Consider the following 55,764-nt stretch of genomic DNA (forward strand, 5'->3'; position numbering starts at 1 on the left):
GGTGTACGGCGGGCTGTTCATCACCATCAGCCTGGCGATCGGCGTGTTCCTCGCCGTGCTGCTGGACCAGCGCATCCGCCGCGAAGGCTTCATCCGTACCGTCTACCTGTACCCCATGGCGCTGTCGATGATCGTCACCGGCACCGCCTGGAAGTGGCTGCTCAACCCCGGCCTGGGCCTGGACAAGCTGCTGCGCGACTGGGGCTGGGAAGGCTTCCGCCTCGACTGGCTGGTGGACCCGGACCGCGTCGTCTACTGCCTGGTGATCGCCGCCGTGTGGCAATCCTCCGGCTTCGTCATGGCGCTGTTCCTCGCCGGCCTGCGCGGGGTCGACCAGTCGATCATCCGCGCCGCCCAGGTGGACGGCGCCAGCCTGCCGACCATCTACCTGCGCATCGTCCTGCCGAGCCTGCGCCCGGTGTTCTTCAGCGCGCTGATGATCCTCGCCCACATCGCCATCAAGAGCTTCGACCTGGTGGCCGCGATGACCGCCGGCGGCCCCGGCTACTCCTCCGACCTGCCGGCGATGTTCATGTACGCCAGCACCTTCACCCGTGGGCAGATGGGCCTCGGCGCGGCCAGCGCCATGCTCATGCTCGGCGCCGTGCTGGCGATCATCGTGCCCTACCTGTATTCCGAACTGAGGAACAAGCGCCATGACTAGCCTGGCCGGAAAACCCCCGCTCAGCCTCAGCCGCCTGGCCATCCACGCGACCCTGGTCGTCGCCTGCGCCCTGTACCTGGTGCCGCTGGTGGTGATGCTGCTGACCAGCTTCAAGACCCCCGACGACATCCGCACCGGTAACCTGCTGTCGCTGCCGGACGTGTTCACCCTCATCGGCTGGGCCAAGGCCTGGGCCCAGGTCGGCGGCTACTTCTGGAACTCGGTGATGATCACCGTGCCGGCGGTGCTGATCTCCACGCTGCTCGGCGCGCTCAACGGCTACGTGCTCTCCATGTGGCGCTTCCGGGGTTCGCAGCTGTTCTTCGGCGCGCTGCTGTTCGGCTGCTTCCTGCCGTTCCAGGTGGTGCTGCTGCCCGCGTCCTTCACCCTCGGCAAGTTCGGCCTGGCCAACACCACCGCCGGCCTGGTGCTGGTCCACGTGGTCTACGGCCTGGCCTTCACCACGCTGTTCTTCCGCAACTTCTACGTCAGCATCCCCAACGCCCTGGTGCGCGCGGCGCGGCTCGACGGCGCCGGGTTCTTCACCATCTTCGGGCGCATCCTGCTGCCCATGTCGGTGCCCACCGTCATGGTCTGCCTGATCTGGCAGTTCACCCAGATCTGGAACGACTTCCTCTTCGGCGTGGTGTTCGCCAGCGGCGACAGCCAGCCCATCACCGTGGCCCTGAACAACCTGGTGAACACCAGCACCGGGGCCAAGGAATACAACGTCGACATGGCCGCCGCGATGATCGCCGGCCTGCCGACCCTGCTCGTCTACGTGTTCGCCGGCAAGTACTTCCTGCGTGGCCTCACGGCCGGCGCGGTGAAGGGCTGAAAAGCGGCTGCGCCCGCTCGCGGCGCTTCTGATTAGTGGAGATCGACATGGCAACCCTCGAACTGCGCAACGTGAACAAACGCTACGGCAGCGGCCTGGCGGACACCCTCCGGGACATCGAACTGTCCATCGACTCGGGGGAGTTCCTGATCCTCGTCGGCCCCTCGGGCTGCGGCAAATCCACCCTGATGAACTGCATCGCCGGGCTGGAAGACATCACCGGCGGCGCCATCCTCGTCGACGGCCAGGACATCAGCGGCATGAGCCCCAAGGACCGGGACATCGCCATGGTGTTCCAGTCCTACGCCCTGTACCCGACCATGAGCGTGCGCGAGAACATCGCCTTCGGCCTGAAGATCCGCAAGCTGCCCGCTGCCGAAATCGAGGCGGAGGTGAGTCGCGTGGCCAAGCTGCTGCAGATCGAGCACCTGCTCGAACGCAAGCCCGGCCAGCTCTCCGGCGGCCAGCAGCAGCGCGTCGCCATGGGTCGCGCCCTGGCGCGGCGGCCGAAGATCTACCTGTTCGACGAGCCGCTCTCCAACCTCGACGCCAAGCTGCGGGTGGAGATGCGCACCGAGATCAAGCTGATGCACCAGCGCCTGAAGACCACCACCGTCTACGTCACCCACGACCAGATCGAAGCCATGACCCTGGGCGACAAGGTGGCGGTGATGAAGGATGGCGTCATCCAGCAGTTCGGCACCCCGCAGCAGATCTACAACGACCCGGCCAACCTCTTCGTCGCCGGCTTCATGGGCTCGCCGCCGATGAACTTCATCCCCCTGCGCCTGCAGCGCCGCGACGGCCAGCTGTGGGCGCTGCTGGACAGCGGCCAGGCGCGTTGCGAACTGCCCCTGGGCGAGCTGGGGGAGGGCATCGAAGGGCGCGAGGTGATCCTCGGCGTGCGCCCCGAACAGATCCTCGCCAGCGCACCGGCCGGCGCCACGCTGCCGGGCATCCGCGCCGAGATCGAAGTCACCGAACCCACCGGGCCCGACACCCTGGTGTTCACCAGCCTCAACCAGACCAAGGTCTGCTGCCGCCTGGCGCCGGACGCCGCGCCGCAAATAGGTGAAACCCTGTCGCTGTATTTCGATCCCAGCAAGGTGTTGCTCTTCGACGCGCAGAGCGGTGAGCGCCTGGGTGGGCTGGGAAAGTCACGAACCGCTGAGCGCGCGGGGAATGTCGCGCAGTTCAAGGGGCGTTGAAAGAACGGCCGCCCCGGCTGCCATCCGAGCCCAGGGACGGCCCTGATATCCAAGGCAATACAACAATAAAAACTGGAGTGGATATGAACGTGAAGAAAGGTTGGTGGATGCTGCCCTGCGCCATGATGGCGCTGCCCGGAGCGGCCAATGCGCTTGATTTTACCGGCTACATGCGCAGTGGCGCCGGCAGCTCGACCGATGGCGGCACCCAGTCGTGCTTCCAGCTGCCGGGGGCGCAATCCAAGTACCGCCTCGGCAACGAATGCGAGCAGTACATCGAGCTGGACCTGCGCCAGGACGTGTTCAGGCTCGACGACGGCTCGGTGATCAGCCTCGAAGGCATGGCCCAGCTCTACAACCAGTACGGCCACACGCCCAAGTTCACCGGCGACTACGGTTTCGCGCGGATGAACCAGATGTACGCCGAGTGGAGCAACATGCCTGCGCTCAATGGCGGTTCCTTCTGGGCGGGGCGCCGTTTCTACAAGCGTAACGACATCCACATCTCCGACTTCTACTACTGGAACCAGAGCGCCACCGGCTTCGGCTTCGACGAAGTGGCCATCGGCGACCTGAAGTACAGCTACGTCTTCTCGCGCAAGGACAACTACGACCAGAAGCCCTACATCAACCGCCACGACTTCAACGTCGGCGGCTTCCAGACCAACCCCGGCGGCGAGATGGAAGTGGGCTTCAGCTACATCGACAAGCCCGACAGCACCGACGCCCACAGTGGCTGGGCGGTGACCGCGCAGCACAAGCAGAAGCCCTTCGCCGGCGGCGCCAACACCTTCGCCCTGCAGTACGGCCGCGGCCCCGGCACCGGCCTGGGCTACACCGGCGACCCGACCCTGGACAACAGCGCCTCCAGCTGGCGCGCCGTGGAATTCTTCGACTGGCAGATGACCCCGCGCTTCGGTGGCCAGTTCGAGATCGTCTACCAGAAGGACAAGCGCCCCGACGGCGCCGACCAGAACTGGCTGTCGGTGGGCGTGCGCCCGGTCTATGCCATCACCGAGCAGTTCAAGCTGGTCACCGAACTGGGCCGCGACCAGGTGGAAGCCCCCGGCGGCACCCGCAAGCTGACCAAGTTCACCATCGCACCCACCTGGTCGCCCGCCGGCCCGGGCTTCTGGGAGCGCCCGGAAATCCGCCTCTACTACACCTACGCCAGCTGGAACGAAGCGGCGCAGCGTTCGGCCAGCCTGCTGGCGGCCGGCTCGGCGCTCTCCGACACCGGCGCCTACGGCACCGACCTGCACGGCTCCAACGTCGGCGTGCAGATCGAGTACTGGTGGAAGTGAGCATGAGCGGCGCGGCCCCGCGATGAGTCGTGGCGAACCGCGCCGCCATGGCCTGGAGCTGGCGGCGACGGAGACGGCGGAGCATCCGCTCGCCGGGCTCTTCGTCCCCGGCATGCGCCAGGTGTTCCGCTGGAGCAGCGAGCAGGGTCGCGAGCTGCTGTTGATCGACCACCCGCGCTGCCGCGCCATCTTCGCCCGCCAGGGCGGCCAGCTGCTGCACTTCCAGCCGCGTGGCGAACGCCCGCTGCTGTGGTGCGCCGCGCGCTGGCCCAGGCTGGGTGCGATCCGTGGCGGCGTGCCGGTGTGCTGGCCCTGGTTCGGTCGCCACCCGCAGGAAAGCGGCTGGCCCCACCACGGCTGGGCACGGCTCACCGACTGGCGCCTGCTGGAACGTGAAAGCTCGGAGGCCGGCGTGCGCCTGCACTGGCGCCTGGCGCTGCACGACTGGGAAGTGGAGTTGCAGGCGGAGCTGGGCGATGAACTCGCCCTGTCCCTCACCACCCGCCACGCCGACCAGGAGCCCTGCATGCTCAGCCAGGCGCTGCACGCCTATTGGCGCATCAGCGATATCGCCCGGGTCGCCGTGCTGGGGCTGGAGGGCGCCAGCGGGCAGGACCTGCTCAACCGCCAGCGCGTCGTCCAGCAGGGCGAATTGCGTCCGATGGAAGGCTGCCACCGCATCTTCGACCACGCCGGCCCGCTGCGCCTGCAGGATGCCGGCTGGCAAAGGCGCCTGCGCATCGACACCGGCGGCTCGCCCAATACCGTGGTCTGGCACCCCGGCGGCCGCCCCCTGGCCGATGTCGGCTGGAAGGAAGGCCTCGGCTTCGCCAGCATCGAAGCCGCCGCCTGCGGCACCGGCAGCCAGGTCTTGGCGCCAGGGGAGACGGCGCGCATCCAGCTGCGTGCCAGGGTGGAGTGAATACCTGAGGTAGCCCGGGCTTCAGCCCGGGGGGCAGGCTGAGGGCTCGGCAGTATGAGCACGTGCCGTAGGGTGTGCCGTGCGCACCTCCGCTCGGTGCTTCCGGCGAGTCCGAGGTGCGCGCAGCACACTCTACGTCCTGAGTGAGCGGCGGCTGCATGCTCCGAGGCTTGGTTGTGCTCCCTTCCAGGGGATTAAAAGCAACGCCACGTTCCAAGAAAGTGGATGTTTACTCGCGGGCGGGACATCCCCCCGACCACCGGCCCCGAATCAATCCCGCAACCATGGGTCTGCCCTTGAAAGGGCCTCAGCCCGGCTCTTCGTCCGAGGGGTAGCGGCTGGCGTTGAGGCTTTCCTTGATCTTGCGCAGGTGCGGCTGGAAGTCGACGCCGCGGCGCAGGGTCACGCCGGTGGCGAGCACATCGAGCACGGTGAGCTGGATGATGCGCGAGGTCATCGGCATGTAGATGTCGGTGTCCTCCGGCAGGGGGATGTCCAGGCTCAGGGTGCTGGCGCGGGCCAGCGGCGAGCCGGCGGCCGTGAGGCCGAGCACCGAGGCGCCGTTCTGCCGCGCCAGGCGCGCCACCTCCACCAGTTCGCGGGTGCGACCGGTGTAGGAAATGATCACGAACAGGTCGCCCGTGTGGGCCACCGAGGCGAGCATGCGCTGCATCAGCACATCGGAATGGGCCGAGACGGCGAGGTTGAAGCGGAAGAACTTGTGCTGGGCGTCCAGCGCCACCGAGGCGGAGGCGCCCAGGCCGAAGAAGTGGATCTGCCGGGCCTGGATCAGCAGGTCCACGGCGCGGCTGATCAGGTGCGGGTCGAGCGCGTTGCAGGCGCTGTCCAGGGAGGCGATGGCGCTGCCGAAGATCTTGCGGGTGTAGGCCTCGGGGCCGTCGTCCGCTTCCACGGCGCGACTCACGTAGGCGGCGCCGCTGGCCAGGCTCTGCGCCAGCTGCATCTTCAGCTCCGGGTAGCCGTTGACGCCGAAGGAGCGGCAGAAGCGGTTCACCGTCGGCTCGCTGACGCCGGCGGCCTGGGCGAGGGCGGCGATGCTGAAGCGGGTCGCCTGCTGCGGGTCCTGGAGGATCACCTCGGCGACCTTGCGTTCGGCCTTGTTGAGGTCTTCGAGTCGACCCTGGATCTGTTCCAGAAGATTGCGTACGCGGTCCATGGAGGTTCCTTGAAAGGGGCCTGCAAAATCGGTGGCCTATCGTAATGAGGGGCACCGGCCAGAGCCAGAAGTAACAGGAGGGTGACAAAATGTTGTTCTTATTACTACATTTATTCTTGAAATGGCCATTCTCACCGTGTATTTCTTATTCAACCTCGTAAAAGAACAATCATCATGGCTTCCCTATCCGTAGAACCCTGCACCTTCGCCCTGTTCGGCGCCCTCGGCGACCTGGCCTTGCGCAAGCTGTTCCCGGCGCTCTACCAGCTGGACCGCGCCGGCCTCCTGCACGCGGACACGCGCATCCTCGCCCTGGCCCGCGAAAGCGGGGAGGGCGGTGCCCGCCTGGCGTCCATCGAGGAGCACCTGCGCCGCTACGTACCGGAGCGGGAGATCGATGCGGCGGTGCTGCAGCGCTTCACTGCGCGGCTCGACTACCTGTCGATGGACTTCCTCCACGCCGAGGGCTACCAGGTGCTGGCCGAACGCATCGGCCCCGAGGAGCGGCTGATCGCCTACTTCGCCACCCCCGCCTCGGTCTACGGTGCCATCTGCGAGGGCCTGGCCCGCGTCGAGCGCGCCCGCCACACCCGCGTGGTGCTGGAGAAGCCCATCGGCCACGACCTCGAGTCCTCGCGCCGGGTCAACGACGCGGTGGCCGTGCATTTCCCCGAGAACCGCATCTACCGGATCGACCACTACCTGGGCAAGGAGACGGTGCAGAACCTCATCGCCCTGCGCTTCGCCAACAGCCTGTTCGAGACCCAGTGGAACCAGCACCACATCTCCCACGTCGAGATCACCGTGGCCGAGCAGGTGGGCATCGAGGGCCGCTGGGGCTACTTCGACGAGGCCGGCCAGCTGCGCGACATGATCCAGAACCACCTGCTGCAGCTGCTCTGCCTGATCGCCATGGACCCGCCCAGCGACCTCTCCGCCGACAGCATTCGCGATGAGAAGGTCAAGGTGCTCAAGGCCCTGGCGCCGATCACCGCCGCCCAGGTGGCGCAGCAGGTGGTGCGCGGCCAGTACATCGCCGGCAGCAGCCAGGGCAAGGCGGTGCCGGGCTACCTGGAAGAGGAGAACTCCAATACCCAGAGCGACACCGAGACCTTCGTCGCCCTGCGTGCCGACATCCGCAACTGGCGCTGGAACGGCGTGCCGTTCTACCTGCGCACCGGCAAGCGCATGCCGCAGAAGCTGTCGCAGATCGTCATCCACTTCAAGGAGCCGCCGCACTACATCTTCGCCCCCGAGCAGCGGCCGCTGATCAGCAACCGGCTGATCATCCGCCTGCAGCCCGACGAGGGCATCTCCCTGCAGGTGATGACCAAGGACCAGGGCCTGGACAAGGGCATGCAACTGCGCAGCGGCCCCCTGCAACTGAGCTTTTCCGATACCTACCGCAGCGCGCGGATTCCCGATGCCTACGAACGCCTCCTGCTGGAGGTGATGCAGGGCAACCAGAACCTCTTCGTGCGCAAGGACGAGATCGAGTACGCCTGGCAATGGTGCGACCAGCTCATCGATGGCTGGAAGCAACTGGGCGACTCCCCCAAACCCTACGCGGCCGGCACCTGGGGGCCGGTCGCATCCATCGCATTGATCACCCGTGACGGCAGGAGCTGGTATGGCGATCTGTAATCTCGACCTGCCCACGCAGGTCACCGGGGTCAGCCTCGGCAGCCCCGAGCAACTGGCCGGCGAACTGGCCCTGCATGTGGCCGGCGCCCTGCGCTCGGCCATCGAATCCCACGGCGTGGCCTCCCTCGTGGTGTCCGGCGGGCGCAGCCCCATCGCCTTCTTCGAGCGCTTGTCCGCCCAGGCGCTGGACTGGTCGCGCGTGGCCGTGAGCCTCGCCGACGAGCGCTGGGTGCCGGTCGGCCACGCCGACAGCAACGAAGGCCTGGTGCGTCGCCACCTGCTGCGTGGCCCGGCGGCCAAGGCGCGCTTCATCGGCCTCTACCATTCCGCCGCCAGCCTGGACGAGGCGGCGCGCCTGGCCGATGCCGCGCTCGCCGAGTTGCCGCAACCCATCGACGTGCTGGTGCTGGGCATGGGCGAGGACGGCCACACCGCCTCGCTGTTCCCCAGGAGCCCCGGCCTGGATGCCGCCTTGAGCCACGCCTGCACCCAGCGCTGCGTACCGATGCAGGCCCCGAGCGTGCCACGCCAGCGCCTGTCCATGCCGCTGCCGCTGCTGGCCGGGGCGCGCCTCACGCTGCTGGCGGTGCAAGGCCAGGCCAAGCTCGACACCCTGGCCGTCGCGCTGGCCGGTGAAGACGTGGCGGCGATGCCCATCCGCGCCTTCCTGCGCCAGCCCCTCGAGATCTACTGGTGCCCCTGAGCCCGAAGGACCCCGTCATGACCCAGAACCCGTCCCAAGCGCGCAGCGTGCCGAGCATGGCCGAGAAGGTCGAGATGATCGACCGGCTCTGCGCCGAAGCCCGCATCCTCCCGGTGATCACCATCGAGCGCGAGGAAGACATCCTGCCCCTGGCCGATGCCCTGGCCGCCGGCGGCCTGCGCGCCCTGGAAATCACCCTGCGCTCCGAGCACGGCCTCACCGCCATCCGCCTGCTGCGTGAACAGCGCCCGGACCTGCTGATCGGCGCCGGCACCGTGCTGGACGAACAGATGCTCGCCGAGGCCGAGGCCGCAGGCGCGCAGTTCATCGTCACCCCCGGCTGCACCGCCGAGCTGCTGGACGCCGGCCGGCAAAGCCCGCTGCCGTTGCTGCCCGGCGTCGGCAGTGCCTCGGAAATCATGCTTGGCCACGCCCGTGGCTACCGGCGCTTCAAGCTGTTCCCCGCCGAAGTGGTCGGCGGTGCGGCGGCCCTCAAGGCCTTCGCCGGCCCCTTCCCGGGCATCCGCTTCTGCCCGACCGGCGGGGTGAAGCCGGACAACGTGCGCAGCTACATGGCCCTGCCCAACGTCATGTGCGTGGGCGGCACCTGGATGATGGAAAGCGCCTGGGTGCGCGCCGGCGACTGGGCGCGCATCGAAGCCACCACCGCCGAGGCGCTCAGGCTGCTGCAGTGATGCCGCGTTTCGCGCGGGTGTCGGTGGTGTCCACCGTCATTCCCGCGAACGCGGGAACCCACTGAACGCGGAACCCACTGAACCAGCTGAACCCACCGAGCGGGCCACAACCCACTGAAAAGCACGGTGCAGCGACGCCCCCAACAGGCAACACAGACCCCAGCGAGGATCGCCCCATGTCCCGTTTCGCCCCCGAAGCCCTGTTCCCCCACGCCGACGACATCCCCGAAGCCTGGCGCCTCGGTGCGCCGGTGGAGCAGCGCGAATACCTGGTGGACGGCGAGCTGCGTCGCTGGGACGGCCCGCTGGCCACGGTGCGCAGCCCGATCTTCCTCAAGGGCGAGCGGGGCGAGGAGCAGGTCATCCTCGGCAGCACGCCGCTGCTGGATGCCGATGCCGCGCTGCAGGCGCTCGACGCCGCCGTGCGCGCCTACGACAACGGCCAGGGCGCCTGGCCCAACCTGCGCGTCGGTGAGCGTATCCACCATGTCGAGGCGTTCCTGGCGCGCATGCGCGAGCGCCGCCACGAGGTGGTGCGCCTGCTGATGTGGGAGATCGGCAAGAACCTGAAGGATTCCGAGAAGGAGTTCGACCGCACCTGCGACTACATGGTCGACACCATCAATGCGCTGAAGGAGCTCGACCGCCGCTCCAGCCGCTTCGAACTGGAGCAGGGCACCCTCGGCCAGATCCGCCGCGTACCCCTGGGCGTGGCGCTGTGCATGGGCCCCTACAACTACCCGCTGAACGAGACCTTCACCACGCTGATCCCGGCGCTGATCATGGGCAACACCGTGGTCTTCAAGCCGGCCAAGTTCGGCGTGCTGCTCATGCGCCCGCTGCTGGAAGCCTTCCGCGACAGCTTCCCGGCCGGCGTCATCAACATCATCTACGGCCGTGGCCGCGAGACCGTCAGCGCGCTGATGGCCAGCGGCAAGGTCGACGTCTTCGCCTTCATCGGCACCAACAAGGGCGCCAGCGACCTGAAGAAGCTGCACCCGCGCCCGCACCGCCTGCGCGCCGCCCTGGGGCTGGACGCCAAGAACCCCGGCATCGTCCTGCCGCAGGTGGACCTGGACAACGCCGTCAACGAGGCCGTCACCGGTGCGCTCTCGTTCAACGGCCAGCGCTGCACCGCGCTGAAAATCCTCTTCGTCCACGAGGACGTGCTCGAACCCTTCCTCGCGCGCTTCAGCGCCAAGCTCGCCGCGCTCAAGCCGGGCATGCCCTGGGAAGACGGCGTGGCGCTGACGCCGCTGCCCGAGCCGGGCAAGGTGGACTACCTCGCCACCCTGCTGCAGGACGCCACCGCCAAGGGCGCCCAGGTGGTCAACGACGGCGGCGGCCAGAGCCGCGAGAGCTTCTTCTACCCGGCGCTGCTGTGCCCGGTGAGCCCGGACATGCGCATCTACCAGGAAGAGCAGTTCGGCCCGCTGGTGCCGGTGGTGCCCTACCGCGATGTGCAGACCGCCATCGACTACGTGCTGGATTCCGACTACGGCCAGCAGTTGTCCATCTTCGGCAACGACCCCGCCGAAGTCGGCCGCCTGGTGGATGCCTTCGCCAACCAGGTGGGGCGCATCAACATCAACGCCCAGTGCCAGCGCGGGCCGGACACCTTCCCCTTCAACGGGCGCAAGAACTCAGCCGAAGGCACCCTGTCCGTGCACGACGCGCTGCGCACCTTCTCCATCCGCACGCTGGTGGCCACCCGCTTCCAGGAAGACAACAAGACGCTGATCAGCGAGATCATCCGCAACCGCGAATCCAGCTTCATCAGCACCGACTACATCTTCTGATGCGCCTGGCACCGATTCTCGCGCTGCTGTTCCTGGCCGGCACCGCACAGGCGGCGGAGCCGGCCTGCGGCGACTTCCTCGAACAGCTCGGGGTCGCGTCGCCCGGGCTGCACTTCGAAGGCTGCAAATTGGAGGAGGGTGGCCAGTTGCGCCAACTGGTGGCCGAGTACCAGGTGCCCGGCCCCGAGGCCCATGGCGTGGAAAAGCTGCTGCACCAGCGCTTTGGCCTGCAGCCGCTGCGCTTCATGTGCTGCGGCTGGGACACCTCGCCCGCCTACGCGCCCCATGCCAGCGGCCGGCCCTACGAGATCCACATGAACTCCGGCGAGACCCTGGAAAAGGACTGGGAGCGCATCGACCGCTTCCATGTCAGCGTCACCCTCTACCTCGAAGACCCATAGCTAGCGCTGATCCGTGAGTAGGGTGGATGGCGCTCTTTTCATCCACCGGCGATGTGGTCGGGAAGCGCGGAGTTGGGGCAGCCCTGCGGCCTGCTGGGCGACTGAAGTCGCCCCTACGTCGCCCCTGTGGTGTGGTGCGGTGGGCGGTTGCTTGTGGGAGCGAATTCATTCGCGATGGCGCGTCTGGCCAACTGCAGCCACGGTCCGGCTGCGGGTCTTCGCGGCTGAAGCCGCTCCCACAAGGAGGGCCCGCTGCGACGCCAACCTCCGGAGCGGGTCCGGGCGTAGGGCGGATGACATTCTTTTCATCCGCCAGGCGGTGTGGCCGGGGAGCGCGGAGTCCAGGCAGCCCTGCGGCGTGGTGCCACGGTAGGCGGTTTCTTGTGGGAGCGAATTCATTCGCGATTGTCTCCGCCCCGGGCTGCGGTAATCGCGACAGGGCGGGTGAAACCCGCGAAACACGCCGGGTAATACGATGCCCCTCTCAACCCCCGCGCCGCACCTGCAACCGTCGCGGTATCGCCAGCACCCCCGGGCGGTAATCCCCGGCAATCGCTTGCAATGCTCGCTCCAGCACCTGCTCGGCGATCAGCTCGTGCTGCTGGCGCATGGAGTTCACCGGCAGCGGCAGGAAGTCCAGCAACTGGGTGTCGCCGAAGGTGCCGAGCTGCAGGTGTTGCGGCCAGGCGCCGTGCTCGCGCAGCACATCCAGCACGCCGGCCAGCAGCACGTAGGCGGTGGTCACCAGTGCATCCGGCAGGCGGCCCTGGCGTTCCAGCAGCTCCTGCATCATGCGCCGCCCGCACTCACGGCTGAATTCGGCGCCGCACTGCACGAGTGTCTCGCCGCCAAAGCCCGCCAGCGCGGCTCGGAAGCCCGCCTCGCGGTCGCGGCTGATGGGCAGCTCCGGCCGCGCGCCGAGCAGCGCCACCTGGCGCGGCAGCGGGTTCAGCAGGCTGCGGGTGAGCAAATGGGCGGCCTGGTGGTCATCGCTCACCACCGAGCAGAAGCGCGCCGGGTCCAGCTCGCGGTCGACGGCGATCACCGGCAGCCCGGCGTCCAGCAACGCGCCGAGGCCCGGGTCCTGCGGCGGCAGGCAGCTGGCGACCACCAGTGCGTCGCAACGCCGCGCGCTGAAGAGCTCCAGCAACTGGCGCTCGCTCTGCGGCTCGTCGTCGGAGCTGGCGATCAGCAACTGGTAGCCCCGCGCCCGCGCCTGCTGCTCCAGCAACTTGGCCAGGCGGGCGTAGCTGGGGTTCTCCAGGTCCGGAAGGATGAAGGCCAGGGTGCGGGTCTGCCCGCGCCGCAGCCCGGCCGCGTGGGGGTCGGGCCGGTAGCCGTGGGCCTCGACCACCGCGCGTACCCGCTCGACGGTGGCGGGGGAGATGCGCTTTTCCTCGGCCTTGCCGTTGACCACGTAGCTGGCCGTGGTGACCGAGACGCCGGCCAGCCGGGCGATGTCGCTGAGTTTCAAATGCCGATTCCTTGTTCCTGTGCCTGCATGGGGGCAAGGCGTGCGATTCATCGCATGGGCTTCAAGCCGCGAAGAATATCGAGTAACGTGCCGCCAGTTTAGTGAAACGATTCAGCAAGTGCTTTGTCCAGATAGTCGCGGGCCCTCTGCCAGGGTTCGGACAGCGCCTAAGCTGAAGATTCATCGCACAACGACAAAAGGGCCCCAAGGCCCGCGTGGAGGAAACGGCATGCTCGAACTCACCCCGGCATTGGTGTCCATGGGCCTGGCGGCGACGGACAAGGCCGCCGCCCTGCAATTGGTGGCCGGCCGCCTGGTGGGGGATGGGCTCGCCGCCGAGGGCTACCTGGCCGCGCTGCAAGCGCGTGAAGCGCAGGGCTCGACCTACCTCGGCCAGGGCCTGGCCATACCCCACGGCACCCCGGAAACCCGTCACCTGGTCCACGCCACCGGCGTGCGCCTGCTGCACTTTCCCGACGGGGTGGACTGGGGCGACGGCCAGCGCGTCTACCTGGCCATCGGCATCGCCGCGAAATCCGACGAGCACCTGCGCTTGCTGCAACTGCTGACCCGCGCCCTGGGCGAAGGCGACCTGGGTGACGCCCTGCGCCGCGCCGAATCCGCCGAGGCCATCATCGCGCTGCTCCAGGGCGGCCCTGGCGAGCTGGCGCTGGACGAGCAACTGGTGGCGCTGGGCAGCACCGCCGAAGACTTCGACGAACTGGCCCTGGAAGGCGCGCGCCTGCTGCGCCGCGCCGGCTGTGTCGACAAGGGTTACGCCAACCAGCTGTTGCAGGGCGAGGCGCTGCCCCTGGGCGAAGGCCTCTGGTGGCTGGACAGCGACCAGGCGGTGAGCCGCCCCGGGCTCGCCTTCGTCGCCCCGCGCACGCCCCTGCGCCATGAGGGCCAGCCGCTGGCCGGGCTGTTCTGCCTCGCCAGCCGGGGCGATGCCCATGTGGCGCTGCTGGAGCGTCTCTGTGCGCTGCTGATCGAAGGCCGTGGCGCCGAACTGGCCCGTGCCGCCGATCGCCGCCGGGTGCTGGAGACCCTGGCGGGCGACGCCACGGCCGACTGGCCGAGCCTGCGCGTGCCGCTGGCCAACGCCCACGGCCTGCATGCCCGCCCGGCCAAGGAGCTGGCGCAACTGGCCAAGGGGTTCGCTGGGGACATCCGCGTGCGCGTCGCCGACAGCGGGCTGCCGGCGGTGAGCGCGCGCAGCCTGAGCAAGCTGCTGGGCCTGGGCATCCGTCGGGGCCAGGTGCTGGAGCTGCTGGCCGAACCGGGCATCGCCGCCGAAGCCCTGCCGGTGCTGCGCCAGGCGGTGGAGCAGGGCCTGGGCGAGGAGGTGGAGCCCCTGGCGGACGGCGCCCCCGAACAGCCCGAAGCCGAGTTGCCGGAAGCCGCCCCCGCCGCACCGGCGCCCGGCAGCCTGCTCAACGCCGTACCGGCCTCGCCGGGCATCGCCATCGGCCCGGCCCATGTGCGGGTGGCGCGGACCTTCGACTACCCCGCCCGTGGCGAGACGCCCGCCAGCGAGCGCAAGCACCTGCACCAGGCACTGGCCCAGGTGCGCGCGGAGATCGAGGCACTGGTGCAGCGCAGCGAGGTGAAGGCCATCCGCGAAATCTTCGTCACCCACCTTGAAATGCTCGCCGATCCGGCCCTGGGCGAAGAGGTGGAGGCCCGGCTGCAGCGTGGCGAAAGCGCTGCCGCCGCCTGGGCGGGCGTGATCGCCACCGCCGCCGCGCAGCAGGAATCCCTGCAGGACGCGCTGCTGGCCGAGCGTGCCGCCGACCTGCGCGACGTCGGCCGCCGCGTGCTCGCCAAGCTCTGCGGCGTCGTGGAGCAGGCCGAGCCCGAACGCCCCTACGTGCTGGTGCTGGACGAGATGGCGCCCTCCGACGTCGCGCGGCTGGACCGTACCCGCGTGGCCGGCATCCTCACCGCGCGCGGCGGCGCCACCTCCCACAGCGCCATCGTCGCCCGCGCCCTGGGCATTCCCGCCCTGGTCGGCGCCGGGGCCGTGGTGCTGGCCCTGGAGCCGGGCACGCCGCTGCTGCTCGACGGCGGCCGTGGGCGCCTGGTGGTGGCGCCCGAACAGGCGTTGCTGGAGCGCGCCCGTGCCGAGCACCAGGACCGCGAGCGCCTGCTGCGCGAGGCCGAGGCGCACAAGCTGGAGCCGGCACGGACCCGTGACGGCCACAGCGTCGAGGTCTGCGCCAACCTGGGCGACGCCGCCGGCGCCGTGGCGGCGGTGGAGCAGGGCGCCGAGGGCGTCGGCCTGCTGCGCACCGAATTCATCTTCATGGCCCATTCCCAGGCGCCCGACCTGGCGACCCAGGAGGCCGACTACCGCAAGGTGTTCGACGCCCTCGACGGCCGCCCGCTGGTGGCGCGCACCCTCGATGTGGGCGGCGACAAGCCCTTGCCCTATTGGCCCATCGCCCACGAGGAGAACCCCTTCCTCGGCCTGCGCGGCGTGCGCCTGACCCTGCAGCGGCCGAAGGTGATGGAGACCCAGCTGCGCGCCTTGATGCGGGCCTCCGAGGGCCGGCCGCTGCGCATCATGTTCCCCATGGTCGGCAGCGTCGGCGAGTGGCGCCAGGCCCGTGACATGGCCCTGCGCCTGGCCGAGGAGATCCCCCAGGCCGACCTGCAGCTGGGGATCATGGTCGAGGTGCCGTCCGCCGCGTTGCTGGCGCCGGTGCTGGCGCGCGAGGTGGACTTCTTCAGCATCGGCACCAACGACCTCACCCAGTACGCCCTGGCCATCGACCGTGGCCATCCCACGCTTTCGGCCCAGGCGGATGGCTTGCACCCGGCCGTGCTGCAACTGATCGAACTCACCGTGCGCGCCGCCCATGCGCGCGGCAAATGGGTGGGCGTGTGCGGCGAACTGGCCGCCGACCCGCTGGCGGTGCCGCTGCTGGTAGGGCTGGGGGTGGACGAGCTCAGTGTCTCGGCACGCAGCGTGCCCGAGGTCAAGGCGCGCATCCGTGAACTCAGCCTGGCCGATGCCCAGGAACTGGCTGGCGTGGCGCTGGCGGCGGAAAGTGCCGAAGCGGTGCGGGCCCTGGCGGAGAAATTCTGATGGCGCGCATCCTCACGCTCACCCTCAACCCGGCGCTGGACCTCACCCTGCGGCTGCCGCGTCTGGAGCCCGGCGCGGTGAATCGCGGCCAGGCGCTGGTCAGCCACGCCGCCGGCAAGGGCCTCAACGTCGCCCAGGTGCTGGCCGATCTGGGCCATGCGCTCAGCGTCAGCGGCTTCCTCGGTGCCGGCAATGCCCAGCCCTTCGAGGCGCTGTTCGCCCGGCGCGGTTTCCACGACGCCTTCGTCCGCGTCGAGGGCGAGACCCGCAGCAACCTCAAGCTGGCCGAGGACGATGGCCGCATCACCGACATCAACGGCCCCGGCCCGGAGGTGGACGCCGCGGCAAGGGACGAACTGCTGCGCCGCCTCGACGCCCTGGTGCCCGGCCACGACCTGGTGGTGGTGGCCGGCAGCCTGCCGCGCGGGTTGGACGCCGACTGGTTCGCCGCGCTGCTGCGGCGCCTGCGTGCGCTGGGCGCCCGGGTGGCGCTGGACAGCAGCGGCGCGGCCCTGCGCGCGGGGCTCGCCACTGCGCCCTGGCTGGTCAAGCCCAATGTCGAGGAACTGGCCGAAGCCTGCGGCCGCCCCCTCGACGAGTTGGCCGCTCAGGCCGAGGAGGCCGCGCGCTTGCAGGCCGCTGGCATCGAGCACCTGGTGCTGTCCATGGGCGCCGAGGGTGTGCGCTGGTTCGCCGGTGCCCAGGCGTTGCAGGCGCGCCCGCCCAAGGTGCAGGTGTCCAGTACCGTGGGCGCGGGTGATTCGCTGCTGGCCGGCATGGTCCACGGCCTGCTGGCCGGTTGGCCCGCCGAGCGCACCCTGGCCCACGCCACCGCCATCGCCGCCCAGGCGGTGACCCAGATCGGCTTCGGCATCCATGACCGGGCGCAGCTGGCGTCGCTGGAAAGCGGCGTCGTCGTGCAACCCGCAGAAGAACAACACGAGGTTCCCCGATGAGATTCGTCCTTGTCACCGCCTGCCCCAACGGCGCGGTCAGCAGCCTGATCAGCGCGCGCCTGCTGGAGGCCGCCGCGCGCCGCCTGGGCTGGACGCCCCAGGTGGAAATGCCCGGCGGCGAAACCGTGCCCGCCGAAGCGCTGGCGTCTGCCGACTGGGTGCTGGTGGTGAAGACCGGCCCGCTGGACCTCTCGCGTTTCGCTGGCAAGCGCCTGTACCTGGCGACACCGGCCGAGGCCCTGCACGAGCCGCAGGCCTTCCTCCAGCGCGCCGAGCGTGACGCGCAGGTGCAGGACACCGCGCCGGCACCCGCCGCAACGGCCGTGGCGGGCGAGCGGCCGCGCCTGGTGGCGGTCACCGCCTGCCCGACCGGCGTCGCCCACACCTTCATGGCCGCCGAGGCGCTGAAGCAGGCCGCTGCGCGCCTGGGCATGGAGCTGCAGGTGGAGACCCAGGGCTCGGTGGGCGCCCGCGACCCGCTGTCGGCCGAGGCCATCGCCGCCGCCGACGTGGTGCTGCTGGCCACCGACATCGAGGTGGACACCGCCCGCTTCGCCGGCAAGCGCGTCTACCGCTGCGGCACCGGTGTCGCCCTCAAGCAGGCCGACGCCACCCTGCGCAAGGCCCTGGCCGATGCCCAGGTGCAGCAGGCCGGCAAGCCCGGCAGCACCCAGGCCGAGGGCCAGGGCGAGGCCAAGGGGGTCTACAAGCACCTGCTCACCGGCGTCTCCTTCATGCTGCCGATGGTGGTGGCGGGGGGGCTGCTGATCGCCCTGTCCTTCGTCTTCGGCATCGAGGCCTTCAAGGAGCAGGGCACCCTGGCCGCCGCGCTGATGCAGATCGGCGGCGACACCGCGTTCAAGCTGATGGTGCCGCTGCTGGCCGGCTACGTCGCCTATTCCATCGCCGACCGCCCGGGCCTGGCACCGGGGATGATCGGCGGGCTGCTGGCCGCCACCCTGGGCGCGGGCTTCATCGGCGGCATAGTCGCGGGCTTCCTCGCCGGTTACTCGGCCAAGGCCATCAGCCGCTGGGTCAGGCTGCCGCAGAGCCTGGAGGCGCTCAAACCCATCCTCATCATCCCGCTGCTGGCCAGCCTGATCACCGGCCTGGTGATGATCTACGTGGTCGGCAAGCCGGTGGCCGGCATGCTCGCCGCGCTGACCCAGTTCCTCGACGGCATGGGCAGCACCAACGCCATCCTCCTCGGCGTGCTGCTGGGCGGGATGATGTGCATCGACCTCGGCGGGCCGATCAACAAGGCCGCCTATGCCTTCTCCGTCGGCCTGCTGGCCTCGCAGAGCTACGCCCCCATGGCCGCGACCATGGCCGCCGGCATGGTGCCGCCCATCGGCCTGGGCATCGCCTGCCTGCTGGCCCGGCGCAAGTTCGCCCAGAGCGAGCGCGAGGCCGGCAAGGCCGCGCTGGTGCTGGGGCTGTGCTTCATCTCCGAGGGCGCCATCCCCTTCGCCGCCAAGGACCCGCTGCGGGTGATCCCCGCCAGCATCGTCGGCGGCGCGCTCACCGGTGCGCTGTCGATGTACTTCGGCTGCAAGCTCATGGCGCCCCACGGCGGGCTGTTCGTCATGCTCATCCCCAACGCCATCAACCATGTGCTCGCCTACCTGCTGGCCATCGTCGCCGGCAGCCTGGTCACCGGCGTGCTCTATGCCGTGCTCAAGCGCGGCGATGCCCAGGAGCTGGTTGCCTCGTCGTGATGTCCCTGTCCACCTTCGCCCACGGAGCCACGCAATGCCCCGCACCCTGAACAAGGAAACCCGCCTGTGCATGTCGCTGTCGGGCCGCCCCGGCAACTTCGGCACGCGCTTCCACAATTCGCTCTACGAGCAACTGGGCCTGGACTACGTCTACAAGGCCTTCACCACCACCGACCTGCCGGCGGCCATCGGCGGCATCCGCGCGCTGGGCATACGGGGTTGCGCGGTGTCGATGCCGTTCAAGGAAGCCTGCATCCCCCACCTCGACGAGCTGGATGCCTCGGCGGCGGTGATCCAGTCGGTCAACACCCTCGTCAACGACGAAGGCCACCTCAAGGGCTACAACACCGACTACCTGGCGGTGGCCAGCCTGCTGCGCAGCCACGGCGTCGACCCGCAGGCGGACTTCGCCCTGCGCGGCAGCGGCGGCATGGGCAAGGCAGTGACCTTCGCCCTGCGTGACAGCGGCTTCACCCAGGGCACCCTGGTGGCACGCAACGAGGTACGCGGCAGCGCCCTGGCCGCCACCTGTGGTTTCGCCTGGCAGGCGGAGCAGGGCGGGTTGCGCCCGCGGCTGCTGGTGAACGTCACCCCCATCGGCATGGACGGCGGCCCCGAAGCCGGGCAACTGGCCTTCGACGAGGCCACCATCGAGGCCGCCGAGGTGGTCTTCGACGTGGTCGCCATCCCCGTGGAGACCCCGCTGATCCGCGCCGCCCGCGCCCTCGGCAAGCGGGTGATCACCGGCGGCGAAGTCATCGTGTTGCAAGCGGTGGAGCAATTCGTGCTCTATACCGGCATCCGCCCCGACGCCGAGCAGATCGCCGAAGCGGCGGCCTTCGCGCGCAGCTGAGGGCATTTTTCAGGAGCACACCGATGATCAAGCAGGTAGGCGACACCCCGATCCTTCCCCTTCACCGCGCCAGCTGCCACTGCGGCGCGGTGGTGCTGGAACTGACCCTGCCCGACGGACTGGTGAGCCCGCGTCGCTGCGACTGTTCCCTGTGCCGGCGCAAGGGCGCCATCGTCGCCAGCGTGCCGCTCGCCGGGCTGCGTGTGGTGCAGGGCGCCGAACTGCTTACCCTCTACCAGTTCAACACCCGCACCGCGCGGCACTACTTCTGCTCGCGCTGCGGCATCCACACCCACCACCAGCGCCGCTCCAGCCCGGACCAGTACGGCTTCAACGTCGGCTGCCTGGACGGGGTCAACCCCTTCGACCTGGGCGAGGTGCCCACCAGCGACGGGGTCAACCACCCGGCCGATCGCTGAGCGGGGGCGTCGGGTTTCACCCGACCTACGCAATGCCAGGGATACACCGATCGTGGGAGCGCATTCATTCGCGATGCGCTTCCCCCGCGCACACAACACAAAGGCCGCTGTCCTCCCGGAGCAGCGGCCTTTTCGTTGTCATCGCGGCTCAGGTGAGCAGCGCGATGAGGATGATGATCGGGATCGGTACACCAAGGAACCAAAGCAGCAGCGAACGCATGGTCGTTCTCCTCGTTCAGCGAAGGGGGGCGGTGCGGTGGTAGGCGAGGCCGTCGGTCACCGTGTCGCGGCTGCGACCGCCACGGGTGGCGGCGAAGCTGGCGGTGAAGGCACCGATGAGCAGGGCGACGAACATCCACAGCGAGGCATGGATGCCAGCCTTGCGGGCCGCATCGGCGGCCTGGCGGGCGTCGTTCACGGCCTGCTGCGCCATGGCGTGGACCTGCTCGACGCGGGCCTGGGCTTCGGCCTGGGTCAGGTTGGTGCGCTGGGCCACCAGGCGTACCAGGTAGTCGTGGTCCTCGGGGCTCAGCTGGCCACCACCGGCCAGGCTGCGGACGAAGATGCGCGACACCACGCCGTGGGCGGCATCGTCGACGGTGGGGGCCGGACGGTCATCACGGAACAGCGTGTCGATGTAGTAGCCGTAGGGGTTCTGTGCATCGTCGCTGGCGCCGGGCGCGGTTCCGGCGCTGGCGCCGGCGGCGATCGCCGCACCGGCCTGCACGCCACCGCCCACCAGGTTGCCGACGGTGCCTACCAGCAGCGCGGCGGTCACCAGCGTGGCGACGGCCCAGGCGAGGAAGCCATGGGCGGTGTCGCGGAAGAACACCTCGTCGCCGTGCAGGCGGCTCCAGCGCAGCCTCAGGCGCCCGGCGAGGTAACCGCCGAGGCCGGCGGCCGCCAGCTGGGTGAAGGCCAGCCAGGCGATGCCGGCGAAGCCCAGCCCCTCGGCACCTATGCCCTCGTGTTGCCAGGGCGAGATGGCCGCGAAGCCGAGGCCCAAGCCCAGCAGCACGAGGATCAGGGACAGCGCGGCGGCGGCCGCCGCGCCAGCGAATACCGCGCTCCAGGAAACGCCGGAGGCGTCGTTGACTTCCAGGGCGGTTGCGTAGGCATCAGAAGTGGTGTTCATCGTCGTGTCCTTGTTCGGGAAGGCTCAACGCCGTGACCGCCAGGGGCGACGGTCACCGTGCCTTATTTGCCGGCACTCATGGAATTGGGTGCCGGACGGCGGGCAAAGGTTCAGGGATTATCTTGCGGGCTCGACGTGCACCGGCGTGCTGGTGCGGCGGCATTGGCTCCTCTAAAGTGCGGCGACGCGTTTTCATCGTTTGGTATCGCCATGGGATTTCTGGATTTCCTCTTCAACCGCAAGCCCTCCCCGGATGACTTCGCCGTGCTCTTCGAGTCCGCTGCGCGCAAGGCCGGCTTCAAGGGCGAAATGACCTATCGCCCCCGGGAATTCCGCCTGGTGTATGGCGACAGCGCCTTCTTCAACCTGCACAACGCCTACCGTGAATATTGCGGGCAGCGCGGTGCCAAGCGCCGGCAGGCGTTGCAGAGCTACATCACGGCGCTGTGCGAGAACCAGCGCAGCCTGGCGCTGCCGCTGGACGAGGCGCGGCCGTTGCTGCTGCCGGTGGTGCGCAGCCGCGGAATGATCGAGGACCTGCGCCTGCACCACCTGCGCACCGAGGGCAACGACCTCGAATTCGATCCGGTCTACCTGCCCATGGGCGACGACGCCGTGGTGCTGCTGGCCATCGACCACCCCGAGTCCACCGCCACCCTGGTGCAGGGCCCCGACAAGAGCTGGGGCATCACCCTCGAAGAGGGGATGGCCATCGCCCTGACCAACCTGCGCGACAGCACCGGCGACAGCTTCGTCGAGGTGGTGCCGGGGCTGTTCCGGGGCAACTGGAACGACAGCTACGACATCAGCCGCATCCTCCTGCCCGATGTGCTCGAGCGCCTGCCGCTCAAGGGCCGGCCGCTGTTCATGGTGCCCAGCCGCGAGACCCTGCTGGTGACCGGCGACCGTGACGGCCACGGCCTCGCGGCGATGGTCGAGCTGAGCCTGGAGGCCGCGACCGAGGGCCGCGCGATCTCCTCCGGGCTGTACTGCTACCAGGACGGCAAGGTGGCGCCCTACACCGCGCACAACCCGCTGCTGCAAGCCCGCCTGGAGCGTATGCGCCGTCTCGCCACCAAGGCCGAGTACGACACCCAGAAGCACGCGCTGGACCTGATCCACGAAGAGAACAGCACCGACATCTTCGTCGCCACCTACCAGCTGTATGCCGTCCAGGAAGACCCCGACATGCTCTTCTCCATCGCCAGCTGGACCGAGGGCGTGGACAGCCTGCTGCCCCGCGTCGACCGCCTGGTGTTGGTGCGCCCCAACGAAGACTGCAGCGACGCCGAGACCCGCGCCGTTTCCTGGGAGCAGGCCATGGCGCTGCTGGGTGACCTGCTCGAAGAAGCCCCCGGCTTCTACCCGCCGCGCTACCGCACCCTGGGCTTCCCCGAACCCAGCCGTGCCGAGCTGCTGGACGAGCTGGGCTAGCCGTCTTCCCGGGCCAAAGCACGGGCTACCGGTAGGTTGGCGCCGAGCTCGCGAGGCCCAACGCTGCTGGGCTCGATGGGGCACCGCTGCTACAAGGGCTTCTCCTTATGGAAAACGCCTACAAGGCAACGCCGTTGCGGGCCTACAAGGGGCTTGGATAGGGTTCCGCCGCTGCTTTCCACAGAAAGCAGTCGGGTGTGGAAGCCCGGTATCAGAAACAACGACGCGTGCCATAGCGACGCCTGGCGTCGGCAGTCTATGGCGGACCGTGTGAGTGGGCTCGCGCCCAGCCGGTTTTCGCGTCGTTTTTCCGGTACTTCCACCTCGCACGGTCCGCCACCCTTCATGCAGTGGGTGGCGGCTCTATCACAGGATGGATGGAGTACTGCCATGAACCTTCCCGAGATCACCCCTCGCATCTTCCTGCGTCACCAGCGTCAACTGCGCGCTTTCCTGATGGGCCACGAAGCCTGGTTTTCCACCCGCGACCTGCGCCGCCTGCTCAACACCGATATCAACCGCCGGACCCTGTTCCGCCTCTGCGACGACCAGCACCGCCGCGTGCGCCTGCGCACCGCCAACGGCTGGTTCGAAGAGGAGGCGGTGGTGAGCGAATCCGGCCTGCACGACCTGCTCAGCGTCTACTGCTTCCACCCGGAGAACCGCATGCTGCGGCGTTGGGTCAGCCAGGAGGTGGTGGCGGTGCTGCGCATCGGTTGAGGGGGCTGCCAGGCAACGCACCAGCGGCGCGTTGCCGAGCCTGCCCCGGGCTACGTCGCCGGCTTGGCCCATCCGTAGGTTGGCGCCGAGCCTGCGAGGCCCAACGCAGCGGGGCATCGATCAGAGGCGCAGGCCGAGCTGGATGACCGCTTCGGTGCTCAGCCGCACCAGTGGTGCCAGCGAATAGGCCCAATGACCGCCGGCGAGGTATTCCCATTCATCGTGATGCTGTTGCTCTTCCACGAGGATCGAGCCGATACAGGCGCTGGCAGCGGGGTCCTGATCGGCCAGGGTCGCCAGCTGTTCGTCGAGATGCCGCAGCACCACATGCTCCACAGCCGCTGTCGTCGTTGCGATGGCGCGCTGGCCCAGCAGCCCGGTGATCAGCCCGAGCAGCCATCCACCCCCTGCGCAGAGCCAGTAGCTGCGGCAGCGTGGAACGCCGCGCTGTGCCAGTTCGGCGCGAAACGCTTCACGGTGGTCGCGCTCGTGTTCGCGGAACTCCTGCAACCGGGTGACCAGGGAGGGCGCCGTCAGGCGCGCCATGAAGATCTGCCCGCTGTAGATGCATACCGCACCCATTTCGCCGGCGTGGTTGACCTTTAGGAAGCGGCTACCGGTATTCAACACAGGGGCTCCGAGAGGCGGGCGGTGAGATGAGGTCGGTTCAGAACACCACTCGCGGCCGGAATACCGGGCGGCCACCGCCACAGCCACCGTACCTGCACAGGATGCTGTTGCCCGCCTCGGTGGGCAGCAGCTGCACGTTGGCCTCGGCGTCGAAGGCGATTCGGTAGCGGCTGGCGGCCAAGTTGGACAGCGGCACCATGAGCTGGGCGCGGCCGCAATCGCCGGCTTCGACGGCCAGGTCCCATTGGCCGTAGGGGAGTTGGAAAGCGGCCGACTCCGCAATCTCCAACTGCACGGCGAGCTGGCCATTGATGTAGACGCTGGCCAGGCATTTGCGCCCCCACCAGGCATCGTCGCGGTTGACGATCAGGTACTGGCTCGGCTCGGCGGGCACTCCCTGATAGGCGAACAGCCGCTCCGGCGGAACCGGCCACGTCTGGTTGGCGGGGATCTGCTTGCTTTGGCAAGCGGTGAGGGACAGGTAGCAGAGCAGCAGGAGAGGGCGCATGGTTCATCCTTGAATGGGTGTTGCCGGGCGTGAATATATACGGCGGCCAGGCGCCGGAGAATTGGATCGCTAGCGATTACCAGGATTCATAAGGGATGCCGTGCTGCTCGATATAGGCCTGTGCGGCCCCAGTGGGTGGGCGGTAGTACCGCCCATTGGAGTGGCCCTCGTAGGGGCCCCTCGTATCGACCTTGGCCTGGTAGCGCCCGATCTCGATATTCGACAGGCATGGCCCACCCACCCAGGCCTTGGCGATGCCACCGGGAGCCATGCCGATGGAGATGTCGTATCGATAGAGGTTATCGACCCATTCGCCATCGGCTCGGCAGAAAGCCCGCTGCGGCTTGAGCATCTCGTCGCGTACCCATTGCGGGATATCGATGCGCAGTTTGTAGGTCTGGGGTTCCACCAGGGACTGCCAGCGCACGAACAGGGTTTCGGGCAAGTCGACATTGGACGCCTGCTTCATGGCACCGCCGCCGTTGTGCCAGCCAACCGGGTTGCCGGTGTAGCTGACGACTCCACCGTGGATATGGAAGTACGCCAGTCCTCGGCGATCGATGACATCCACGCTTTCCACCCAGACCTCCATGAATCGTGGCGCGGCAAGACCGACGTACCAGTAGTCATAGGGCAGCCTCGGCTGGCCGGAGCCTGCCGCACAACCGGCCAGGGCAAGGATGATAAGGGCCAGCAACAGGCGCTTCATTGCGGGTATCCCGCTTGGGGTTTGTTGTTGAAGACCAGCCGCTGGTTGGGCGCGGGTTTGCTGATCAGCAGCCCCTTGCTCGGTGTCCAGTGGGCGGACAGGTGGATATAGCGTGCCCGCAGGTGGCGCAGGTCGTCGGGGCTCAGCCGGGACGGGGCGCCTTGAACATAGGCGAGGATTTTTTTGGCAATTGGGCGTAGATCGGCAGGCAGTTCAAAACGCTGGTCATCATCGTTGATCACATCGAACGGCACCCCATGCTTCACCCCCAGCTCACGCATGGCACGCAAGGCCACCCGCGATAACTCGCCACGCACCTTTCGCTGTAGCACGACACCGACCAGGGCTTGCAGGCCGGTTCGCTCCTGATCGGGGTGGGTGCCCTGGACCGGCCAGGCGTTGATCCGGATTTCGCCATCGCCGGGCAGGCCGAGGGACTGGAGGCGGCTGACTTCGTGCTGGGCCTCCAGCCACGCCGGGGTGGCGTCCAGCGGTTGGCCGGGGCGTTCCGTTGCCATGCGCGGTTGGGAGGCCAGCAGGCGCTCTTCCATCAGCGGCGGGTAGCCGCCACCGATATCCGAATGGACGCCTGGCAGGCTGATTTCCTGGTGATGCGGAGCCACGCTGTTGAGCGCGAAGTTCCAGCGCCGCTCCGAGCCTGCCACCAACTGGACTACCTTGCGCGCGCAACCGGGAGGCAAGTAGAGGTTGATACCGGGGTTGTCGGCGTTGGCCGGGCTCCAGTCGCCCCGCAGCGGGTCGACCGTCGCTGCCACGGTATCGAACAGGCCGATGAAGTTGAGGCGGGTATCACGCTGCCAGTCGAAGCTTCTGGCCAGGCCGAACCGACCAGCCTGGAGCACCTCGGCCAGCAGGCCGCCATCGGGTTTGAGCACTTCGTTGGCGAAGTGCCGAGCCGCCGCCGCGCCGCGACTGAAACCGAATAGATCGAACTCCAGTGCACGGATCTGGATGCCAGGGTTGGTTTCCAGGAAGCGGCGTATCTGTCCTCTGATCTGATCCGGGCTCTGTGCCACCCGATGCAGGATGCCGGTATCGCCCCGCCCGCTGGCCTGGGCCGGCAGTACGGAGTCCGAGCCGCCACTGGTTGTGCCGATGCCTTCAAAATAAAGGCGTGCGAAGCCTGTGGCGGCGTCTGCAGAAATGGGTGTGGCGGTGTTGTCCGGATACAGCGCATAGAGATGCGCCACATTGCTCGGCGCATTGCCGTAGCTGTTGTCAGGCACTTGGCGGAAGAAACCGCCCTCGTCCGGGTCGCGGTAACCGTAGCGGGCGCAGTGGCTGATGAGGGCGCTCAGTGCTTGTTCGTCGAACTGCTGGCGATCCTCGCGCCTGCACTGTTCGGTGAGTGCCGAGTTGGCCTGGTTGTTTCCGGTGCCATCGAAGAACAGGCCCAGGCGCAGCGTGATGCCGATGTCCTTCCGTTCTTTCTCGGCTGTCTTTTCCGCCAGTTGGTTGTTTCCGGGGGGAGGGCCAGCAGGGCGCACGGCGGCAAGCGGGGCTGCGGCCAGAGCGGGGGCGGCGCGTGTTGCGGTCGGGCTGGCGGTGGTCTCTTTGCGGTAGACCGCGTCGTACAGCGTAGGGATGAAGGTGGCACGGCAGGGGCAACTGCTGATGCTGTCCAGGCTGCCCGCCAACAGTCGACCGCTGCTTTGGATGAAAGAGACCCCTCCCATGATCGTGTAGATGCCCGGGTGCTTGCCGCAGGTGACGCGGTCCCCCATGCGGGCGTGGGCAATTCCGAACATGTTGACGAGGTTGTCCGCCTCGATCACCACACCCCCACAACTGGTCTTGTCGCCTCGGCGAATGAAATAGCCGGTTGCCATGTCGATTTCCTATCCCCTGTCGTTGAGCGGAGCCCAAGCGCCTGGAGCGCCTGGCCTTGAACCGCGCCAGCAGCCCGCAGTCAGGGCAGGGCGCGAGGCCTCAAGGCTCGGGATGTGGCAAGGGAAAGGAAATCGGAAAGGGCTGAAGGTGGGGCGTGTCCTGTCCGTAAAGGCTCGACGCATCCGGCCGGGCCTGGGAGGCACGCAATGCGCTGAAGGGTTGGCTGTCACGCGGGGTGGGGCGATTGAGACCCTTCGCCAAACTAAAGATTGGCTATACCTGCTGTGGGTTCCTGGCCTTACTGGCGGGTGTTAATTATCTGACTCACGGCTTCCCGATTTCGGGGCCGGGTATCGGTCCGCTAAAGGATGCAGGTCAGCGGAAACATGGACATGTTGAACAACAATAACGAGCGGCTCATCCGCCTGCGGGACATCGACAAGCGCTATCGGCTCGCCGAGCAGGAGCTGCGCATCCTCGGCGGCGTCTCCCTGGAGATCGCCCGGGGCGAGAGCTGCGCCATTCTCGGCAGTTCCGGCTCGGGCAAGAGCACGCTGCTGAACATTCTCGGCCTGCTCGACCTGCCCACCAGCGGCTTCTACCACCTCGCCGGGCACGATGTGTTCACGGCCAGCCCGGATGACCTGGCGGCGCTGCGCAACCGCCTCATCGGCTTCGTCTTCCAGAGTTTCAACCTGCTGCCCCGGCTCAGCGCGCTGGACAATGTCGCGCTGCCGCTCAGCTACCGCGGCGTGGCCCTGCGCGAGTCCCGCGAGCGGGCTCACGCCATGCTCGAACGGGTGGGGCTCGCGGCCCGCGCCGGGCACTTGCCGGCGGACCTTTCCGGCGGCCAGCGGCAGCGCGTGGCCATCGCCCGCGCGTTGGTGGGCGAGCCGGCGCTGATCCTCGCCGACGAGCCCACCGGCAACCTCGACGCCGCCACCGCCGAAGACATCATGCAGCTGCTGCTGGAGCTCAACCGCGCCAGCGGCGTGACCCTGGTGATCGTCACCCACGACCCCGGCATCGCCGCGCGGCTGGAACGGCGCATCCGCGTGCGCGAGGGCAGGGTGGTGGACGAGGCGGTCCCGGCATGACGCTGCTGGACGCCGCTCCGGCCCCCTCGCTGTCGCAGCTGCTGCACGAGGCGCTGGGTAGCCTGCGCAACCTCGGGCGGCGCTCGTTGCTGGCGCTGCTGGGGATCGTCATGGGCAGTTGCTCGGTCATCGCCTTGCTGAACATCGGGCAGAACGCCGCCGACCAGGCCATGAGCGTGTTCCGCGAGATGGGCACCGAGGCGGTGGTGGTGCAGCTGCCTTCGTCCCCCCGGGGCGCCGATGGCCTGCCGTTGGCGCTGGACGGCCCGACGCTGGAGGCGGACGTACCCGGCATCGAGCACGCCAGCCCGTTGGTGCTCTACAGCAGCCAGGTGGTCTTCCACGGGCGCACCCGCAACCTGGCGCTGGTCGGTGCCGACGCGTCGCTGGGCGAGGCCGCGCGGTTGCGGGTGGCGCAGGGACGCTACCTGTCGGTTTTCGATGCCCGCCAGACTTTCGTTGTGGTCGGTGCCGAAGCGGCCCTGGCGCTGGGGGTTGCCGGTGATCCGCTGGAGGTGGGCGACAGCCTGCGCATCGACGACTACCAGTTCCAGGTGATCGGCATCCTCAAGCCCCAGGGCGCGGGCGGCATCATCCCCTTCACCGCCGATGAGTCGCTGTTCCTGCCGTTGGCGGGGATGGCGCGAGTCAACCCGGCGCCGAACATCGGCACGCTGATCGCACGGGTGGTGCCGGGCCGGGACGTACCCAGCACCGGCGAGCGGCTGCTGCAGCGGATCAATCGCGAGATCGCCGGCGAACAGAAGGGCACGCTGCAGGTGGCCCAGCAGATGATCGATGCCATGCAGCAGCAGACCCGCACCTTCACCTACCTGCTGGCTGCCCTGGGCGGCATCTCCCTGGTGGGCGGCGGGGTGGGGGTGATGAACGTGATGCTGATGAACGTCAGCGAGCGACGCCGCGAGATCGGAGTGCGCATGGCGCTCGGCGCGCGGCGGCGGGACATCCGCAACCTGTTCCTGGTAGAGGCGGTGGCGCTGACCGCCGCCGGCGCGGTATCCGGGGCGCTGCTCGGCGTGGCCGCCGCCTGGGGCTACGCGCGTATCTCCGGCTGGGAGTTCGCCATGGCGGCCTCGGCGTTGCCGCTGGGCATGGGCAGCACGCTGCTGGTGGGGCTGTTCTTCGGCCTGTACCCGGCCATCTCGGCGGCGCGCCTGCAACCGGTGGAGGCGTTGCGCGATGCCTAGTCGCCTGCTCGCCGTGCTTCTCCTGGCCCTGGTCCTGCCCGCCCAGGCCAAGCCCTGGGGCGAGGAGCGCCTGGACCCTTCCGCGCCGACCATGGAGCGCCAGGGCAATGGCCCGTTGCTCAGCGAGCAGATGGCCGACCTGACGCTGCTGGACGCCGTGTTCCTCGGCCTGCGCAACAACCGCAGCATCCAGAGCGGCTACCTGCGGCGCATCGCCGAGAAGTTCGACCTGCGCGTCGCCGAGGACGTCTTCAATCCCAAGCTCTACATCACCGGCAGCTACCGGGCCAACCGCAACCACCAGGACCGCTACCGCGATGGCCGCATCGGCCCGACGGCCACTCTGCTGAACGAGTACGGCACGCAACTCGCGCTGGGCTGGAGCACGGGCTACAACGACGCCGACCGGGCCGGGCGCCAGCGCAACGACGGCGTCGACCTGAGCATCATCCAGCCCCTGCTGCGCGGCGCCGGGCGCGAGGTGAACACCGCGCCGGTGCGCCTGGCCCAGCTGTCGGAGCAGGCCAACCGGCTCAACCTGAAGTCCAGCGTGTCGCAGACGGTGACCGCCATCATCAGCGCCTACCGCAACCTGCTGCGCGCCCAGGAGCAGCAGCGCATCGCCCGTGCCGCGCTGGAGCGCACCCAGCAACTGGTCTCGGTCAACCGCTCGATGATCGAGGCCGGGCGCATGGCCGAGTTCGAGATCGTGCAGACCGAGGCCGACCTCGCAACCCAGGAACTGAGCGTGGAGGAGGCCGCCAACCAGCTGGATTCCGCGCGCCTGGAGCTGCTGCGCCTGCTGGCCCTGGACCTGTCCTCGCAGGTGCGCGCCAGCGACGCCCTGGAAGCCGAGCGCATCGAGGTCAACCGTGAGCAGGCGGTGCGGCTGGCCGAGCAGCAGCAACCGGACTACCTGCGCCAGCTGATCAACCGCCAGCAGGCTGACATCAACCTGGTGGTGGCGAAGAACCAGCGGCTCTGGGACCTGTCCCTGGAAGTGGGGGGCAGCCAGACGCGGGACCGCTACGACTACCCGCACACCAGCGGCAGCGACCGTTCCTGGGACAGCTACGCCGGGGTTCGCGTGGACATCCCCATCGGCGACCTGACGCGACGCCAGGGCGAGGTGCAGGCACGGGTCAACGTCGAGGACCAGGAGCTGCAGGTGGCCGACGCGCGGCAAGCGCTGGAGCGCAACGTCACCGACGTGGTGCGTGACGTGGGCACGCGCTGGCGCCAGCTGGAGATCGCCAACCGTGCGCTGGAGCTGTCGCGGCGCAAGCTGGATATCGAGCGCGACAAGCTCAACGCCGGGCGCTCCAGCAACTTCCAGGTGCTCAGCTTCGAGAGTGACCTGCGCAACGCCGAGAACGCCCGCCTCAATGCGCTGATCGCCTACCTCGAGGCGCAGACGCAACTGGACCTGGCCCTGGGCATGACGCTCGACAGATGGGACATCTCGCTCAATGACTACTGACCGTTCCCCGCTGGCCCGTCGCGGCCTGCTGCTCGCCGTCGCCGTGCTGGTCATCGCCGGCATCACCTGGGGCCTGCGCGAGGCGCCCGGGGCGGCGCCGGCGGCCATGCACTGGCAGCGCGTGGACCCGGCGCCGCTGGAGCACAGCATCGGCCTGGTGGGGCGTATCGAACCGGACAGGACCCTGGCGCTGGGTGCGCCTTTCGCCGGCATCGTGGCCGAATCCCTGGTGGAGCCGGGGCAGCGGGTCCAGGCCGGGCAGCTGCTGCTGCGCATGGACGCGGCCGAGACCGAGGTGCAGCAGCGCGATGCGCTGTCGGCCCTGCTCAAGGCGCGGCGCGCGGTGCAGGAGCTCAAGGACTGGGAAAGCGGCGAGGAGATGTCCCGCGCGCGGCGGACCCTGCGCAGCGCCCAACTGGCCCTGGCCAGCACCGAGAAGAAGCTCGGCCAGACCCGCGCGCTGTTCGAGCGCGGCATCATCCCGCGCAACGAGCTGGAGGACCTGGAGCAGCAGGCGCGCCTGCAGCGCATGGACCTGAGCGCCGCGGAGCGCGACCTGGCCCGCTCCCAGGCGCGTGGTAGCGGCGAGTACCTGCAGATCGCCGAGATGGAGCTGGCCAACGCGGAAGTCAAGCACGACGCGCTGCGCGAGCTGCTGGAGGCACGGGAGATCAAGGCGCCCTTCGCCGGCATCGTGGTGCCGGCCCCCGGGTTGAGCCTGGATGACGCCGCACGCGGGCCGGTGCAGGCCGGCTCCCAGGTGACCCAGGGCGCGCCGCTGTTCGGCCTGGCCAGCATCGAGCGGCTGAAGATCGTGGCACGGGTTTCCGAGCTGGACGTCAACCAGCTGCGCGAAGGCATGGCGGTGGACGTGCAGGGCGACGGCTTCGAGGGCGAGGCGCTGCACGGGACCGTCAGCGTGGTGGGCGGCCAGGCGCTGCCGAGCACCCAGGGTGGCGCGCAGTTCGAAGTGATGGTCGCCATCCCCGATCTCAACGAGGAGCAGATGCGCCGTGTACGGCTGGGCATGAGCGCACGCCTGTCGATCCTCGCCTACCGCAACGAGTCCGCCATGGTCGTGCCCCCCGGTGCCCTGCGCAGCGTGGACGGGCGCTGGCTGCTGGACTACCGCCCCAGCCTGGAGCAGCCCGCGCGGGAAGTGCAGGTCCGCACCGGCCGTGCGACGCCGGCGGGTGTCGAGGTATTCGGCCTGGAGCCTGGGTTCGTCGGCATCTCCGGCTGAGCCTCCGCGTTTCGCATCCCCCGCCGGGTATCCCCCGGCCTACGCTGCATCCCCCGCAATCCCCATAGGTTGGCGCCTAGCGCAGCAAGGCCCAACGCCGCGGTGCCCATTGAGACGTTGATGCGTTGGGCTTGGTGCCTCGGCCCAACCTGCGGCGTGCATCGTTTTGCTGCTTCCAACTCGCACGATCGCGCGTATTACCCGGCCTTCTGCCCGCAGATTCGCCGTGGATGGGCGCGGATTCATTTTTCGAACAATCAATTCATGCACCAGAACGATGCGCAGGGAGGAGGGGTGTCCGTTATGGAAACACCCGTCAAGCCCCGAGTTGTCGGGACAGTCAGCTATATGGCGCACGGCCTTTGACGCAGGTGTGTAGGAAGTTCACGTTTTTGCGGCTTCGCTGGCAGGCTCTGGGGCGGGGGTGCCCAACCTTTTGCTAGGTATGAAATGCGGTCCAGCGACCTAATCTCGTTCCCGGCGCTACCCACTGGGAAGTCACCCACCAACGGCACGAGCCCGGGTCCCACAGGTAGATCGCCCACCAGTAACAACCCCTGGCGAGTCGGTAAAGATCGCTACGCATTGGAACGCAGCAGGGAGGTGGCAACGGATGCTCCATTTTTCGCCTGATTCAGGCATCGCCCCTATCACTCGCCGGGAATCTGCCGCCCGGCTCCCTCGCCTCGTATCGAGCCTCGTGCCCGACCCGATGCGTCCTCTCCGCCCCGGTGGCGGAAGCGGTGGAAACCCTCTCGCAGGCCGTCGTGTGTCCATGGCCCTGCATCGAAACGAGCGTGATTGAACGACAGCGTTGAGGAACTCGTCCGGCACCTGCCTCGGCAGGTACCGGCCCGATCAGTGCCATGCGGACGTTGTTGGATGGATGACATGACGCAGCCTGGATAGCTGCACTTCGATTGTTATTTGTCTGCAACGGAAGTTGGCCTGGGAACTTGCCCGGAAACAGTGTGTGTCGTTGTTGATTGTTATCGGAGTTGGAATGATTTCCGCCGGTAATTCTAACAGCGGGTTGATGGGCAAGTTTGAAAAGCGGTCATGGGTTAAACAGGAAGGTCTTCGTGGTGTATTCCCAGTGACCAAAAACAAAACCATGTTTTGCTTATCAACCAAGGAACGAAAACAATGAAAATGTCCAAACTCTCCGTTGCTACCGCTGCTCTGGCCCTGTGCATGGGCGCCTCCTCGGCCATGGCCGTGACCATCACCCCGGCCAACACCGCCTTCTCTGCCAAGGGTGTTTCGGTGGTCAAGCCCGGTCTGCTGATCCCCGCAGTGACCTGCAACGTTGAATTCATCGGCACCACCTCCGTGGGCGGCGCTGACAAAGCCACCATCACTGCCGTGAACATCACCGGCGGCACCCTCTGCAGCGCAGCAAGCGCCGCTGGCCTGCCCTGGACCCTGACCGCATCCAGCCTCACCGCTGGCAACGTCAGCGGCGTCAAGTTCACCGTGGCCGGTATCAACTGCAGCAGCTCCCCGGTCACCGTGAATGGTGTCTGGAGCAACGCTGACAACAAGCTCACCCTGAACCCGAACCAGCCGGTTGGCTCTTGCACCATCCAGAGCCTGTATGTGAATCCGACCCCGGCATTCACGCTGGTTCCGTAAGCGTGAGCGGCCTTCCCATCCCAGGGTGGGAAGGCCGCTTTCATTCTGATTGGAATACTGTCGCGATATGGGTTCAGCACATTCGGCAAGTAAGAAACGTTTCGAGCCATTAGTGAGGAAGTTTGATTTCCTGAACTATTAGTTGTGCAGGATGCGCCCCGTGAGGCAGAAAATTATAATAAGCAAGGAGTTGTCATGAAGACGTATTCGAAGCGCCCCTCTTTATTCAATTTCACGTGCAAACGCAGTTTGCTGAGCCTGGCCATCCTCGGTGCCGTGATCGGTGCCCAGCAAGCCGAAGCCGGTGCCTTTGCCGTACCCACCTATGGCACGCCCGGTTGGGGCCGCGCCTTCGCCGGCGGTTCGGTGTGGAAGAACGACCCCAGCGCCGCTTTCAACAACCCGGCCGCCATGGCCTTCATCGAGCGGCCCATCGGCCAGGTGTCGGCGATCTATGCCGATATCGACATGAAGTTCAAAGGGCAGGCCTATGACTACCAAGGCAATCCGCGCGTCGAATACGACGACGTGAACGATGTCAACGGCCCCAACGCTCGGGCATTGGGCGATGGGGGCAACGGTGGCTTCAGCAAGTGGCTGCCTACGCAGTTCCTGGTGATCCCGGTCGGTGATCGTTTCGCTTTCGGCCTCGCGCAGGTCGTACCCATGGGCATGCGCAGCACCTGGGACAAGAACTTCGTCGGCAAGGACTTCGCCCTTGATACCAAGATCGAGACCGCAGCCTTGGCAGGTTCGTTGTCGTTCAAGATCGATGATCAGTGGGCCGTGGGCGGGGGCGTGGTGATCCAGCGCACCCAAGGCTTCGTCGGGCAGAACGTCGACCTGCTGGCCGCTGCCGGCGCTGCGCCCAACTCGCCATTGAACGGTGTGCCGGCAGGTGCGTCGAAGGCGACGATGCGGGTCAAGGTCGATAACATTTCGCCCGGCTGGTTCGCCAGCGTGGCCTGGAAGCCGACCGCGCGGGACACCCTGGGCCTTGCCTATCACGCCAAGATCAAGAATGAGCTGGATGGTGACTACAACTGGCATTTCAACGATGCCACCGGCATGGCTCCCTTCGACTCCATCGGCCTGATGAACCCGGACGCTCTTGCCCTCGTCTATCCGGGCCTGGTGTTGAATCCCAATGGCGACCATGCCGAATCGCGCATGGACATCCCGGCCATGGCCACCCTGGACTGGGTGCATGACTTCAACGACAGCTTCAGCCTGGGCGCCAGCGTGACCTGGACCGAGTGGTCGTCCTTCGAGTCCCTGAAGCTGACCTCCCACGGCAACCTGATCGTCGACATCCCCTACAACTACAAGGACACCTGGATGTACTCGGTGGGCGGTGACTATCGCTTCAACGACCAGTTGACCCTGCGTGCAGGGGTGGCGCTCGACCAGACGCCGACCCGCAACTCCACCCGCGATGCGCGCATCCCCGATGGCGACCGCACCTTCGTCTCCCTCGGCGGCAGCTACCGCTTCGCCTCCGACCCGAACCTGAGCGTGGATGTGGCCTATTCCCGCCAGTTCGTCGACGAAGGTCGCCTGCGCACCCAGAACCAGGACCGACTGGGTGGTGGCCGTATCGACGGCAAGGTGGAATCCAAGGGGCAGATCTTCAGCGTCTCGGCCACCTACATGTTCTAACCGGCCGTTGAAAAACGACGCCCCAGCGGCAACGCAGTCGGTTTTTCAATAGCCTGCAAGGCTGGAAATTCCCCACCTGTGTCCTCGATCGTCACCCGGTTCCCGGGGCATCGGGCCGATCAGAGCAGGTGGGGAAGTTGGGGCGGGTCCGGGCTCGTGTCCTCACCACGGGTGGGCCTGCCCCCTTTTTACGTCGGCCGCCGGAAGGAATCAGCGGCCATTCTCTTTCCGCCGGGCAGGGCTGTCGCCCGTGCCGGAACCCTCGCGCCGCAAAGTCTGAACCCTTGGCCCATCCGGCCCTCTGGATAAAGAGGCGACCGAACAGGGGACGGGGAATGAGACGAATGGGCCGGCGACCATGAGCTTCCTGCTGTGGATGGCAGTGCTCGGCGTGCTGCTGCTGATCCTGGCGCTGGCCTCGGCCTACCTGCGCTGGCTGCCGGTCACCTCCTCCTTGCTCTATCTCGCCTGCGGGCTGGCCATCGGGCCCCTGGGGCTGAACCTGTGGCGGGACGACTTCATCGACATCGCCCCATGGCTCGAGCACCTCACCGAAGTCGCCGTGCTGATCTCCCTGTTCATCGGCGGCCTCAAGCTGCGCCTGCCCTTGCGCCATCCGAGCTGGATCAAGGCCTGGGTCCTGGCCGGGCCGGTGCTGATGCTGACCATCGCCCTGGCCACCTGGATCGGCCACCAGTGGCTGGGGTTCGGCCTGGGGGCGGCGCTGCTGTACGCCGCGATCCTGTCGCCCACCGACCCGGTGCTGGCCAACCTGGTGCAGGTCAACCACGCCCGTGACGATGACGCCCTGCGCTTCAGCCTGTCCGGCGAGGCGGGGCTGAACGACGGCATGGCGTTTTCCTTCGTGGTCGGCGCATTGGTGCTGCTGGGCCTGCGGCAGGACGGGCCCTGGGAATGGGCGTTGCTGTCCTTCGCCTGGGCCGTGCCCGTGGCGCTGGCGCTGGGCTTCTTCCTCGGCAACCGGGTGGGTCGCCTGGCCATCAGCGCGCGGGTGCGCAGTGTCGATACGGCGATCTCCGCCAACGTCTTCCTGGGCATGGCCCTGGTGTCCCTGTCCTATGTCGGGGCGGAGCTGCTGGAGGCCTGGGGCTTTCTCGCCGCCTTCGCCGCCGGGGTCGGCCTGCGCCATGCCGAGATCCGCTCCAGCGGTGGCTCCGAGGTGCCGGCGGAGGAGGGCACGGTGCTCAAGGCCGGGCTGTCCGACGACGGCCTGCCGGTGAGCATCGAATACGGCGAGGATCGCCGCGAGCACCGCAAGATCGCCGTCGGCACCCTGATCGTCGACATCCTCTCCTTTGGCGGATTGCTCGAACGGGCGCTGGAGGTGGTGCTGGCGATGATTCTGGGCGCCACCCTCAGCGCCTGCTGGGACTGGCGCGGCGTGTGGCTGGCCCTGGCGCTGTTCTGCCTGGTGCGACCGCTGGCCTGCTGGCTCCTGTTGCCGCGCACGGGCCTGGATCGCTGGCAGCGCCTGCTGGTGGGCTGGTTCGGCGTGCGCGGCATCGGCAGTCTCTACTACCTGTGCTTCGCCCTCGATCACGGCGTGGAAGGCGCGGCGGCGCGCGAGGCCATGGGCATCAGCCTCACCGTGGTGGCCTGCAGCCTGCTGCTCCACGGGCTCAGCACCCAGCCGCTGCTGGACCTCTACGAGGCCCGGCAGCGCAGGGCGGGGGCAAGGCTCAATCGGCGATGAGGTTGCGGCGGTCGTCCTTGGCGCCGGCGCCCACCAGCACCTGCGCCTCGTCCTCGCTGATCAGTGCGTTGCCGGCCGGGCAATGGATCACCGAGGCGCGCAGGTCGGCGTCGGTGGTGATGACGATGTCGCGGATCGGCATTTCACTGTGGTTGCCGTCCAGTTCGATGGCGCAGGTGCCGCCATCCAGGTCGATGGTCACGGGCATGTCGGTGTCCTCGTGTGGCTGGGCTCGCTCGGTAGAAGCGCGGCCGCCCGCAAAGGTTCAGGCGGGGCGACCGCAGGCTCAGGAATAGAAGGCCGAGTGGTGGGGAAAGTCGCCCACCCGCTCGCCGATGACCATTTCCGCCACCCAGCTCGTCAGCAGGCTGGTGTAGGCCTTTTGGCTGCGGTCGCTGCTGAGCGCGTGGTCGGCGCCATCGAGGATGCGGTGGGTCAGCGAGTGCGCCCTTTCGAAGGCCGAGCGGTAGCTCATGATGGTCGGGTGCGGCACGTAGTCGTCGTGCTCGGACTCGACGATCAGCACATCCCCTTCGAATGCCGCGCAGGCGGCCAGGGCCCGGTTCTCCGAGGGGCGCACGGCGGTGAGCCGGTAGCTCGCCAGGCGCTGGCGGTCGAGGGCGTCCTTGGGACGCTGCCACTCTTCGTCCCAGTACAGGGCCGGCACCCGCAGGGCCAGCCAGCGCACCGCGCGCAGGGTGCTGAGGAGGGTGGCCAGGTAGCCGCCGTAGCTGCTGCCGATCACCGCGATGGCCGAGGTGTCGGTGGCCGGGTGGCTGGCCAGCAGGTCGTAGGCGGCGACGAGGTCGGCGAGGTTGTCCTCGCGGGTCACCGTCTTCTTCTGCACCTCGGTCTTCTCGTGGCCGCGCAGGTCGAAGGTCAGGCAGACGCAACCCAGGCCGGCGATGCCCTTGGCGCGTGCCAGGTCGCGTTGCTGGCTGCCGCCCCAGCCGTGGACGAAGAGGATGCCCGGCACCTTTGCCGCCGGGGTCAGGAAGGTCCCGGCGATCTGCTCGTTGCCCACCTGGATATCCACGCTCTCACTACGCGTCGCCATAAGGTTCCACCCGTGCGAATTTGACGATGGGCCCGACCTCGGCGTCGTGCCCCCGATAGAGCAGTGCCGCGCCGCCGGGCACTTCGAAGTCGCCGTAGCGCTCGACCGTCGCGGTGCGGATGCGGGTCAGCGCCGGGTCGGCGGCGAAGGCCTCGATGGCCAGCACCTCCGCCGCGCTGGCACCGCCGATGCGCCAGGATTGCTCCAGCACGCCCGAGCGCAACTGGCCGCGTGCATTGATGCCCTGGGCGATGTCGTAGTTGCGTCGCGAGGCGATGAAGCCCGGGAAGCAGGCCTGGGCCGCCTGCTCGTAGGCCCGCGCCTGCTCGATGGCCAGGCGCACCGGCTCGTTGCCGGCGAGGCTCAGCAGGTCCTGCCAGCCGCCGCGTGCCACCACCAGCTCGGAGCCGCCGTAGACGCAGGTGCCGGCGTTGTCCTCGGTCTGCGACTGGGTGCCGAAGTAGCTGGCGGTGATCCCGGCCAGTTGCACCTGGCCGACGCTGTAGGTGACGACGTCCTCGAGCTGCTCCTCCAGCACCAGGCCCCAGGTGGCGATCTCGTCGAGGTCCTGGGTGGCGATGGCCTCGCGCAACTGCTCGTCGTCGGTCACCCGGCACTGGCCGCGCCCGGCTGTGGCGCGCACCGGCTTGACCCGCAGCGGCCCGCTCAGCAGCAGGCGGATACCGGCCTGCATGGCGTCGTCGATGTTGAAGGCGCTGTAGCCGCCGAGCACGGCGCGCCCGGCGAGGTGGGAGAAGCCTTCCGCCCAGCCCGGCGGCGCATGGGCGGCCGGGCCGGGCAGGGGATGGGTGATGGCCTTGGTGGCCATGAAGGGCTCGGCGACCAGGCCGCCGAAGAAGTCGGCGTCAGAGCGGATGCCCAGCTCGCGCGCCGTGCTGCGGCCGATCAGGGTGTCGTTGGGGATGAAGTAGTGCGCCCGGGCGTCGCCCTCCCGGTGCAGGCCGAGGAAGGGCGTGCCGAGCAGGGCGGCGATGCGCTCGCCGAGCCATTGGTGGGTACGGCGCTCGTGCTCGGGAGCGTTATGGCGCACATCAAGCAGGGCGACGCCCTGGCGGTCCGATGGGGCATCTGGCATGGATGGCTCCTCATGAGGGGCGAGAGGGGCAGGTCAGGGCGTCTGCCAGGTACCGCCACCGTTCTCGCAATCGATCTTCACCTGCGCGGGGTCACGGGCCTGGTAGTGGTAGGTGACCACCTTGGCGTCGGCGGGGATGTTCACCGGGTCGCTGCCTTCCTCGCCGCTGGAGCCGGGGTTGGCCAGGGCCTCCTGGGTCAGGGCTCCGGTGCAGCGGCCGAACCAGCCGCTCTTGCAACTGGCCACCTTGTGTTTTTCGCTCTGCAGCATGTCCTTGCTCTCGTTGCTGCAGGACCAGTCCACCGAGCCGGCCGGCATGCCCGGGTACTCGTAGCAGGTCTGGGCTTCGACGCCCGGGACCTGGGTGCTGGCCGGTCGGGTCTGCACCTGGCAGGCATCGGCCAGCGCCAGGGACGAGGCCAGGCAGCCGGCCAGCAGCAAGGGGATCCTGAGGGTCATCGCGTCGCTCCTCGCGCACCGTCGGCGCGCCATCTGTACGGCTACTGCTGGAAGGGGGTCTTCACCAGGCTCGCCGGGCTGACCAGTTGCCTGCCCGGAGGCACACGCTCGACCACCGGCAGGGGGTGCAGCTGATGCACGCTGGCGCGTGGGCGGGCAGGGGCGATGCCACGGTAGAGGGCGGCGGCGCCGACCAGGATGTCGGCGAGCCCGAGCAGACCACGGGTGGCGACACCCTTGCGGATGAGCAGGAGGCCGCCACCGATGGCGACCAGGCGTTGCAGGCTGGAGGGTTCGGCCATGGGATTCTCCTCGTGGCGAGTGGTGTCAGGATGCCTGTTTCAGCGCTTTCACCAGCTCGTCCTTGCGCATGCTGGAACGGCCGGGAATCTTCTTCGCCCGGGCGCGGATCATCAGGTCCGCCTTGCTGGCATCCTCCAGGCGGGTGCCGGGGCGCGGCGCCCCGTGCTTGGTCGCCACCGCCTGGCGTGCCGAGGATTTGCGCGCCGCCGCCTTGCTCGCCGAGGAGGTGCTGCGGCCCGAGCCGCCGGCCTTCTCGCCGCCGCCCGACTGCTTGTTCACCGTGGCCCAGGCCCGCGCTTCGGCTTCGCCATGGGAGATACCCTTCTGCTCGTAGCTCGCCTCGATATGGGCGGCCTTGCGCTTCTGTTCTTCGGTGTATTTGTCTTTGCTTCCGCGTGGCATGGGAAACCTCCTTGCATCGCGTTCGTCTCGCCCCGCCGGCGGTGCGCCGCTGCGGAGCCCTCAGGATTTCTGAATGGCGGTACGGGGCAGAGTTCAGGTTTTTTGCCCCCCGGGCATGACCGGCGGTCGCGGTGCGGCGTGCGTAATGCACGATTAGGTTGAACTCCCGGCGCCTTCCGGCGGACTCACTCCCTATGAGGAAATCGCGGCCCCGGCGTGCGCCTGCACGCCCCTTGCGCGGGTCGCTCCGGGTTCCGGCGCAGGCCGCTTTCCCGTATCCGATCAGCAGACTGGGCAGAAGGACGAGGTGACATGAAAAGAGATTGGGAGCTGATCCGCGCATTGCTGCTGGAGATCGAGGCGCTCGGCCATGGCCAGCACTTCCACCCGCAGCCGCTCGCCGGCCACGGGCTGGAGATGGTCAGCCACAACCTGCACCTGATGTGCCAGGCGGGGCTGGCCGAGTGCACGCCGCATCACCCCTGGAACGGTGATCCGGTGATGATCGCCAAGGGGCTCACCCTCGCCGGGCACGACCTGCTCGACCTCATCCGCGATGAAGCCGCCTGGCGCGCCAAGCGGCAGTTCATCGAGCAGCGCATGGGCGGCGTGAGCCTGGAGACCCTGCGCTCCACCGCCATCCCACCCGCCGTGGGAGACGCGGCGCGCCAGCTGCGCCTGGCGCAGAACGACGCCCAGTTCAGCTGAAGGGCGCGGGGCGCCGGGCACACCGCTCGTGCCACGCCCGCCATCCAAACCACCGGGCAAGGAGCAGCACATGTCCACCGAGCAAACCAGCGCAACGTCCGGCCCGACCCCGGTCGAGGCGTTCAAGCAGAACATCCTCGCCAAGCTCAAGTACGCCGTGGGCAAGGACCCGCGCAATGCCTACAGCCATGACTGGTTCGAGGCCGTCGCCCTGGCCGCGCGCGACCACCTGGTGGACAACTGGGAAGAGACCGAGGCACAGGTCGACCGCAAGCAGCACAAGCGCGTGTACTACCTGTCCCTGGAGTTCCTCATCGGCCGCCTGCTGGTGGATTGCCTGAGCAACCTCGGCCTGCTGGAGACCGCCCGTGCGGCGCTTGCCGAACTGGACGTGGACCTGGAGACCATCCGCCAGGTCGAGCCCGATGCAGCCCTCGGCAACGGCGGCCTCGGTCGCCTGGCCGCGTGCTTCATGGAAAGCATGGCGACCCTCGGCCTCGCCGCCCACGGCTACGGCATCCGTTACGAGCACGGCCTGTTCAAGCAGGTGGTCAGCGATGGCTGGCAGCAGGAGCACACCGAGACCTGGCTGGACTTCGGCAACCCCTGGGAGTTCGAGCGCCCCGAGGTCAGCTACAACATCGGCTTCGGCGGCAGCGTGCGCACCGAGGATGACGGCGGCGAGATGCCGCGGCTCACCTGGGAGCCCAACGAAACGCTGCGCGCCATCGCCTACGACACCCCCGTAGTGGGGTGGCGCGGTTCCAGCGTCAACACGCTGCGGCTGTGGCGTGCCCGCGCCATGGAAGACCTGCAGCTGGAGCGCTTCAACGCCGGTGACCACTTCGGCGCCGTGGCCGACGTGGTGCGCGCCGAGAGCATCTCGCGCGTGCTGTACCCGGCCGACAGCACCGAGGCCGGCCAGGAACTGCGCCTGCGCCAGGAGTACTTCTTCGTTTCCGCCTCGCTGCAGGACCTGCTGCACCGCCACATGGCCGCCCATGGCGACATCCGCTCGCTGCCGGACAAGGCCGCCATCCAGCTCAACGACACCCACCCGGCCATCGCCGTGGCCGAGCTGATGCGCCAGCTGGTCGACGTCTACCGCATCGACTGGAACGAAGCCTGGGGCATGACCGTGGCGACGCTGTCCTACACCAACCACACGCTGCTGCCGGAGGCCCTGGAGTCCTGGCCGGTATCGCTGATGGAGCGCCTGCTGCCGCGGCACATGCAGATCATCTACCTGATCAACGCCTACCACATCGACTCGCTCAGGGCGCAGGACATCCACGACTTCGACCTGCTGCGCTCGGTGTCGCTGATCGAAGAGGACCACGGCCGCCGCGTGCGCATGGGCAACCTGGCCTTCCTCGGTTCGCACAGCATCAACGGCGTCTCGGCGCTGCACACCGACCTGATGCGCGAAACGGTGTTCCGCGACCTGCACCGGCTCTACCCGCAGCGCATCAGCAACAAGACCAACGGCGTGACCTTCCGCCGCTGGCTCTACCAGGTGAACCCGCTGCTCACCGGCTCCCTGGTCGACGCCCTCGGCGAGAACCTGCTGGATGCCCCGGAGGAGCGCCTTCGCGATCTCGAACCGCACGCCGACAAGGCCGGCTTCCGCAAACAGTTCGCCGCCCACCGCCAGCACAGCAAGCGCGCCCTGGCGAGCCTGGTGCAGGAGCGCCTGGGCATCCACCTCGACACCGAGGCGATCTTCGACGTGCAGGTCAAGCGCATCCACGAATACAAGCGCCAGTTGCTCAATCTGCTGCACACCGTGGCGCTGTACCAGGCCATACGCAACGAGCCGACCACCGACTGGGTGCCCCGGGTGAAGATCTTCGCCGGCAAGGCCGCGGCCAGCTACCACCAGGCCAAGCTGATCATCAAGCTGGCCAACGACATCGCCCGCACCATCAACGCCGACCCGACCGTGCGCGGGCTGCTCAAGGTGGTGTTCATCCCCAACTACAACGTCAGCCTGGCGGAGGTGATCATCCCGGCGGCGGACCTCTCCGAGCAGATCTCCACCGCCGGCCTGGAAGCCTCCGGCACCAGCAACATGAAGTTCGCCCTCAACGGCGCGCTGACCATCGGCACCCTGGATGGCGCCAACGTCGAGATGAGCCAGCTGATCGGTGCCGAGCACATGTTCATCTTCGGCATGACCGCTGCGCAGGTGGAGCAGCGCAAGCGCGCCGGCGAGCTGGACATGAGCGCGGTGGTGGCCGGGTCCGAACGCCTGGCCGGCGCCCTGGAGGCGGTGCGGCGCGGCGTCTTCTCGCCGGACGACCCGCAGCGCTACGAAGCACTGGTGGAGCAGCTGGTGCGGGACGACCGCTTCATGGTCTGCGCCGACTTCGACGCCTACTGGCACGCCCAGCGCCGCGTCGACGCCGCCTGGCAGAAGCCCGCGCAATGGTGGAAGTCCGCGGTGCTCAACACCGCCCGCGCCGGCTGGTTCTCCTCCGACCGCACCATCGGCGAATACGCCGTCGACATCTGGAAGGTGCCCACCAACCGGGATTGACCCGGAACAAGGGGAGGGCGGTTCCGTAGGAGCGAATTCATTGGCTCTGTCTTTGTGAGCTGTTGAGGGCTTGATGCGAAGCCTCAAGCACGGTGTTTTTCGGGACATTCATCACTCCCTGTCGCGCCCACCGTATGGGTTTCGCTTCGCTCTACGCCATCCTACGAAGCCGCCAGCCGCGGTAGTGATGCGCATATCAATGTGAAGTATTGAGCACCGCGTTGGAGCAGTCGCCAAACGCCCCTTTCAGGAGGCCGAGCGCAATCGTCGTTTCAGGGGTTGAGCGACATGGATGTCGCGAGAGCCTCGATGGGCCAGGGATGGCCCTTCGCGGCGTGCCCCTGAAACGAGGATGGAGCGAGGGAAGTCTGGCGAAGCCAGACCCGTATGCAGGGGCAAGTTTTTTGGTTCCTTTTCACCGGGCTGGCGTTCCAGCGATTGGAAAAGGGACTCGCCCGGCAAGGCGAAACAGAAACCATCAGCAAAACTCGGCAATCGGCTTGGCCAAAAATCTTCTAGCAACACTTAGCGCAGACAGAGCCAATTCATCGCGAAACAGGACTCATGGGCGTTCGCAAAACAGGCACCGCCGGTGGAGGTGAAAAGCGACCTCCACCCTACGCAGCGGTCACGCCTCGGGCGGGGTTGCCTGTAGGGGCGACTTCAGTCGCCAAGCGGCGCACAGCGCCGCCAACGCTTCATCCGTCCACCGTCCGAAGCCCCCTACCAGAACCCCGCCTGGCGGCGTTCGGTGACGTAGTCCAGGGGCAGGGCGAAGCCCTTGAGGAAGAAGGCGGCGAGGCGGGTGTCGATCACCGTTTCGTTGATCGAGGCCAGTTGGGCGGGGAGGGTGCGGGTCTCGTCGTTGCAGGCGTAGAACTCTTCGTGCACCACGCCCCGGTTGCCCACATCGGCGATGATCCGGTAACTGCTGGTGCGCGTCCCCGGGTTGCTCGCGGCGAGGCGCAGCTGGGGTTGCAGCGGGTCGCTGCTGTCCATCTCCACGGTCACTTCGATGCCGCCACGGCGGGCGTGGCGCGCCGCTTCCTCGAACAGCGGCAAGGCCTGGTCGACCAGGGCCGCCTCGACGTCGCGGAGAAAGTGGCGGGCGTCCTCGGGGAGTGGGGAGTTGCTCGGTTCCGGGGCGGCTGGATTCATGGCGGTGCTCCGTCGGGTCATGGCCTGAGGGCCTGCCACTCTTCGAGCAGCGTGGGCCCCAGTTCGAATAGAGCCTCGCGGTCGGCATAGGTTTCACGCGTGATGCCCACCACCGTCAGCTGGCGGTCGCCGTCCCGCAGGCGGATGGTCAGGGTGCCGTCCGCTTCGATCACGCAGCGGCCATGGTGGATCGGCTGCAGGCGCTGGTTGAAGCGGGCTTCGATTTCCCGGGCACTGGGCGGATTGCTGGGCACGGCAGCCACCTCGTATCGCTGAGTGAATGAAGGCTTCCCTGCGCTGTGACGTTGCTTCCCAACCTTAAACCCCCAGGTCCGGGCGTAAATGCTGGCCAACGGCCCAGCGACCGGTACGGCCGGGAATCGCCCCTGTTTACATCGGCTTGCGCGGGTGAAAAAAAGCCTGGCGGTTAATTGGCGGCGGCGCCGGTGATTGCGCACGCCTATCGGCCGCTCTTGGCCTGCCATTGAGCCGCTCAATCGTGGCCGCGCGCCCCGGGGCTGCGAGGCGCAAATAGATAGAACCTCTGCGCAGCGGTGCCCTCAGACCTAGTAGGCGCCGGATTGGCGTCTGCTCCACGACAACGTCAGATCAATGACCAGAGAGGACTTGTGCAATGGCTCAACACCGAGGTGGCAAAGGCAACTTCGCAGAAGACCCGCAACGCGCATCCGAAGCCGGCAAGAAGGGCGGACATGTAAGTGGCGGCAATTTCAGGAACGATCCGGCGCGCGCCTCCGCGGCCGGCCGCAAGGGAGGACAGCGCAGCCACAGCAATAGCAACAGCAGCAGTGACTGACGCCAAACGGGGGGCGGCGGCATGCGGCCGCCGCTCCCCACCCTGCTGCACCACGCCGTGATTCACCGGGCACGCGCAACGCGTTGCCGGATTGGGCGCCTGAATGGGCGCCGCATGCCGCCAGGAGACAACCCCCATGCCCACCGAGAAGAACACCGGCAGCCAGCTCGCCGGTACCGACACCCCCGACCGTGAGAACAGCAACCGCAAGCTCGAGCAGCTTGACGAGTTCCGCGAGGACGCCACCGACGAGGCGCTGACCACCAACACCGGCACGCGCATCGCCGACAACCAGAACAGCCTGAAGGCCGGCGAACGCGGGCCCTCGCTGCTGGAAGATTTCATCCTGCGCGAGAAGATCACCCACTTCGACCACGAACGCATTCCCGAGCGCATCGTCCATGCGCGCGGCGCGGCGGCCCACGGCTACTTCCAGGTCTACGAGCCGCTGGCCGAGCTGACCAAGGCCGATTTCCTCAACGAGCCGGGGAAGAAGACCCCGGTGTTCGTGCGCTTCTCCACCGTGCAGGGCCCGCGTGGCTCCGCCGATACGGTGCGCGACGTGCGCGGCTTCGCGGTGAAGTTCTACACCGATGAGGGCAATTTCGATCTGGTGGGCAACAACATGCCGGTGTTCTTCATCCAGGACGCCATCAAGTTCCCCGACTTCGTCCATGCGGTGAAGCCCGAGCCGCACAACGAGATCCCCACCGGCGCCTCCGCCCACGACACCTTCTGGGACTTCGTCTCCCTGGTGCCCGAGTCCGCGCACATGGTGCTCTGGACCATGTCCGACCGCGCCATCCCGGTGGCCTATCGCGGCATGCAGGGCTTCGGCGTGCACACCTTCCGCCTGGTCAACGCCGAAGGGCGCAGCGTCTTCGTCAAGTTCCACTGGCGGCCGCTGTCGGGCGTCTATTCGCTGGTCTGGGACGAGGCGCAGAAGCTCGCCGGCAAGGACCCGGATTTCCAGCGTCGCACGCTCTGGGAAGACATCGAGAAGGGCGACTACCCGGAATGGGAGCTGGGCCTGCAGGTGATCCCCGAGGAGGACGAGCACAAGTTCGACTTCGACCTGCTCGACCCCACCAAGCTGGTGCCCGAGGAGCTGGTGCCGGTGCGCAAGGTGGGGCGCATGGTGCTCAACCGCAACCCGGACAACTTCTTCGCCGAGACCGAGCAGGCGGCCTTCCACCCCGGCCACCTGGTGCCCGGCATCGACTTCAGCAACGACCCGCTGCTGCAGGGGCGGCTGTTCTCCTACACCGACACGCAGCTCTCACGCCTCGGCGGGCCGAACTTCAACGAGCTGCCCATCAACCGCCCGCTGTGCCCGTTCCACAACAACCAGCGCGACGCCCAGCACCGGCAGACGGTGAACAAGGGGCGAGCCGCCTACGAGCCCAACTCCATCGATGGCGGCTGGCCGAAGGAGACGCCGCCGGCGCCGCGCCATGGGGGGTTCAGCAGCTACCCCGAGCCGCTGTCGGGCACCAAGCTGCGCAAGCGCGCCGACTCCTTCGCCGATCACTTCTCCCAGGCCCGGCTGTTCTACAACAGCCTAAGCGAGACGGAGAAAGGCCATGTGGTCGCCGCCTACAGCTTCGAGCTCGGCAAGGTCGAGCGGGTGCACATCCGCGAGCGCCAGGTGCACGAGATCCTCGCCAACATCGACCTCGACCTGGCCCGGCAGGTGGCGGAGAACCTCGGCCTGACGCCGCCCCAGGCGCCCACGGTGCAGGTGCCGGAAGGCACGTTGAAGGCCTCGCCCGCGTTGAGCCAGATGAACCTGCTGCCGGGCAACATCAAGTCGCGCAAGGTGGCGATCCTGATCGCCAACGGCGTGCAGGGCAGTGACGTCGAGTTCCTCCAGGGCGAGCTGGCCAAGGCCGGTGCCAGTGCCAAGCTGCTGGCGCCCAGCTCGGCGCCGGTGAACACCGCCGAGGGCAGGCAACTGGTTCCCGACGCCACCATCGCCGGGCTGCCTTCCATCGCCTTCGACGCGGTGTTCGTGCCCGCCGGCGACAGCGCGGCGAAGACCCTGGGCAAGGACGGCGATGCGCTGCACTACGTGCTGGAAGCGTACAAGCACCTCAAGGCCATCGCCCTGTGCGGCGCGGCGGGCGACCTGGCCAGCCAGCTCTACCTGGAGGCCGACGAGGGGCTGATCAGCGGCGCGACCGCCAAGGACGTGGTCAAGCCGCTCTTCGACGCCATCGCCCGGCACCGGGTCTGGGCACGCGAGCCCAAGGCCAAGGCGGTGCCGGCCTAGCGCCGGCCATCACGGGGCGGCGCGAGTCGCCTCGTGTTCCACCTGGACGTGCACGCGCTGGCGCACGTGTGCAGCCAGGCGGGCTTCATCCAGTACCGCAGCGGCGAAGCGGCGCAGGGCGCTCACGGCGTCCGGCTCGTTGCTGTGCGCGGGCTTGAGGAAGTCGTCCAGGCCGAAGAGGTCGTCGCCACCGATGCCGGGTGCGTCCACCAGGGTCCAGTCGATGTCGCTGTCCACCAGGCGTCGCTGCAACTGCTCGCCGGGCTCGGCGGGGTGGCCCGATTCCTCGTCCAGCCAGTGGAAGTCGGCGATCACCAGCAGGCGCCTGACGCCGGCTACGGCCAGGCCGTCGAGCAGGGCGGTGATGGCGCTGAATTCCACATCGAAACCGGGGCCATTGCGGCGTGCGGCGAGCAGGGGCTGGCTGCACAGGTTGCACAGCACCAGGTCCATCCCCGCCACCGCGTGGCTGACGCCGAGGGCGTCGAACGGATCGCCGGGCTTGGCGCGGATGCCGGGCCGCGAGGGGATGGCGTTGAGGTCGTCGAGCAGCGCCATCATTTCCCACTGACGGCTCAGGGCCTCGACCATCAGTGCGCTACCCAGGCTGCCGAGCGCGCCGAACAGGGCGACCTTGCAGGCGGGTGTTTCGAGGTTCTTCATCAGGATTCCTCGGTGGGTTGCGGGGCGTTGCATCTAGACCCCGGCCACCGCTGCATTGGTTCAGCCAATCGCCCCGAGCGCCGTGCCCCGTGGCCTGGCTTCAAAAAAGAGCAAACCTTTCGAGGGTCCGCCCCGTCGAAAAAGATGAGTCCGGTTTCATACGGCACCCTGCCGGTGGAGGTGACATGACTCTCTTCTGTCTGATCGGTGGTTGTTCCTGGTCGCCCAGCACCTCGGTGCACATCGGCAAGGAAGACTTGCTGTGCCAGGTCTGCGCACGTTGCGGTGCCTGCCGCTACTCGCCCGCCAACGCCGTGCTGGAGCGCGGTGGGTCGTGACCTGGTGGGACCAGGTGCTGGCGACGCTGGCCAACGAGTTCTCCGACCTCGACGACCCGACCCAGGCGACCCGCGTGACCCTGCGCGTGTTGCTGGCCGCGCTGCTGGGCGGCCTGCTCGGGTTCGAGCGCGAGCAGCATGGCAAGGCCGCCGGCATCCGCACCCACATGCTGGTGGCGCTGGGCGCCGCGCTCTTCGTCCTGGCGCCGCAGATGGCGGGGGCCGAATCCGATGCCCTCAGCCGGGTGATCCAGGGCATCGTCGCCGGCATCGGCTTCCTCTGTGCCGGCACCATCCTCAAGCGCGACAGCCTGGCCGAGGTGAAGGGCCTGACCACCGCCGCCGGCCTCTGGCTGACCACGGCCATCGGCGTCACGGTGGGCCTCGGGCGTGAAGCCACGGCGGTGCTGGCGACCCTGGTGGCGCTGGTGATCCTCAACCTGGTTCCGCACCTGGTGTCGCGTCTGGAACGTCGCTACAGGCGATAGGCGAAACTCTTTTCCATCCTCGCGACTCAGAACCTTGTGTGGCAGCCAGCAACAAGGAGTTTTTCGCCATGTTCAGAGACTTCAAGCACTGCACCGCGTGGACCGATGCCATGAAGGAAGGGCAGAGCTACGTCGGCCTGATCGAGTACCAGCCCAAGCGCGAGGGCGCCGGGGTGCGGGTGCTCTGGGTGGTGGCACCGGGCTGCGTGTGCGAGAACGAGGCGGAGACCGCCGCCGATAACATGCTGCGGCAGATCCGCGACATCACCGTGGAAGGCAGCGTGATCTACAGCGACGGCGTGGCGCTCTGACCGCGCCCGCGAGGTGACCCATGGCACGTGCGATCTGGAAGGGCGCCATCAGTTTCGGCCTGGTGCATATCCCCGTGGGGCTGGTTTCGGCCACGTCGTCCCAGGGGGTGGACTTCGATTGGCTGGACAAGCGCAACATGGACCCGGTGGGCTACAAGCGGATCAACAAGCGCACCGGCAAGGAAGTGACCAAGGACGACATCGTCAAGGGCGTGGAGCTGGAGAAGGGCCGCTACGTGGTGCTCAGCGAGGAGGAGATCCGCGCCGCCCACCCGGAAGCGACCCAGACCATCGATATCTTCGCCTTCGTCGACAGCGCCGCCATTCCCCTGCAGAACATCGACACCCCCTATTACCTGGCGCCGGTTAAGCGTGGCGAGAAGGTCTACGCCTTGCTGCGCGAGGCGCTCGCGGGCACCGGCAAGGTGGCCCTGGCCAACGTGGTGCTGCACACCCGCCAGCACCTGGCGGCGCTGATGCCGCTGGAGTCGGCCCTGGTGCTGGTGATGCTGCGCTGGCCCGCCGAGGTGCGCGGCCTGGAGAGCTTGGAGCTGGGCACTGCGGTGACCGAGGCGAAGCTGGCCAAGGCCGAACTGGACATGGCCAAGCGGCTGATCAAGGACATGAGCGCGGACTGGCAGCCGGAGGAGTACGTGGACACCTTCACCGACCGCATCATGGAACTGGTGGAGCGCAAGGCCAGCCAGGGCCGCATCGAGGCGGTGGAAGCGGCGGCCGGCGAGGAGGAGCGGCGCAGTGCCGACGTCATCGACCTCACCGACCTGCTCAAGCGCAGCCTGGGCGGCAAGCCAGGCGGCAGGCCCGCCGCCAAGCCCGAGGCCAAGGCGGCCAAGGGCGCTGCCAAGCCGGCGCGCAAGACCCGAGACAAGCCCACGCGGACCAAGGCCAAGGCCGGTTGAGTCCGCATCCACGCCGAGGTGTCCGCCATGGCCCGCCGTTCCAGCGACTACAACCGCAAGCGCAATTTCGACATCACCTCCGAACCTCGCGAAGAGGCTCGGCCCCGTGGGCGCAACAAGGCCGGCGCCCTCGGCTTCGTGATCCAGAAGCATGACGCCCGCCACCTGCACTACGACTTCCGCCTCGAGCTGGACGGCACCCTGAAGAGCTGGGCGGTGCCCAAGGGCCCGAGCCTCGACCCCAAGGACAAGCGCCTGGCCGTGCATGTCGAGGACCACCCGCTGGGCTATGCCGATTTCGAGGGCAGCATTCCCGCCGGGCAGTACGGCGCGGGGGATGTGATCGTCTGGGATCGCGGCATCTGGCAGCCCCATGGCGACCCCAGGGCCGCATACGAGGCCGGTCGGCTGACGTTCACCCTGGTGGGCGAGAAGCTCAGCGGCGACTGGAGCCTGGTGCGCACCCGCCTGCGCGGCAGCGGCGACAAGGAGCAGTGGCTGCTGATCAAGCAGGACGACGAGGTGGCGCGCCCGGCGGAGGAGTACGACATCGTTTCCGCCGAGCCGGCCAGCGTGCTCAGCGGCGCCGATGTCGGCAGCGACGCACCGGTCGCCCGGCCGGGTGCCACCCGGCGCGCCGCGAAGGCTGGCGGCAAGGCACGCAAGGCTGCGGCGAGCGAGGAGCGCATGCCCGACAGCCTGGCGCCGCAACTGGCGACGCTGGTGGATGCGCCGCCGGCGGGTGACTGGCACTACGAGATCAAGTTCGACGGCTATCGCATCCTCGCCCGCATCCGCGACGGCGAGGTGCGGCTGTTCACCCGCAACGGCAACGACTGGACCGCGCGCCTGCCCCTGCAGGCCCGCGACCTGGCGGCGCTGGAGCTGGGCGACAGCTGGCTGGATGGCGAGGTGGTGGTGCTCGACGAGGACGGCCTGCCGAGCTTCCAGGGCCTGCAGAACGCCTTCGATATCGGCCGCAGCCACAGCATTCTCTATTACCTGTTCGATGCCCCCTTCCTCGATGGCCGTGACCAGCGCCAGCTGCCGCTGGAGGAGCGCCGTGCCGCCCTGGAGAAGGTGCTCAAGGGCCAGCGGCGCAGCCTGCTGCGCTTCTCCGAAGCCTTTTCCGCCAGCCACGAATCGATCCTGGAGAGTGCCTGTTCCATGTCCCTGGAAGGGGTGATCGGCAAGCGCGCGGGAAGCCCCTATCGCTCGGCCCGCAGCCCGGACTGGATCAAGCTCAAGTGCCGCCGGCGCCAGGAGTTCGTGATCGTCGGCTACACCGCACCCAAGGGCAGCCGCAGCGGTTTCGGCGCCTTGCTGCTGGCCGTCCATGACGAGCCGGGTGGTGACGAGCTGCGCTATGCCGGGCGCGTCGGCACCGGCTTCGACGAGGCGCGGCTGGCCGACATCCACGGCCGCCTGCAGGCCATCGCCCGGGATGACAGCCCGCTGACCAGGGCCCTGCCGGCGGCCCAGCGCCGTGGCGTGCACTGGGTGGAGCCGCAACTGGTGGCCGAGGTGGAGTTCGCCGAGTGGACGGGCGATGCCATCGTGCGCCAGGCCGCGTTCGTCGCCTTGCGCAGCGACAAGCCGGCGGAGCAGATCGTCCGCGAGCAGCCACGCAGCGTGGCCAAGCCGAAAAAGGCGCCCGAGCCCGCCACCGAGAAGGGCGGCGAGGGAGGGCGCCAGACGCTGGCCAAGGTCTCCATCAGCCACCCGCAGCGGGTCATCGATGACCAGAGCGGCACCCAGAAGCTGGAGCTGGCGCGGTACTACGCGGATGTCGCCGAGTGGGTGCTGCCGCACCTGAAGGGGCGCCCGGTGTCGCTGCTGCGGGCGCCGGAGGGCGTCGGTGGCGAGCTGTTCTTCCAGAAGCACGCCGAGCGCCTGGCGATCCCCAATATCCGCCACCTCGACCCGGAGCTGGACCCGGGGCACGCGCGGCTGATGGAGATCGACACGCTGGAGGCCCTGGTGGGCGCGGTGCAGATGGGCGCCATCGAGCTGCACACCTGGGGGGCCACCAGCGACCGCATCGAACGGCCGGACCGCCTGGTGCTGGACCTGGACCCGGACCCGAAGCTGCCCTGGAAGACCATGCAGGAGGCCACGCGGCTGACCCTTTCCGTGCTCGACGAACTGGGCCTCCAGGCCTGGCTGAAGACCAGTGGCGGCAAGGGCATGCACCTGATCGTCCCGTTGGCGCGGCATGCCGGCTGGGACGAGGTGAAGGGATTCGGCAAGGCCATCGCCTCCTTCCTCGCGCGCCAGTTGCCGGAGCGCTTCGTCGACAAGATGGGGCCGAAGAACCGTGTCGGGCGCATCTTCGTCGACTACCTGCGCAACCAGCGTGGTGCCAGCACCGTCTGCGCCTATTCGGTTCGGGCGCGGCCGGGCCTGCCGGTGTCGGTGCCCATCGAGCGCGATGAACTGGAACGCCTCAAGGGGTCGGCGCAATGGACCCTGGCCACGCTGCGCCAACGCCTCGACGGCCTCGAGCGCGATCCCTGGCACGACTACCTCGCCCGTCAACGCATCACCCGCGCCATGTGGGACCGCCTGGAAGCCGAGCCCGAAGACTGACGCCGCTGGGTGGATTTTCCTGAACCGCCTGGCGCGGGGCCAGTCCTGTTGAATAACAGGCCACCGACTCGGGAGAGGACCATGAGCGACGAACAGACCCTTCCACCCCAGCACCAGGACCGGCAGCCGGGCCAGGAGACGGAAATGCGGCCGCAGCCGCTGACCATCGGCGAGTACTACCAGGCCGCCGGCAAGCTGGAGGGCATGACCGCGATCGTCACCGGCGCCGACAGCGGCATCGGTCGCGCCGTGGCGGTGCACTACGCCCGTGAAGGGGCCAATGTCGCGGTGCTCTACCTGGACGAGGTGGAGGATGCCGAGCAGACCCGCCTGGAAGTACAGGCGGCAGGGCGCGAGGCCCTGCTGTTCGCCGGGGACGTGGCCGACGGCGGGTTCTGTCGCGCGGTCCTTGAGGCGGTGATCGCCAAGTGGGGCAGGGTGGATGTGCTGGTCAACAACGCCGGCGAGCAGCACCCGCAGGAGCGCCTGGAGGACATCAGCGAGGAACAGTGGGAGAAGACCTTCCGCACCAATATCTTCGGCATGTTCCAGCTGACCAAGGCGACGCTGCCGCACCTGCGCCCGGGCGCCAGCATCATCAACACCACCTCGGTGACGGCCTACAAGGGCAACCCGACGCTGCTGGACTATTCCGCCACCAAGGGGGCGATCACCTCCTTCACCCGCTCCCTGGCGCTGAACCTGGCCAAGCGCGCCATCCGCGTGAATGCCGTGGCTCCGGGGCCGATCTGGACGCCGCTCATCCCCTCCACCTTCGATGCCGAGAGGGTCGGCCATTTCGGTGCCGAAACCCCGCTGGGCCATCCCGGCCAGCCGGCGGATGTGGCACCGGCCTACGTCTACCTGGCGAGCGCGGACTCGGCCTACGTCAGCGGCCAGGTGCTGCACGTGAATGGCGGCATCGTGGTGAACGGGTAGGGCACTGCCGTAGGTTGGCGCCGAGCGCAGCGACGTCCGCAGTTGCAGGCCCCCTCTGTATGGGAGCGGCTTCAGCCGCGAAAGACCTGTCGCAGGCACCGGGCCGCGAGCCGGCCGGATGCTCCATCGCGAATGAATTCGCTCCCACAAATTGGCACCGCGTGTAGGTTGGCGCCGCGAGGCCCAACGTGGTGATGTCCGCAGTTTGCAGGCCCTCTCCGTGGGAGCGGCTTCAGCCGCGAAAAGCCTGACGCAGGCACTGGGCCGCGAGCTGGCCGGACACTCCATCGCGAATGAATTCGCTCCCACAAGATGCACCACGCCCGGCGATACCGAGCGAGGTAAATCGCAGGCAAGAAAAAGCCCCGCTCATGCGGGGCTTTGGGTCGACGTGCCGGGCGTCAGGCGGTGAGGGCGCGCTGGGCGCGGTCGATCACCTGCTGGAGCTGGCTGGAGTTGCTGTACTGCTCCGGGTAGATGCGCTGGCTGTGGCAAGCGACACCGTACTCGCTGACGATGGTGAAGCTGAAGCCGCCCTTGCGGGAAGGCGCGGTGATCTGGCACTGGAGCGGTGCGAAGGCGCGGGTGAGTGCGCTGATGGCTTGTTCTGCCTGGTGATGGATAGTCATGTTGTTAGGTCCTGCAAAATGCGGCAATCGGGCCGCGAAATAAAACTCCGAATCCGTCGCCCACCATGGGCACACAGGATGATCCTTATCGGAGCGAATGAGCTGGTGGAAAGTTCCGCCTGTCAGCGGAGCGAGCCAGCCAAGTACTTTGGATGCCAGGTTGTAATCGTGGGCAAGGTTCTGGCCCGGTGATTGTCCTGATCAGACTTCTGGATGGAAGGCCAGGACGGATGCGTTGCCAGTGGGTGGCGGGGGCATCGGTCAGGTAACCATCGAGGAGACCGGTATCGCGTTGCGCCTGGGTGGCGCTGCCTGCGAGTGGCCGGATTGACTTACAGCTAGGTACTAGGTGCGCGATCATACGGCATGCTCCGATGATTGGATAGGGCCACCGGGGCCCGTATGTATCCGAATCTTTCTGTTTTCTAACGCTTGTTCATGACAATCCGTCGATTCTGCTTCCCCCATCCCGTACCGCCCATCGGACCTGTCCGATTCGCGGGCAAAAAAAAGCAGCTCGGGGGGCGAGCTGCATATTGGCCAAAGGGGGGGATGGCCATGGGAGGAGCATGCAATCTGGGTGACTCAGCCCTTGCTGGGCGGCACGTCGCGGATGGCGTTGGACATCCGTTGATCCTGTTTCAACAGCGCCCGCCGGACCTTGGCCAACTGCTCGGGCGGCAGGCCGCTCTGGCCGAACATCTCCAGGGCGAACTGGCGGACCTGCGCATCGGTGTAGGGCGTCTCCTCGCTGTACTGCGGCGAGGTGCAGCCAGCCAGGGCGAGGGCGGCGAGCAGGGCTGCGAGTGTGATCGACGTGTGCATCCGGCCCTCCTGTTCGGCTGTCTGCGTGGCGATGGGCGCAGATTAGCCAAGCGGCGGCGGAGGCAGAAATCATCAGGCTTGATAGTGATTATCGGGGTGGCGCATCGCGCGCCGGGGGGAGGGTGCCGCCGGTTGGCGGCACCCGGCGGGATCAGCGGTTGACGTCCACCACCACGCGGCCGCGCACCCGGCCTTCGAGCAGCTCGCCGGCGGTGAGCACCGCCTCGCCCAGGCCGATCTCGCGGGTGATCGCGTCCAGCAGTGCGAGGTCCAGGTCACGGGCCAGGCGATCCCAGGCCTCGATGCGGTCGGCCTTCGGACGCATCACGCTGTCGATGCCGGCCAGGGTCACGCCACGCAGG

At 68.0% G+C, this 55,764-nt stretch carries 54 protein-coding genes (2 of these 54 cut by a window edge); 35 read left to right on the forward strand and 19 right to left on the reverse strand.

Features of this window, described 5'->3' with window-relative positions:
- From HSX14_RS13475 to HSX14_RS13495, 5 genes are all read left to right on the forward strand, one after another.
- Positions 1-664 carry the 3' portion of a carbohydrate ABC transporter permease gene (locus HSX14_RS13475; protein ID WP_173174205.1) on the forward strand. 245 nt of this gene lie to the left of the window's left edge, so only the last 664 of its 909 coding nucleotides appear in the window; the start codon falls outside the window, past its left edge; it ends in the stop codon at positions 662-664.
- The gene (locus HSX14_RS13480) at positions 657-1,502 is read left to right on the forward strand and encodes a carbohydrate ABC transporter permease (protein WP_173174203.1); all 846 of its coding nucleotides are present in this window, start codon (positions 657-659) and stop codon (positions 1,500-1,502) included. The genes HSX14_RS13475 and HSX14_RS13480 overlap by 8 nt, the downstream gene beginning before the upstream one ends.
- Positions 1,503-1,549: 47 nt before the next feature.
- Positions 1,550-2,710 (forward strand): ABC transporter ATP-binding protein, encoded by a 1,161-nt coding sequence (locus HSX14_RS13485; RefSeq protein WP_173174201.1) that lies wholly within the window; start codon positions 1,550-1,552, stop codon positions 2,708-2,710.
- A gap of 83 nt (positions 2,711-2,793) precedes the next feature.
- Positions 2,794-4,014: a maltoporin gene (locus HSX14_RS13490; protein ID WP_173174199.1), complete on the forward strand. Its 1,221-nt coding sequence runs from the start codon at positions 2,794-2,796 to the stop codon at positions 4,012-4,014.
- Positions 4,015-4,036: 22 nt separating this feature from the next.
- The gene (locus HSX14_RS13495; protein ID WP_373874657.1) at positions 4,037-4,936 is read left to right on the forward strand and encodes a D-hexose-6-phosphate mutarotase; all 900 of its coding nucleotides are present in this window, start codon (positions 4,037-4,039) and stop codon (positions 4,934-4,936) included.
- 307 nt (positions 4,937-5,243) lie between these two features.
- Here the strand turns inward: HSX14_RS13495 and HSX14_RS13500 are convergent, their stop codons facing one another.
- Positions 5,244-6,113: a MurR/RpiR family transcriptional regulator gene (locus tag HSX14_RS13500; protein ID WP_173174197.1), complete on the reverse strand. Its 870-nt coding sequence runs from the start codon at positions 6,111-6,113 to the stop codon at positions 5,244-5,246.
- Between the two features lie 174 nt (positions 6,114-6,287).
- Between HSX14_RS13500 and zwf the strand changes: the two genes are divergently transcribed.
- The 5 genes from zwf to HSX14_RS13525 all read left to right on the forward strand — a co-directional run bounded on the left by zwf (position 6,288) and on the right by HSX14_RS13525 (position 11,355).
- On the forward strand, positions 6,288-7,757 hold the full coding sequence (gene zwf / locus HSX14_RS13505) for a glucose-6-phosphate dehydrogenase (RefSeq protein WP_173174195.1): 1,470 nt from the start codon (positions 6,288-6,290) through the stop codon (positions 7,755-7,757).
- Complete coding sequence (pgl, locus tag HSX14_RS13510) at positions 7,744-8,460, forward strand: 6-phosphogluconolactonase (RefSeq protein WP_173174193.1); 717 nt, start codon at positions 7,744-7,746, stop codon at positions 8,458-8,460. The genes zwf and pgl overlap by 14 nt, the downstream gene beginning before the upstream one ends.
- Before the next feature lie 17 nt (positions 8,461-8,477).
- Positions 8,478-9,155, forward strand: a complete 678-nt coding sequence (locus tag HSX14_RS13515; protein WP_173174190.1) for a bifunctional 4-hydroxy-2-oxoglutarate aldolase/2-dehydro-3-deoxy-phosphogluconate aldolase — start codon at positions 8,478-8,480, stop codon at positions 9,153-9,155.
- A 176-nt stretch (positions 9,156-9,331) separates the two neighbouring features.
- The gene (locus tag HSX14_RS13520) at positions 9,332-10,954 is read left to right on the forward strand and encodes an NADP-dependent glyceraldehyde-3-phosphate dehydrogenase (RefSeq protein WP_173174188.1); all 1,623 of its coding nucleotides are present in this window, start codon (positions 9,332-9,334) and stop codon (positions 10,952-10,954) included.
- On the forward strand, positions 10,954-11,355 hold the full coding sequence (locus HSX14_RS13525) for a DUF4952 domain-containing protein (RefSeq protein WP_173174186.1): 402 nt from the start codon (positions 10,954-10,956) through the stop codon (positions 11,353-11,355). Before HSX14_RS13520 ends, HSX14_RS13525 begins: the two co-directional genes overlap by 1 nt.
- A gap of 484 nt (positions 11,356-11,839) precedes the next feature.
- On the opposite strand, the gene cra is transcribed toward HSX14_RS13525, so the two are convergent.
- A complete protein-coding gene (gene cra, locus HSX14_RS13530; protein WP_173174184.1) occupies positions 11,840-12,829 on the reverse strand; it encodes a catabolite repressor/activator in 990 nt (329 codons plus the stop codon).
- Between the two features lie 229 nt (positions 12,830-13,058).
- On the opposite strand from cra, the gene ptsP reads away from it, so the two are divergent.
- Genes ptsP through HSX14_RS13555 form a run of 5 tightly spaced genes read left to right on the forward strand, consistent with a single transcriptional unit; the run spans position 13,059 to position 19,866 of the window.
- Positions 13,059-15,920 (forward strand): phosphoenolpyruvate--protein phosphotransferase, encoded by a 2,862-nt coding sequence (gene ptsP / locus HSX14_RS13535; RefSeq protein WP_173174182.1) that lies wholly within the window; start codon positions 13,059-13,061, stop codon positions 15,918-15,920.
- The gene (gene pfkB, locus HSX14_RS13540) at positions 15,920-16,876 is read left to right on the forward strand and encodes a 1-phosphofructokinase (RefSeq protein ID WP_173174180.1); all 957 of its coding nucleotides are present in this window, start codon (positions 15,920-15,922) and stop codon (positions 16,874-16,876) included. Before ptsP ends, pfkB begins: the two co-directional genes overlap by 1 nt.
- Positions 16,873-18,594, forward strand: coding sequence for a PTS fructose-like transporter subunit IIB (locus tag HSX14_RS13545; protein WP_173174178.1), 1,722 nt, complete (start codon positions 16,873-16,875; stop codon positions 18,592-18,594). The genes pfkB and HSX14_RS13545 overlap by 4 nt, the downstream gene beginning before the upstream one ends.
- Before the next feature lie 34 nt (positions 18,595-18,628).
- Complete coding sequence (locus tag HSX14_RS13550) at positions 18,629-19,447, forward strand: shikimate 5-dehydrogenase (protein ID WP_173174176.1); 819 nt, start codon at positions 18,629-18,631, stop codon at positions 19,445-19,447.
- A gap of 23 nt (positions 19,448-19,470) precedes the next feature.
- A complete protein-coding gene (locus HSX14_RS13555) occupies positions 19,471-19,866 on the forward strand; it encodes a GFA family protein (RefSeq protein WP_173174174.1) in 396 nt (131 codons plus the stop codon).
- A 235-nt stretch (positions 19,867-20,101) separates the two neighbouring features.
- On the opposite strand, the gene HSX14_RS13560 is transcribed toward HSX14_RS13555, so the two are convergent.
- Positions 20,102-21,001, reverse strand: a complete 900-nt coding sequence (locus HSX14_RS13560) for a hypothetical protein (RefSeq protein WP_173174172.1) — start codon at positions 20,999-21,001, stop codon at positions 20,102-20,104.
- Between the two features lie 210 nt (positions 21,002-21,211).
- On the opposite strand from HSX14_RS13560, the gene HSX14_RS13565 reads away from it, so the two are divergent.
- Positions 21,212-22,435 carry a DUF1444 domain-containing protein gene (locus HSX14_RS13565; protein ID WP_173174170.1) on the forward strand — a complete coding sequence of 408 codons (1,224 nt, stop codon included), beginning with the start codon at positions 21,212-21,214 and terminating at the stop codon, positions 22,433-22,435.
- 390 nt (positions 22,436-22,825) lie between these two features.
- The gene (locus HSX14_RS13570) at positions 22,826-23,155 is read left to right on the forward strand and encodes a BRO-N domain-containing protein (RefSeq protein ID WP_173174168.1); all 330 of its coding nucleotides are present in this window, start codon (positions 22,826-22,828) and stop codon (positions 23,153-23,155) included.
- Positions 23,156-23,275: 120 nt separating this feature from the next.
- Here HSX14_RS13570 and HSX14_RS31185 read toward each other — a convergent pair whose 3' ends face one another.
- The 4 genes from HSX14_RS31185 to HSX14_RS13585 all read right to left on the reverse strand — a co-directional run bounded on the left by HSX14_RS31185 (position 23,276) and on the right by HSX14_RS13585 (position 26,852).
- Entirely contained in the window at positions 23,276-23,737 is a 462-nt protein-coding gene (locus HSX14_RS31185) for a demethoxyubiquinone hydroxylase family protein (RefSeq protein ID WP_230428054.1), read from the reverse strand.
- A gap of 85 nt (positions 23,738-23,822) precedes the next feature.
- A complete protein-coding gene (locus HSX14_RS31190) occupies positions 23,823-24,293 on the reverse strand; it encodes a hypothetical protein (protein ID WP_228723587.1) in 471 nt (156 codons plus the stop codon).
- A gap of 76 nt (positions 24,294-24,369) precedes the next feature.
- Complete coding sequence (locus tag HSX14_RS13580; RefSeq protein ID WP_173174164.1) at positions 24,370-25,002, reverse strand: DUF2931 family protein; 633 nt, start codon at positions 25,000-25,002, stop codon at positions 24,370-24,372.
- A complete protein-coding gene (locus HSX14_RS13585) occupies positions 24,999-26,852 on the reverse strand; it encodes a type VI secretion system family protein (protein ID WP_173174163.1) in 1,854 nt (617 codons plus the stop codon). The genes HSX14_RS13580 and HSX14_RS13585 overlap by 4 nt, the downstream gene beginning before the upstream one ends.
- 393 nt (positions 26,853-27,245) lie before the next feature.
- Here HSX14_RS13585 and HSX14_RS13590 point away from each other — a divergent pair, with 393 nt between their 5' ends.
- The 8 genes from HSX14_RS13590 to HSX14_RS13625 all read left to right on the forward strand — a co-directional run bounded on the left by HSX14_RS13590 (position 27,246) and on the right by HSX14_RS13625 (position 36,889).
- Positions 27,246-27,950, forward strand: coding sequence for an ABC transporter ATP-binding protein (locus HSX14_RS13590; RefSeq protein WP_111260006.1), 705 nt, complete (start codon positions 27,246-27,248; stop codon positions 27,948-27,950).
- Positions 27,947-29,158 (forward strand): ABC transporter permease, encoded by a 1,212-nt coding sequence (locus HSX14_RS13595; protein ID WP_173174161.1) that lies wholly within the window; start codon positions 27,947-27,949, stop codon positions 29,156-29,158. The genes HSX14_RS13590 and HSX14_RS13595 overlap by 4 nt, the downstream gene beginning before the upstream one ends.
- Positions 29,151-30,638 carry a TolC family protein gene (locus HSX14_RS13600; protein ID WP_173174159.1) on the forward strand — a complete coding sequence of 496 codons (1,488 nt, stop codon included), beginning with the start codon at positions 29,151-29,153 and terminating at the stop codon, positions 30,636-30,638. Before HSX14_RS13595 ends, HSX14_RS13600 begins: the two co-directional genes overlap by 8 nt.
- Positions 30,628-31,881: an efflux RND transporter periplasmic adaptor subunit gene (locus HSX14_RS13605; RefSeq protein ID WP_173174157.1), complete on the forward strand. Its 1,254-nt coding sequence runs from the start codon at positions 30,628-30,630 to the stop codon at positions 31,879-31,881. The genes HSX14_RS13600 and HSX14_RS13605 overlap by 11 nt, the downstream gene beginning before the upstream one ends.
- Before the next feature lie 973 nt (positions 31,882-32,854).
- Entirely contained in the window at positions 32,855-33,031 is a 177-nt protein-coding gene (locus HSX14_RS13610; RefSeq protein ID WP_158545570.1) for a hypothetical protein, read from the forward strand.
- Positions 33,028-33,516, forward strand: coding sequence for an alkane oxidation protein activator PraA (gene praA / locus HSX14_RS13615; RefSeq protein WP_111259954.1), 489 nt, complete (start codon positions 33,028-33,030; stop codon positions 33,514-33,516). Before HSX14_RS13610 ends, praA begins: the two co-directional genes overlap by 4 nt.
- 195 nt (positions 33,517-33,711) lie before the next feature.
- The gene (locus HSX14_RS13620; protein WP_173174155.1) at positions 33,712-35,175 is read left to right on the forward strand and encodes an outer membrane protein transport protein; all 1,464 of its coding nucleotides are present in this window, start codon (positions 33,712-33,714) and stop codon (positions 35,173-35,175) included.
- A 358-nt stretch (positions 35,176-35,533) separates the two neighbouring features.
- Positions 35,534-36,889: a cation:proton antiporter gene (locus HSX14_RS13625; protein WP_173174153.1), complete on the forward strand. Its 1,356-nt coding sequence runs from the start codon at positions 35,534-35,536 to the stop codon at positions 36,887-36,889.
- On the opposite strand, the gene HSX14_RS13630 is transcribed toward HSX14_RS13625, so the two are convergent.
- From HSX14_RS13630 to HSX14_RS13655, 6 genes are all read right to left on the reverse strand, one after another.
- Positions 36,876-37,097 carry a DUF3203 family protein gene (locus tag HSX14_RS13630; RefSeq protein ID WP_173174151.1) on the reverse strand — a complete coding sequence of 74 codons (222 nt, stop codon included), beginning with the start codon at positions 37,095-37,097 and terminating at the stop codon, positions 36,876-36,878. The genes HSX14_RS13625 and HSX14_RS13630 overlap by 14 nt on opposite strands.
- Before the next feature lie 78 nt (positions 37,098-37,175).
- Complete coding sequence (locus HSX14_RS13635; RefSeq protein WP_173174149.1) at positions 37,176-37,946, reverse strand: alpha/beta hydrolase family protein; 771 nt, start codon at positions 37,944-37,946, stop codon at positions 37,176-37,178.
- Positions 37,933-39,042 (reverse strand): DUF3182 family protein, encoded by a 1,110-nt coding sequence (locus HSX14_RS13640; RefSeq protein ID WP_173174147.1) that lies wholly within the window; start codon positions 39,040-39,042, stop codon positions 37,933-37,935. Before HSX14_RS13640 ends, HSX14_RS13635 begins: the two co-directional genes overlap by 14 nt.
- A gap of 33 nt (positions 39,043-39,075) precedes the next feature.
- A complete protein-coding gene (locus HSX14_RS13645) occupies positions 39,076-39,501 on the reverse strand; it encodes a hypothetical protein (RefSeq protein WP_173174145.1) in 426 nt (141 codons plus the stop codon).
- 41 nt (positions 39,502-39,542) lie between these two features.
- Positions 39,543-39,803, reverse strand: a complete 261-nt coding sequence (locus HSX14_RS13650) for a hypothetical protein (protein WP_173174143.1) — start codon at positions 39,801-39,803, stop codon at positions 39,543-39,545.
- 25 nt (positions 39,804-39,828) lie between these two features.
- Complete coding sequence (locus HSX14_RS13655) at positions 39,829-40,206, reverse strand: termination factor Rho (protein WP_173174141.1); 378 nt, start codon at positions 40,204-40,206, stop codon at positions 39,829-39,831.
- 312 nt (positions 40,207-40,518) lie between these two features.
- Between HSX14_RS13655 and HSX14_RS13660 the strand changes: the two genes are divergently transcribed.
- Positions 40,519-40,914, forward strand: a complete 396-nt coding sequence (locus HSX14_RS13660; RefSeq protein ID WP_173174139.1) for a DUF2513 domain-containing protein — start codon at positions 40,519-40,521, stop codon at positions 40,912-40,914.
- Positions 40,915-40,984: 70 nt separating this feature from the next.
- Complete coding sequence (locus HSX14_RS13665; protein WP_173174137.1) at positions 40,985-43,453, forward strand: glycogen/starch/alpha-glucan phosphorylase; 2,469 nt, start codon at positions 40,985-40,987, stop codon at positions 43,451-43,453.
- 723 nt (positions 43,454-44,176) lie between these two features.
- Here the strand turns inward: HSX14_RS13665 and HSX14_RS13670 are convergent.
- Together HSX14_RS13670 and HSX14_RS13675 are read right to left on the reverse strand one after the other, a co-directional pair.
- Entirely contained in the window at positions 44,177-44,611 is a 435-nt protein-coding gene (locus HSX14_RS13670) for a hypothetical protein (protein ID WP_173174135.1), read from the reverse strand.
- Positions 44,612-44,628: 17 nt separating this feature from the next.
- On the reverse strand, positions 44,629-44,865 hold the full coding sequence (locus HSX14_RS13675; RefSeq protein ID WP_173174133.1) for a hypothetical protein: 237 nt from the start codon (positions 44,863-44,865) through the stop codon (positions 44,629-44,631).
- 380 nt (positions 44,866-45,245) lie between these two features.
- Here HSX14_RS13675 and HSX14_RS13680 point away from each other — a divergent pair, with 380 nt between their 5' ends.
- Together HSX14_RS13680 and katE are read left to right on the forward strand one after the other, a co-directional pair.
- On the forward strand, positions 45,246-45,428 hold the full coding sequence (locus HSX14_RS13680) for a con-10 family general stress protein (protein ID WP_173174131.1): 183 nt from the start codon (positions 45,246-45,248) through the stop codon (positions 45,426-45,428).
- 136 nt (positions 45,429-45,564) lie between these two features.
- Positions 45,565-47,700, forward strand: a complete 2,136-nt coding sequence (gene katE / locus HSX14_RS13685) for a catalase HPII (protein WP_173174129.1) — start codon at positions 45,565-45,567, stop codon at positions 47,698-47,700.
- A 9-nt stretch (positions 47,701-47,709) separates the two neighbouring features.
- Here katE and HSX14_RS13690 read toward each other — a convergent pair whose 3' ends face one another.
- The gene (locus HSX14_RS13690; protein WP_173174127.1) at positions 47,710-48,363 is read right to left on the reverse strand and encodes an NAD(P)-dependent oxidoreductase; all 654 of its coding nucleotides are present in this window, start codon (positions 48,361-48,363) and stop codon (positions 47,710-47,712) included.
- A 185-nt stretch (positions 48,364-48,548) separates the two neighbouring features.
- Here HSX14_RS13690 and HSX14_RS13695 point away from each other — a divergent pair, with 185 nt between their 5' ends.
- From HSX14_RS13695 to HSX14_RS13720, 6 genes are all read left to right on the forward strand, one after another.
- The gene (locus HSX14_RS13695) at positions 48,549-48,701 is read left to right on the forward strand and encodes a PSPA7_2676 family Cys-rich small protein (protein WP_173174125.1); all 153 of its coding nucleotides are present in this window, start codon (positions 48,549-48,551) and stop codon (positions 48,699-48,701) included.
- The gene (locus HSX14_RS13700; RefSeq protein ID WP_173174124.1) at positions 48,698-49,189 is read left to right on the forward strand and encodes an MgtC/SapB family protein; all 492 of its coding nucleotides are present in this window, start codon (positions 48,698-48,700) and stop codon (positions 49,187-49,189) included. The genes HSX14_RS13695 and HSX14_RS13700 overlap by 4 nt, the downstream gene beginning before the upstream one ends.
- A 68-nt stretch (positions 49,190-49,257) precedes the next feature.
- Positions 49,258-49,500: a hypothetical protein gene (locus HSX14_RS13705; RefSeq protein ID WP_173174122.1), complete on the forward strand. Its 243-nt coding sequence runs from the start codon at positions 49,258-49,260 to the stop codon at positions 49,498-49,500.
- Positions 49,501-49,520: 20 nt separating this feature from the next.
- A complete protein-coding gene (gene ku, locus HSX14_RS13710; RefSeq protein WP_173174120.1) occupies positions 49,521-50,420 on the forward strand; it encodes a non-homologous end joining protein Ku in 900 nt (299 codons plus the stop codon).
- 27 nt (positions 50,421-50,447) lie between these two features.
- Positions 50,448-53,009, forward strand: coding sequence for a DNA ligase D (ligD, locus tag HSX14_RS13715; RefSeq protein ID WP_173174118.1), 2,562 nt, complete (start codon positions 50,448-50,450; stop codon positions 53,007-53,009).
- 81 nt (positions 53,010-53,090) lie between these two features.
- Entirely contained in the window at positions 53,091-53,948 is an 858-nt protein-coding gene (locus HSX14_RS13720; protein ID WP_173174116.1) for an SDR family oxidoreductase, read from the forward strand.
- 401 nt (positions 53,949-54,349) lie between these two features.
- On the opposite strand, the gene HSX14_RS13725 is transcribed toward HSX14_RS13720, so the two are convergent.
- From HSX14_RS13725 to acuI, 3 genes are all read right to left on the reverse strand, one after another.
- Positions 54,350-54,577: a hypothetical protein gene (locus HSX14_RS13725; protein ID WP_173174113.1), complete on the reverse strand. Its 228-nt coding sequence runs from the start codon at positions 54,575-54,577 to the stop codon at positions 54,350-54,352.
- 585 nt (positions 54,578-55,162) lie between these two features.
- Entirely contained in the window at positions 55,163-55,402 is a 240-nt protein-coding gene (locus HSX14_RS13730) for a hypothetical protein (protein ID WP_173174111.1), read from the reverse strand.
- A gap of 151 nt (positions 55,403-55,553) precedes the next feature.
- Positions 55,554-55,764: the 3' portion of an acrylyl-CoA reductase (NADPH) gene (gene acuI, locus HSX14_RS13735; protein ID WP_173174109.1), read on the reverse strand. Its footprint extends 773 nt past the window's final position; only the last 211 of its 984 coding nucleotides appear in the window; its start codon lies beyond the right edge, outside the window; it ends in the stop codon at positions 55,554-55,556.

The sequence above is a fragment of the Pseudomonas tohonis genome (assembly GCF_012767755.2).
Classification (GTDB): domain Bacteria; phylum Pseudomonadota; class Gammaproteobacteria; order Pseudomonadales; family Pseudomonadaceae; genus Metapseudomonas; species Metapseudomonas tohonis.

Bases quoted from the DNA above. Each gene is read 5' to 3' on its own strand.
- HSX14_RS13690 (WP_173174127.1), bottom strand. From the start codon at position 48,363: ATGAAGAACCTCGAAACACCCGCCTGCAAGGTCGCCCTGTTCGGCGCG.
- HSX14_RS13600 (WP_173174159.1), top strand. From the start codon at position 29,151: ATGCCTAGTCGCCTGCTCGCCGTGCTTCTCCTGGCCCTGGTCCTGCCC.
- HSX14_RS13580 (WP_173174164.1), bottom strand. From the start codon at position 25,002: ATGAAGCGCCTGTTGCTGGCCCTTATCATCCTTGCCCTGGCCGGTTGT.
- ku (WP_173174120.1), top strand. From the start codon at position 49,521: ATGGCACGTGCGATCTGGAAGGGCGCCATCAGTTTCGGCCTGGTGCAT.
- HSX14_RS13680 (WP_173174131.1), top strand. From the start codon at position 45,246: ATGGCTCAACACCGAGGTGGCAAAGGCAACTTCGCAGAAGACCCGCAA.
- HSX14_RS13500 (WP_173174197.1), bottom strand. From the start codon at position 6,113: ATGGACCGCGTACGCAATCTTCTGGAACAGATCCAGGGTCGACTCGAA.
- ptsP (WP_173174182.1), top strand. From the start codon at position 13,059: ATGCTCGAACTCACCCCGGCATTGGTGTCCATGGGCCTGGCGGCGACG.
- HSX14_RS31190 (WP_228723587.1), bottom strand. From the start codon at position 24,293: ATGCGCCCTCTCCTGCTGCTCTGCTACCTGTCCCTCACCGCTTGCCAA.
- HSX14_RS13495 (WP_373874657.1), top strand. From the start codon at position 4,037: ATGAGTCGTGGCGAACCGCGCCGCCATGGCCTGGAGCTGGCGGCGACG.
- HSX14_RS13480 (WP_173174203.1), top strand. From the start codon at position 657: ATGACTAGCCTGGCCGGAAAACCCCCGCTCAGCCTCAGCCGCCTGGCC.
- HSX14_RS13520 (WP_173174188.1), top strand. From the start codon at position 9,332: ATGTCCCGTTTCGCCCCCGAAGCCCTGTTCCCCCACGCCGACGACATC.
- HSX14_RS13545 (WP_173174178.1), top strand. From the start codon at position 16,873: ATGAGATTCGTCCTTGTCACCGCCTGCCCCAACGGCGCGGTCAGCAGC.
- HSX14_RS13605 (WP_173174157.1), top strand. From the start codon at position 30,628: ATGACTACTGACCGTTCCCCGCTGGCCCGTCGCGGCCTGCTGCTCGCC.
- HSX14_RS13650 (WP_173174143.1), bottom strand. From the start codon at position 39,803: ATGGCCGAACCCTCCAGCCTGCAACGCCTGGTCGCCATCGGTGGCGGC.
- katE (WP_173174129.1), top strand. From the start codon at position 45,565: ATGCCCACCGAGAAGAACACCGGCAGCCAGCTCGCCGGTACCGACACC.
- HSX14_RS13550 (WP_173174176.1), top strand. From the start codon at position 18,629: ATGCCCCGCACCCTGAACAAGGAAACCCGCCTGTGCATGTCGCTGTCG.
- praA (WP_111259954.1), top strand. From the start codon at position 33,028: ATGAAAATGTCCAAACTCTCCGTTGCTACCGCTGCTCTGGCCCTGTGC.
- HSX14_RS13620 (WP_173174155.1), top strand. From the start codon at position 33,712: ATGAAGACGTATTCGAAGCGCCCCTCTTTATTCAATTTCACGTGCAAA.
- HSX14_RS13525 (WP_173174186.1), top strand. From the start codon at position 10,954: ATGCGCCTGGCACCGATTCTCGCGCTGCTGTTCCTGGCCGGCACCGCA.
- HSX14_RS13625 (WP_173174153.1), top strand. From the start codon at position 35,534: ATGAGCTTCCTGCTGTGGATGGCAGTGCTCGGCGTGCTGCTGCTGATC.
- HSX14_RS13560 (WP_173174172.1), bottom strand. From the start codon at position 21,001: ATGAACACCACTTCTGATGCCTACGCAACCGCCCTGGAAGTCAACGAC.
- pfkB (WP_173174180.1), top strand. From the start codon at position 15,920: ATGGCGCGCATCCTCACGCTCACCCTCAACCCGGCGCTGGACCTCACC.
- HSX14_RS13730 (WP_173174111.1), bottom strand. From the start codon at position 55,402: ATGCACACGTCGATCACACTCGCAGCCCTGCTCGCCGCCCTCGCCCTG.
- HSX14_RS13630 (WP_173174151.1), bottom strand. From the start codon at position 37,097: ATGCCCGTGACCATCGACCTGGATGGCGGCACCTGCGCCATCGAACTG.
- HSX14_RS13570 (WP_173174168.1), top strand. From the start codon at position 22,826: ATGAACCTTCCCGAGATCACCCCTCGCATCTTCCTGCGTCACCAGCGT.
- HSX14_RS13725 (WP_173174113.1), bottom strand. From the start codon at position 54,577: ATGACTATCCATCACCAGGCAGAACAAGCCATCAGCGCACTCACCCGC.
- HSX14_RS13655 (WP_173174141.1), bottom strand. From the start codon at position 40,206: ATGCCACGCGGAAGCAAAGACAAATACACCGAAGAACAGAAGCGCAAG.
- HSX14_RS13640 (WP_173174147.1), bottom strand. From the start codon at position 39,042: ATGCCAGATGCCCCATCGGACCGCCAGGGCGTCGCCCTGCTTGATGTG.
- HSX14_RS13660 (WP_173174139.1), top strand. From the start codon at position 40,519: ATGAAAAGAGATTGGGAGCTGATCCGCGCATTGCTGCTGGAGATCGAG.
- zwf (WP_173174195.1), top strand. From the start codon at position 6,288: ATGGCTTCCCTATCCGTAGAACCCTGCACCTTCGCCCTGTTCGGCGCC.
- HSX14_RS13565 (WP_173174170.1), top strand. From the start codon at position 21,212: ATGGGATTTCTGGATTTCCTCTTCAACCGCAAGCCCTCCCCGGATGAC.
- HSX14_RS13645 (WP_173174145.1), bottom strand. From the start codon at position 39,501: ATGACCCTCAGGATCCCCTTGCTGCTGGCCGGCTGCCTGGCCTCGTCC.
- HSX14_RS13635 (WP_173174149.1), bottom strand. From the start codon at position 37,946: ATGGCGACGCGTAGTGAGAGCGTGGATATCCAGGTGGGCAACGAGCAG.
- HSX14_RS13555 (WP_173174174.1), top strand. From the start codon at position 19,471: ATGATCAAGCAGGTAGGCGACACCCCGATCCTTCCCCTTCACCGCGCC.
- HSX14_RS13515 (WP_173174190.1), top strand. From the start codon at position 8,478: ATGACCCAGAACCCGTCCCAAGCGCGCAGCGTGCCGAGCATGGCCGAG.
- pgl (WP_173174193.1), top strand. From the start codon at position 7,744: ATGGCGATCTGTAATCTCGACCTGCCCACGCAGGTCACCGGGGTCAGC.
- HSX14_RS13585 (WP_173174163.1), bottom strand. From the start codon at position 26,852: ATGGCAACCGGCTATTTCATTCGCCGAGGCGACAAGACCAGTTGTGGG.
- HSX14_RS13485 (WP_173174201.1), top strand. From the start codon at position 1,550: ATGGCAACCCTCGAACTGCGCAACGTGAACAAACGCTACGGCAGCGGC.
- HSX14_RS13705 (WP_173174122.1), top strand. From the start codon at position 49,258: ATGTTCAGAGACTTCAAGCACTGCACCGCGTGGACCGATGCCATGAAG.
- HSX14_RS13665 (WP_173174137.1), top strand. From the start codon at position 40,985: ATGTCCACCGAGCAAACCAGCGCAACGTCCGGCCCGACCCCGGTCGAG.
- HSX14_RS13590 (WP_111260006.1), top strand. From the start codon at position 27,246: ATGTTGAACAACAATAACGAGCGGCTCATCCGCCTGCGGGACATCGAC.
- HSX14_RS13720 (WP_173174116.1), top strand. From the start codon at position 53,091: ATGAGCGACGAACAGACCCTTCCACCCCAGCACCAGGACCGGCAGCCG.
- HSX14_RS13595 (WP_173174161.1), top strand. From the start codon at position 27,947: ATGACGCTGCTGGACGCCGCTCCGGCCCCCTCGCTGTCGCAGCTGCTG.
- HSX14_RS13695 (WP_173174125.1), top strand. From the start codon at position 48,549: ATGACTCTCTTCTGTCTGATCGGTGGTTGTTCCTGGTCGCCCAGCACC.
- ligD (WP_173174118.1), top strand. From the start codon at position 50,448: ATGGCCCGCCGTTCCAGCGACTACAACCGCAAGCGCAATTTCGACATC.
- HSX14_RS13490 (WP_173174199.1), top strand. From the start codon at position 2,794: ATGAACGTGAAGAAAGGTTGGTGGATGCTGCCCTGCGCCATGATGGCG.
- HSX14_RS31185 (WP_230428054.1), bottom strand. From the start codon at position 23,737: ATGGGTGCGGTATGCATCTACAGCGGGCAGATCTTCATGGCGCGCCTG.
- HSX14_RS13670 (WP_173174135.1), bottom strand. From the start codon at position 44,611: ATGAATCCAGCCGCCCCGGAACCGAGCAACTCCCCACTCCCCGAGGAC.